General features: G+C 68.1%; 57 protein-coding genes, 1 tRNA gene and 2 pseudogenes. 53 read left to right on the plus strand and 7 right to left on the minus strand.

Features of this window, described 5'->3' with window-relative positions; all coding sequences use genetic code 11:
- Positions 1 to 141: 141 nt before the first annotated feature.
- A complete protein-coding gene (locus ACFY3J_RS16100) occupies positions 142 to 1,368 on the minus strand; it encodes a pyridoxal phosphate-dependent aminotransferase (protein WP_384175950.1) in 1,227 nt (408 codons plus the stop codon).
- A gap of 261 nt (positions 1,369 to 1,629) precedes the next feature.
- Here ACFY3J_RS16100 and ACFY3J_RS16105 point away from each other — a divergent pair.
- The 19 genes from ACFY3J_RS16105 to gdhA all read left to right on the plus strand — a co-directional run bounded on the left by ACFY3J_RS16105 (position 1,630) and on the right by gdhA (position 27,124).
- Positions 1,630 to 1,702, plus strand: a tRNA-Trp gene (locus tag ACFY3J_RS16105).
- 107 nt (positions 1,703 to 1,809) lie between these two features.
- On the plus strand, positions 1,810 to 2,094 hold the full coding sequence (gene secE, locus ACFY3J_RS16110) for a preprotein translocase subunit SecE (protein ID WP_141359395.1): 285 nt from the start codon (positions 1,810 to 1,812) through the stop codon (positions 2,092 to 2,094).
- 81 nt (positions 2,095 to 2,175) lie between these two features.
- The gene (gene nusG, locus ACFY3J_RS16115; protein ID WP_225078007.1) at positions 2,176 to 2,994 is read left to right on the plus strand and encodes a transcription termination/antitermination protein NusG; all 819 of its coding nucleotides are present in this window, start codon (positions 2,176 to 2,178) and stop codon (positions 2,992 to 2,994) included.
- 179 nt (positions 2,995 to 3,173) lie between these two features.
- Positions 3,174 to 3,608 (plus strand): 50S ribosomal protein L11, encoded by a 435-nt coding sequence (gene rplK / locus ACFY3J_RS16120; RefSeq protein WP_030380877.1) that lies wholly within the window; start codon positions 3,174 to 3,176, stop codon positions 3,606 to 3,608.
- Positions 3,609 to 3,703: 95 nt separating this feature from the next.
- Positions 3,704 to 4,429 carry a 50S ribosomal protein L1 gene (gene rplA / locus ACFY3J_RS16125; RefSeq protein WP_384175946.1) on the plus strand — a complete coding sequence of 242 codons (726 nt, stop codon included), beginning with the start codon at positions 3,704 to 3,706 and terminating at the stop codon, positions 4,427 to 4,429.
- A 218-nt stretch (positions 4,430 to 4,647) separates the two neighbouring features.
- Positions 4,648 to 5,571, plus strand: a complete 924-nt coding sequence (locus ACFY3J_RS16130; protein WP_384175944.1) for a hypothetical protein — start codon at positions 4,648 to 4,650, stop codon at positions 5,569 to 5,571.
- 294 nt (positions 5,572 to 5,865) lie between these two features.
- Positions 5,866 to 6,396 (plus strand): 50S ribosomal protein L10, encoded by a 531-nt coding sequence (rplJ, locus tag ACFY3J_RS16135; protein ID WP_100569727.1) that lies wholly within the window; start codon positions 5,866 to 5,868, stop codon positions 6,394 to 6,396.
- 117 nt (positions 6,397 to 6,513) lie between these two features.
- Positions 6,514 to 6,897: a 50S ribosomal protein L7/L12 gene (gene rplL, locus ACFY3J_RS16140; protein WP_141359391.1), complete on the plus strand. Its 384-nt coding sequence runs from the start codon at positions 6,514 to 6,516 to the stop codon at positions 6,895 to 6,897.
- Between the two features lie 611 nt (positions 6,898 to 7,508).
- Entirely contained in the window at positions 7,509 to 10,994 is a 3,486-nt protein-coding gene (rpoB, locus tag ACFY3J_RS16145; RefSeq protein WP_384175942.1) for a DNA-directed RNA polymerase subunit beta, read from the plus strand.
- Positions 10,995 to 11,090: 96 nt separating this feature from the next.
- Positions 11,091 to 14,990 (plus strand): DNA-directed RNA polymerase subunit beta', encoded by a 3,900-nt coding sequence (locus ACFY3J_RS16150; RefSeq protein ID WP_384175940.1) that lies wholly within the window; start codon positions 11,091 to 11,093, stop codon positions 14,988 to 14,990.
- A gap of 136 nt (positions 14,991 to 15,126) precedes the next feature.
- The gene (locus ACFY3J_RS16155) at positions 15,127 to 15,663 is read left to right on the plus strand and encodes a DUF1707 and DUF4190 domain-containing protein (RefSeq protein ID WP_384176335.1); all 537 of its coding nucleotides are present in this window, start codon (positions 15,127 to 15,129) and stop codon (positions 15,661 to 15,663) included.
- Positions 15,664 to 15,997: 334 nt separating this feature from the next.
- The gene (rpsL, locus tag ACFY3J_RS16160; protein WP_003948652.1) at positions 15,998 to 16,369 is read left to right on the plus strand and encodes a 30S ribosomal protein S12; all 372 of its coding nucleotides are present in this window, start codon (positions 15,998 to 16,000) and stop codon (positions 16,367 to 16,369) included.
- A 2-nt stretch (positions 16,370 to 16,371) separates the two neighbouring features.
- The gene (gene rpsG, locus ACFY3J_RS16165) at positions 16,372 to 16,842 is read left to right on the plus strand and encodes a 30S ribosomal protein S7 (RefSeq protein WP_003992340.1); all 471 of its coding nucleotides are present in this window, start codon (positions 16,372 to 16,374) and stop codon (positions 16,840 to 16,842) included.
- A gap of 39 nt (positions 16,843 to 16,881) precedes the next feature.
- A complete protein-coding gene (fusA, locus tag ACFY3J_RS16170) occupies positions 16,882 to 19,008 on the plus strand; it encodes an elongation factor G (protein WP_384175938.1) in 2,127 nt (708 codons plus the stop codon).
- A 173-nt stretch (positions 19,009 to 19,181) separates the two neighbouring features.
- Positions 19,182 to 20,375, plus strand: a complete 1,194-nt coding sequence (tuf, locus tag ACFY3J_RS16175) for an elongation factor Tu (protein WP_384175936.1) — start codon at positions 19,182 to 19,184, stop codon at positions 20,373 to 20,375.
- 223 nt (positions 20,376 to 20,598) lie between these two features.
- Entirely contained in the window at positions 20,599 to 21,510 is a 912-nt protein-coding gene (locus ACFY3J_RS16180) for a hypothetical protein (RefSeq protein ID WP_384176333.1), read from the plus strand.
- A gap of 189 nt (positions 21,511 to 21,699) precedes the next feature.
- Positions 21,700 to 24,774 (plus strand): glycosyl hydrolase 115 family protein, encoded by a 3,075-nt coding sequence (locus ACFY3J_RS16185; protein WP_390841074.1) that lies wholly within the window; start codon positions 21,700 to 21,702, stop codon positions 24,772 to 24,774.
- Positions 24,775 to 24,894: 120 nt separating this feature from the next.
- Positions 24,895 to 25,536: a PH domain-containing protein gene (locus ACFY3J_RS16190; protein WP_384176331.1), complete on the plus strand. Its 642-nt coding sequence runs from the start codon at positions 24,895 to 24,897 to the stop codon at positions 25,534 to 25,536.
- 229 nt (positions 25,537 to 25,765) lie between these two features.
- Complete coding sequence (gdhA, locus tag ACFY3J_RS16195) at positions 25,766 to 27,124, plus strand: NADP-specific glutamate dehydrogenase (RefSeq protein WP_384175932.1); 1,359 nt, start codon at positions 25,766 to 25,768, stop codon at positions 27,122 to 27,124.
- Here gdhA and ACFY3J_RS16200 read toward each other — a convergent pair.
- From ACFY3J_RS16200 to ACFY3J_RS16210, 3 genes and pseudogenes are all read right to left on the minus strand, one after another.
- Positions 27,117 to 27,866 (minus strand): M20/M25/M40 family metallo-hydrolase, encoded by a 750-nt coding sequence (locus tag ACFY3J_RS16200; RefSeq protein ID WP_390841075.1) that lies wholly within the window; start codon positions 27,864 to 27,866, stop codon positions 27,117 to 27,119. The genes gdhA and ACFY3J_RS16200 overlap by 8 nt on opposite strands.
- A gap of 50 nt (positions 27,867 to 27,916) precedes the next feature.
- Positions 27,917 to 28,648, minus strand: a pseudogene (locus ACFY3J_RS16205) (MFS transporter); the annotation flags it as partial.
- A 17-nt stretch (positions 28,649 to 28,665) separates the two neighbouring features.
- A pseudogene (locus ACFY3J_RS16210) lies at positions 28,666 to 28,992 on the minus strand (hypothetical protein); the annotation flags it as partial.
- Between the two features lie 436 nt (positions 28,993 to 29,428).
- Between ACFY3J_RS16210 and rpsJ the strand changes: the two are divergent.
- From rpsJ to truA, 31 genes are all read left to right on the plus strand, one after another.
- Entirely contained in the window at positions 29,429 to 29,737 is a 309-nt protein-coding gene (gene rpsJ / locus ACFY3J_RS16215; protein WP_003948644.1) for a 30S ribosomal protein S10, read from the plus strand.
- 17 nt (positions 29,738 to 29,754) lie between these two features.
- Entirely contained in the window at positions 29,755 to 30,399 is a 645-nt protein-coding gene (gene rplC, locus ACFY3J_RS16220) for a 50S ribosomal protein L3 (RefSeq protein WP_384175928.1), read from the plus strand.
- 8 nt (positions 30,400 to 30,407) lie between these two features.
- The gene (gene rplD / locus ACFY3J_RS16225) at positions 30,408 to 31,064 is read left to right on the plus strand and encodes a 50S ribosomal protein L4 (RefSeq protein WP_384175926.1); all 657 of its coding nucleotides are present in this window, start codon (positions 30,408 to 30,410) and stop codon (positions 31,062 to 31,064) included.
- On the plus strand, positions 31,064 to 31,483 hold the full coding sequence (rplW, locus tag ACFY3J_RS16230) for a 50S ribosomal protein L23 (protein ID WP_384175924.1): 420 nt from the start codon (positions 31,064 to 31,066) through the stop codon (positions 31,481 to 31,483). The genes rplD and rplW overlap by 1 nt, the downstream gene beginning before the upstream one ends.
- A 40-nt stretch (positions 31,484 to 31,523) precedes the next feature.
- Positions 31,524 to 32,360, plus strand: coding sequence for a 50S ribosomal protein L2 (gene rplB / locus ACFY3J_RS16235; RefSeq protein WP_384175922.1), 837 nt, complete (start codon positions 31,524 to 31,526; stop codon positions 32,358 to 32,360).
- Between the two features lie 12 nt (positions 32,361 to 32,372).
- The gene (gene rpsS / locus ACFY3J_RS16240; protein WP_023547380.1) at positions 32,373 to 32,654 is read left to right on the plus strand and encodes a 30S ribosomal protein S19; all 282 of its coding nucleotides are present in this window, start codon (positions 32,373 to 32,375) and stop codon (positions 32,652 to 32,654) included.
- 43 nt (positions 32,655 to 32,697) lie between these two features.
- On the plus strand, positions 32,698 to 33,045 hold the full coding sequence (gene rplV, locus ACFY3J_RS16245) for a 50S ribosomal protein L22 (protein WP_019329637.1): 348 nt from the start codon (positions 32,698 to 32,700) through the stop codon (positions 33,043 to 33,045).
- A complete protein-coding gene (rpsC, locus tag ACFY3J_RS16250; protein WP_009190135.1) occupies positions 33,045 to 33,875 on the plus strand; it encodes a 30S ribosomal protein S3 in 831 nt (276 codons plus the stop codon). The genes rplV and rpsC overlap by 1 nt, the downstream gene beginning before the upstream one ends.
- A gap of 5 nt (positions 33,876 to 33,880) precedes the next feature.
- Positions 33,881 to 34,300: a 50S ribosomal protein L16 gene (gene rplP, locus ACFY3J_RS16255; RefSeq protein WP_009190136.1), complete on the plus strand. Its 420-nt coding sequence runs from the start codon at positions 33,881 to 33,883 to the stop codon at positions 34,298 to 34,300.
- Positions 34,300 to 34,524, plus strand: coding sequence for a 50S ribosomal protein L29 (gene rpmC, locus ACFY3J_RS16260; RefSeq protein ID WP_018564811.1), 225 nt, complete (start codon positions 34,300 to 34,302; stop codon positions 34,522 to 34,524). Before rplP ends, rpmC begins: the two co-directional genes overlap by 1 nt.
- On the plus strand, positions 34,524 to 34,808 hold the full coding sequence (gene rpsQ / locus ACFY3J_RS16265) for a 30S ribosomal protein S17 (protein ID WP_141359372.1): 285 nt from the start codon (positions 34,524 to 34,526) through the stop codon (positions 34,806 to 34,808). Before rpmC ends, rpsQ begins: the two co-directional genes overlap by 1 nt.
- A gap of 214 nt (positions 34,809 to 35,022) precedes the next feature.
- A complete protein-coding gene (rplN, locus tag ACFY3J_RS16270; RefSeq protein ID WP_003998823.1) occupies positions 35,023 to 35,391 on the plus strand; it encodes a 50S ribosomal protein L14 in 369 nt (122 codons plus the stop codon).
- Between the two features lie 2 nt (positions 35,392 to 35,393).
- Positions 35,394 to 35,717, plus strand: a complete 324-nt coding sequence (gene rplX, locus ACFY3J_RS16275; protein WP_225825003.1) for a 50S ribosomal protein L24 — start codon at positions 35,394 to 35,396, stop codon at positions 35,715 to 35,717.
- Positions 35,717 to 36,274: a 50S ribosomal protein L5 gene (gene rplE, locus ACFY3J_RS16280; RefSeq protein ID WP_067299852.1), complete on the plus strand. Its 558-nt coding sequence runs from the start codon at positions 35,717 to 35,719 to the stop codon at positions 36,272 to 36,274. The genes rplX and rplE overlap by 1 nt, the downstream gene beginning before the upstream one ends.
- A 5-nt stretch (positions 36,275 to 36,279) precedes the next feature.
- Positions 36,280 to 36,465: a type Z 30S ribosomal protein S14 gene (locus ACFY3J_RS16285; RefSeq protein ID WP_003948630.1), complete on the plus strand. Its 186-nt coding sequence runs from the start codon at positions 36,280 to 36,282 to the stop codon at positions 36,463 to 36,465.
- Between the two features lie 212 nt (positions 36,466 to 36,677).
- Positions 36,678 to 37,076, plus strand: coding sequence for a 30S ribosomal protein S8 (gene rpsH / locus ACFY3J_RS16290; RefSeq protein ID WP_014674378.1), 399 nt, complete (start codon positions 36,678 to 36,680; stop codon positions 37,074 to 37,076).
- 24 nt (positions 37,077 to 37,100) lie between these two features.
- Entirely contained in the window at positions 37,101 to 37,640 is a 540-nt protein-coding gene (gene rplF / locus ACFY3J_RS16295) for a 50S ribosomal protein L6 (protein WP_384175916.1), read from the plus strand.
- A gap of 3 nt (positions 37,641 to 37,643) precedes the next feature.
- Positions 37,644 to 38,027 (plus strand): 50S ribosomal protein L18, encoded by a 384-nt coding sequence (gene rplR / locus ACFY3J_RS16300; protein ID WP_384175914.1) that lies wholly within the window; start codon positions 37,644 to 37,646, stop codon positions 38,025 to 38,027.
- A 40-nt stretch (positions 38,028 to 38,067) separates the two neighbouring features.
- Complete coding sequence (gene rpsE, locus ACFY3J_RS16305) at positions 38,068 to 38,673, plus strand: 30S ribosomal protein S5 (protein ID WP_073951481.1); 606 nt, start codon at positions 38,068 to 38,070, stop codon at positions 38,671 to 38,673.
- Between the two features lie 2 nt (positions 38,674 to 38,675).
- Positions 38,676 to 38,858, plus strand: coding sequence for a 50S ribosomal protein L30 (rpmD, locus tag ACFY3J_RS16310; protein ID WP_361422424.1), 183 nt, complete (start codon positions 38,676 to 38,678; stop codon positions 38,856 to 38,858).
- Positions 38,859 to 38,860: 2 nt separating this feature from the next.
- A complete protein-coding gene (rplO, locus tag ACFY3J_RS16315) occupies positions 38,861 to 39,316 on the plus strand; it encodes a 50S ribosomal protein L15 (protein ID WP_141359368.1) in 456 nt (151 codons plus the stop codon).
- A 168-nt stretch (positions 39,317 to 39,484) separates the two neighbouring features.
- Positions 39,485 to 40,798, plus strand: coding sequence for a preprotein translocase subunit SecY (secY, locus tag ACFY3J_RS16320; protein ID WP_384176328.1), 1,314 nt, complete (start codon positions 39,485 to 39,487; stop codon positions 40,796 to 40,798).
- Positions 40,798 to 41,448, plus strand: a complete 651-nt coding sequence (locus ACFY3J_RS16325; protein WP_225077988.1) for an adenylate kinase — start codon at positions 40,798 to 40,800, stop codon at positions 41,446 to 41,448. The genes secY and ACFY3J_RS16325 overlap by 1 nt, the downstream gene beginning before the upstream one ends.
- A 223-nt stretch (positions 41,449 to 41,671) precedes the next feature.
- Complete coding sequence (gene map / locus ACFY3J_RS16330; RefSeq protein WP_390841076.1) at positions 41,672 to 42,508, plus strand: type I methionyl aminopeptidase; 837 nt, start codon at positions 41,672 to 41,674, stop codon at positions 42,506 to 42,508.
- Positions 42,509 to 42,702: 194 nt separating this feature from the next.
- Positions 42,703 to 42,924, plus strand: a complete 222-nt coding sequence (gene infA / locus ACFY3J_RS16335) for a translation initiation factor IF-1 (protein ID WP_003948620.1) — start codon at positions 42,703 to 42,705, stop codon at positions 42,922 to 42,924.
- Positions 42,925 to 42,990: 66 nt separating this feature from the next.
- Complete coding sequence (gene rpmJ / locus ACFY3J_RS16340; protein ID WP_003974245.1) at positions 42,991 to 43,104, plus strand: 50S ribosomal protein L36; 114 nt, start codon at positions 42,991 to 42,993, stop codon at positions 43,102 to 43,104.
- Positions 43,105 to 43,301: 197 nt separating this feature from the next.
- Positions 43,302 to 43,682, plus strand: a complete 381-nt coding sequence (gene rpsM / locus ACFY3J_RS16345; protein ID WP_141359361.1) for a 30S ribosomal protein S13 — start codon at positions 43,302 to 43,304, stop codon at positions 43,680 to 43,682.
- A gap of 69 nt (positions 43,683 to 43,751) precedes the next feature.
- Positions 43,752 to 44,156, plus strand: a complete 405-nt coding sequence (gene rpsK, locus ACFY3J_RS16350) for a 30S ribosomal protein S11 (RefSeq protein WP_003956432.1) — start codon at positions 43,752 to 43,754, stop codon at positions 44,154 to 44,156.
- A 147-nt stretch (positions 44,157 to 44,303) separates the two neighbouring features.
- Positions 44,304 to 45,326 carry a DNA-directed RNA polymerase subunit alpha gene (locus ACFY3J_RS16355; RefSeq protein WP_003966937.1) on the plus strand — a complete coding sequence of 341 codons (1,023 nt, stop codon included), beginning with the start codon at positions 44,304 to 44,306 and terminating at the stop codon, positions 45,324 to 45,326.
- A gap of 178 nt (positions 45,327 to 45,504) precedes the next feature.
- The gene (gene rplQ / locus ACFY3J_RS16360; RefSeq protein ID WP_384175907.1) at positions 45,505 to 45,999 is read left to right on the plus strand and encodes a 50S ribosomal protein L17; all 495 of its coding nucleotides are present in this window, start codon (positions 45,505 to 45,507) and stop codon (positions 45,997 to 45,999) included.
- Between the two features lie 91 nt (positions 46,000 to 46,090).
- The gene (gene truA / locus ACFY3J_RS16365; RefSeq protein ID WP_390841077.1) at positions 46,091 to 46,945 is read left to right on the plus strand and encodes a tRNA pseudouridine(38-40) synthase TruA; all 855 of its coding nucleotides are present in this window, start codon (positions 46,091 to 46,093) and stop codon (positions 46,943 to 46,945) included.
- Positions 46,946 to 47,003: 58 nt separating this feature from the next.
- Here the strand turns inward: truA and ACFY3J_RS16370 are convergent, their stop codons facing one another.
- On the minus strand, positions 47,004 to 47,885 hold the full coding sequence (locus ACFY3J_RS16370) for a hypothetical protein (RefSeq protein ID WP_384175903.1): 882 nt from the start codon (positions 47,883 to 47,885) through the stop codon (positions 47,004 to 47,006).
- Between the two features lie 378 nt (positions 47,886 to 48,263).
- Between ACFY3J_RS16370 and rplM the strand changes: the two genes are divergently transcribed.
- The 3 genes from rplM (at position 48,264) to glmM (ending at position 50,824) form a co-directional block, all read left to right on the plus strand.
- Positions 48,264 to 48,707 (plus strand): 50S ribosomal protein L13, encoded by a 444-nt coding sequence (gene rplM, locus ACFY3J_RS16375; protein ID WP_390841079.1) that lies wholly within the window; start codon positions 48,264 to 48,266, stop codon positions 48,705 to 48,707.
- Between the two features lie 42 nt (positions 48,708 to 48,749).
- The gene (gene rpsI, locus ACFY3J_RS16380) at positions 48,750 to 49,262 is read left to right on the plus strand and encodes a 30S ribosomal protein S9 (RefSeq protein WP_095750302.1); all 513 of its coding nucleotides are present in this window, start codon (positions 48,750 to 48,752) and stop codon (positions 49,260 to 49,262) included.
- 203 nt (positions 49,263 to 49,465) lie between these two features.
- Complete coding sequence (gene glmM, locus ACFY3J_RS16385) at positions 49,466 to 50,824, plus strand: phosphoglucosamine mutase (RefSeq protein WP_384175900.1); 1,359 nt, start codon at positions 49,466 to 49,468, stop codon at positions 50,822 to 50,824.
- Positions 50,825 to 50,836: 12 nt separating this feature from the next.
- Here the strand turns inward: glmM and ACFY3J_RS16390 are convergent, their stop codons facing one another.
- Together ACFY3J_RS16390 and coaA are read right to left on the minus strand one after the other, a co-directional pair.
- Complete coding sequence (locus ACFY3J_RS16390) at positions 50,837 to 51,790, minus strand: DUF389 domain-containing protein (RefSeq protein ID WP_384175898.1); 954 nt, start codon at positions 51,788 to 51,790, stop codon at positions 50,837 to 50,839.
- A 16-nt stretch (positions 51,791 to 51,806) separates the two neighbouring features.
- Positions 51,807 to 52,775, minus strand: a complete 969-nt coding sequence (gene coaA / locus ACFY3J_RS16395; protein ID WP_384175896.1) for a type I pantothenate kinase — start codon at positions 52,773 to 52,775, stop codon at positions 51,807 to 51,809.
- Positions 52,776 to 52,942: the final 167 nt, after the last annotated feature.

A 52,942-nucleotide genomic window follows, 5' to 3' on the forward strand; every position in this document is an offset into this window, starting at 1 on the left:
GCGCTGCCGGTGGGGGGGGCGGGTGGCCCGCGGGCCCGGGGGGGGGGGTGCCGCGGGGGGGGGCGCGCCCCCCCCCGGGGGGGGGCCCCCCCCCCCCCGGGGGGGGGGGGCCCCCCCCGCGCCCGCAAACGGAAGCGGACCTCAGTCCCGCGCCTCCGCCAGCAGCTTCTGGATCCGGCTCACGCCCTCCACCAGGTCCTCGTCACCGAGGGCGTAGGACAGGCGCAGGTAGCCCGGCGTGCCGAAGGCCTCGCCCGGGACGACCGCGACCTCGGCCTCCTCCAGGATCAGCGCGGCCAGCTCCACCGAGTTCTGCGGGCGCTTGCCGCGGATCTCCTTGCCGATCAGCGCCTTCACCGACGGATAGGCGTAGAACGCGCCCTCCGGCTCCGGGCAGAGCACGCCGTCGATCTCGTTGAGCATCCGCACGATGGTCTTCCGCCGCCGGTCGAAGGCCTCGCGCATCTTCGCGACCGCCTCCAGGCCGCCGGAGACGGCGGCGAGGGCCGCGGCCTGGGAGACGTTCGACACGTTCGACGTGGCGTGCGACTGGAGGTTGGTCGCGGCCTTGACCACGTCCTTCGGGCCGATGACCCAGCCCACGCGCCAGCCGGTCATGGCGTACGTCTTCGCCACGCCGTTGACGACGACGCACTTGTCGCGCAGCTCGGGCAGGAGCGCCGGCAAGGACACCGAGACGGCGTCGCCGTAGACCAGGTGCTCGTAGATCTCGTCGGTCAGCACCCACAGGCCGTGCTCGAGGGCCCAGCGGCCGATCGCCTCGGTCTCGGCCTCGGAGTAGACCGCGCCGGTCGGGTTGGACGGGGAGACGAAGAGGACGACCTTGGTCTTCTCCGTGCGGGCGGCCTCCAGCTGCTCGACCGACACGCGGTAACCGGTGGTCTCGTCCGCGACGACCTCGACCGGGACGCCGCCGGCCAGACGGATCGACTCCGGGTACGTCGTCCAGTACGGCGCCGGCACGATGACCTCGTCGCCCGGGTCGAGGATCGCGGCGAACGCCTCGTAGATGGCCTGCTTGCCGCCGTTGGTGACCAGGATCTGCGAGACGTCCGGCTCCCAGCCGGAGTCGCGCAGCGTCTTCGCGGCGATCGCGGCCTTCAGCTCGGGCAGACCGCCGGCCGGCGTGTAGCGGTGGTACTTGGGGTTCCGGCAGGCCTCGACGGCGGCCTCGACGATGTAGTCCGGGGTCGGGAAGTCCGGCTCGCCGGCGCCGAAGCCGATCACGGGACGCCCGGCGGCCTTGAGGGCCTTGGCCTTGGCGTCCACGGCGAGGGTGGCGGACTCGGAGATCGCGCCGATGCGGGCGGAGACCCGGCGCTCGGTGGGAGGGGTTGCAGCGCTCATACCGTCCATCGTTTCAGACCGGAAACGCCAGGGGCACGCGGGTTTCACAGGGTGAACAAGGCCGGTGGAACCTCCGGACATCCGTCCGGATCCGGTCTCCTGCCAGGCGATCTTCCATCGACCGGAGCCGGTTGGGCACTTTCTGTTCGACGACCGGCGCCGGAACACGTACACTCTCACCTCGTTGGCCTTCAGCAGCCGCTGTCGCACCTGGTGCACGCCGAGCACCCGGTCGTATGCGGTACGTTGGGGGGCACACAAAGGGTCGTAGCTCAATTGGTAGAGCACTGGTCTCCAAAACCAGCGGTTGGGGGTTCGAGTCCCTCCGGCCCTGCTACACACACCTTCGCCAGGATGTGTGCGCATGTACGTACAGCAATGCACCGCCGTGCGGCTCGACCGGGCGCGGCACGGCCACGACCCGGAATCAGGTGAGGACGAATGACGGACGCCGTGGGCTCCCTCGACACGCCTGATGCCCAGGACGAGGTGACGGAATCCAAGAAGGCCCGCAAGGGTGGCAAGCGTGGCAAGAAGGGCCCGCTCAAGCGCCTTGCTCTCTTCTACCGTCAGATCATCGCGGAACTCCGCAAGGTCGTCTGGCCGACCCGCAATCAGCTGACGACGTACACCACCGTGGTGATTGTCTTCGTCGTCATCATGATCGGCCTGGTGACCGTGATTGACTATGGGCTCAACCACGCGGCCAAGTACGTCTTCGGCTGAGCCAAGAGCGAAGGGCGCCGCGGTTACCGGCGCCCCTTTTCGCATGTTCCACCCCTATGTATCCAGGAAGAAGCAGCCACCGTGTCTGACCCGAACCTGAACGACGCCATCGAGCCGACCGAGTCCGTGGATGACGAGCTCGACATCGTCGAGGGTGCGGACGAGGTCGACGAGGCCGAGGCTGCCGAGGCCGCCGCGGGCGAGCCGGCCGAGGAGGCCGCCGTCCACGTCGTGGACGAGGCGCCCGGGGGTGAGGCCGAGGAGGAGGAGCCGGAGGCCGAGGTCGACCCGGTCACCAAGCTCCGCGAGGAACTGCGCACGCTGCCCGGCGAGTGGTACGTCATCCACACCTACGCCGGCTACGAGAAGCGCGTGAAGGCGAACCTGGAGCAGCGTGCCGTCTCGCTGAACGTCGAGGACTTCATCTACCAGGCCGAGGTGCCCGAGGAAGAGATCGTCCAGATCAAGAACGGCGAGCGCAAGACCGTCCGGCAGAACAAGCTGCCCGGCTACGTCCTCGTCCGCATGGACCTGACGAACGAGTCCTGGGGCGTCGTCCGCAACACCCCGGGCGTCACCGGGTTCGTGGGCAACGCCTACGACCCGTACCCGCTGTCCCTGGACGAGATCGTGAAGATGCTCGCCCCCGAGGCGGAGGAGAAGGCCGCCCGCGAGGCCGCCGAGGCCGAGGGCAAGCCGGCTCCGCAGCGCAAGGTCGAGGTCCAGGTGCTGGACTTCGAGGTCGGCGACTCGGTCACCGTCACCGACGGCCCGTTCGCCACGCTCCAGGCCACGATCAACGAGATCAACCCGGACTCCAAGAAGGTCAAGGGCCTCGTCGAGATCTTCGGCCGCGAGACCCCGGTCGAGCTGAGCTTCGACCAGATCCAGAAGAACTAGTTCACCGCGGTTCTTTCTGGACCTACCGCTTCCGCGCAGGTCAGGCGATCGCTCCAGCGGTCACCTGACCTGCCCGGTTTTCAGCCGCGCAGCCATACCCGTTATCGTTGTGCGGTATGCCTGCGTCCGGGTGATACCCGAGCGCCGGCAGGACCCGAATCGAAAGGACCCGGAGAGCAATGCCTCCCAAGAAGAAGAAGGTCACGGGGCTCATCAAGCTCCAGATCCAGGCCGGCGCCGCCAACCCGGCTCCGCCGGTCGGCCCGGCGCTGGGTCAGCACGGCGTCAACATCATGGAGTTCTGCAAGGCCTACAACGCCGCGACCGAGTCGCAGCGCGGTTGGGTCATCCCGGTGGAGATCACGGTCTACGAGGACCGTTCCTTCACCTTCATCACCAAGACCCCGCCGGCCGCCAAGATGATCCTCAAGGCCGCGGGCGTGGAGAAGGGCTCCGGCGAGCCGCACAAGACCAAGGTCGCCAAGATCACCCAGGCGCAGGTCCGCGAGATCGCCCAGACCAAGCTGCCCGACCTCAACGCCAACGACCTGGACGCCGCCTCGAAGATCATCGCCGGCACCGCGCGTTCCATGGGCGTCACGGTCGAGGGCTGAACCCCACCTTCGTAGCACCATGCGGCCGATGGCCGCACGTGGCAGGGCCGGCTCGGCCCGTACCACGACTCCTTTCAGAACACACAGGAGCAGTTGTGAGCAAGCGCAGCAAGGCTCTCCGCGCTGCGGACGCCAAGATCGACCGGGACAAGCAGTACGCCCCGCTCGAGGCCGTCCGTCTCGCCAAGGAGACCTCCACGACCAAGTTCGACGGCACCGTCGAGGTCGCCTTCCGTCTGGGTGTCGACCCGCGCAAGGCCGACCAGATGGTCCGTGGCACCGTGAACCTTCCGCACGGCACCGGTAAGACCGCCCGGGTCCTGGTCTTCGCGACCGGTGACCGTGCCGAGGCCGCACGTGCCGCCGGCGCCGACATCGTCGGCGCGGACGAGCTGATCGACGAGGTGTCGAAGGGCCGTCTGGACTTCGACGCCGTCGTCGCCACCCCGGACCTCATGGGCAAGGTCGGCCGCCTCGGCCGCGTCCTCGGCCCGCGTGGTCTGATGCCGAACCCGAAGACCGGCACCGTCACCCCCGACGTGACCAAGGCCGTCACCGACATCAAGGGCGGCAAGATCGAGTTCCGCGTCGACAAGCACTCGAACCTGCACTTCATCATCGGCAAGACGTCGTTCGACGACACCAAGCTGGTGGAGAACTACGGCGCGGCGCTGGAGGAGATCCTCCGTCTGAAGCCGTCCGCCGCCAAGGGTCGCTACATCAAGAAGGCCGCCATCACCACCACGATGGGCCCCGGCATCCCGGTCGACCCGAACCGCACCCGCAACCTCCTCGTCGAGGAGGACCCGGCCGCGGTCTGAGCCGGTCTGGGCCGGTCTGGGCCGGTCTGAGCCACACGGCTCGCACAGCTGAGGGACGAGTCCCGCAACCTTTTCGGGTGCGGGGCTCGTCCCTTTTCTGTGGGACTCCTGTACGACGTCTTCCGTACGTCCGTGCGCGACGTCTGTGCGACTCCCGTACGCCTGTCACAGGCCTGCGTTAGCGTGAAGATCACAGCAACCGCATAGGGGTGGGACGAATGAAGAGCACGACCGCGCGCCGTATCACGCTCTCCGTCGTGGCGCTGACCTCGCTGACCGCAGTGGTCGCCTGCGGCTCCTCCGGTTCCTCCGGCGGCTCGGACAAGGGCGACGACGCGGCCGGCCGGGGGCTCGCGCACGTGAGTCCCGTCGCGGCCCTGCGCTCCGCCGACACCTCCACAGCCGAGGCCGACTCCGCCAGGGTGTCGATGACGACCAGCATCGGCACGCTGATGTCGATGAAGGGCGACGGCACCCTCGACTGGGCTGACGGCCTGACCGGCACGCTCAAGCTCACCTACACCGGCGGCACGGTCGCCGAGACGATGCGCCGGATCGGGGCGACGACGATGGAGGCGCGGTACCTGCCCGACGCCTACTACGCCCACATGAGCGACGCCTATGCGCGGCAGACGGGCGGCAAGCACTGGATCGCGTACCGCTACGAGGACCTCGGGGACCTCGTCGGCGGCTCCGGCGAGTACATGCAGGAGCAGCTGAAGAACGCCACGCCGAACCAGTCGGTGAAGCTGCTGCTGGCCTCCGGCGACGTCCGGAAGGTCGGCGAGGCGACGGTGCGCGGCGAGCACACCACGCACTACGCGGGCACGGTGAACGTCGCCGACTTCGCCGACAAGACCTCGAACCTGCCCAAGCGCCAGATGGACGAGCTGAAGAAGCAGCTCAGCGAGGCGGGCGTCACCACGGAGGCGATCGACATCTGGGTCAACGACCGGAACCTCCTGGTCAAGAAGGTCGAGAAGGCGGACATGGCGACCGGCACCATGACCAACACCGCCTACTACAGCGACTACGGCGTGAAGACCTCCGTCCAGGCGCCCCCGGCCGGCGACACCATGGACTTCAAGGACCTGATGAAGTCCCAGGGCGCCACCGCGGGCGGCACCGGCATCGGCTCCTGAGCCGCGCTCCCGAGGCGATTTGCTTTGCGGTGACCCCTTCCCGTACGCTCCCACAGAAGCCAAAGACCGCTGGTCGTTGCCGTGCACTCGTACGAGGGTGCGGTGGCCGAAGGATCCGCTGAACTGCGGACGACCCGCGCAGGTGACTGTGGAAGAACTCCCGGAGCACACGTCGATCCCCGTGTGTGCACCCGGTCGAGTCCGCCCCGTGCGCCTGCGCCGGGGCGTTTCGTTTTCCCCAGTCCTCCTTCGGGTCCGCGCGGTCCGAATCACCCGGAAGGAGGCCGAGGCTCTATGGCGAGGCCCGACAAGGCTGCCGCGGTTGCGGAGCTGACGGACAAGTTCCGCAGCTCCAACGCCGCCGTGCTGACCGAGTACCGCGGTCTCACCGTGGCGCAGCTCAAGACGCTGCGCCGGTCGCTCGGTGAGAACGCCCAGTACGCCGTGGTGAAGAACACGCTGACCAAGATTGCGGCCAACGAGGCCGGGATCACGCTGGACGACCAGCTCTTCGCTGGTCCGACGGCCGTCGCCTTCGTCACCGGTGACCCGGTGGAGTCGGCGAAGGGTCTCCGTGACTTCGCCAAGGACAACCCGAATCTCGTCATCAAGGGCGGTGTCCTTGACGGCAAGGCGCTGTCCGCCGACGAGATCAAGAAGCTCGCGGACCTCGAGTCCCGCGAGGTTCTGCTCTCCAAGCTGGCCGGTGCCTTCAAGGGGAAGCAGTCCCAGGCTGCCTCCGTCTTCCAGGCGCTGCCGTCGAAGCTCGTCCGCACCGTGGACGCGCTGCGCGCCAAGCAGGACGAGCAGGGCGGTGCCGAGTAACTCGGCTCGCTTTCTGATCCGAGCCGCCTGACGCGGCAAGGGTCGCAGCGGGCCGACGTACGCCCGCCTTACCCAGTACATCCGGCACCCGCCGATTTGAGTGGAAGGACCGCCATCATGGCGAAGCTCAGCCAGGAAGACCTGCTCGCGCAGTTCGAGGAGATGACCCTCATCGAGCTCTCCGAGTTCGTGAAGGCGTTCGAGGAGAAGTTCGACGTCACCGCCGCCGCGGCCGCCCCGGTCATGATGGCCGGCCCGGGCGCCCCGGTTGCCGAGGCCGCTGAGGAGAAGGACGAGTTCGACGTCATCCTCGCCGGCGCCGGCGACAAGAAGATCCAGGTCATCAAGGTCGTGCGCGAGCTGACCTCCCTGGGCCTGAAGGAGGCCAAGGACCTGGTCGACGGTGCGCCGAAGCCCGTCCTCGAGAAGGTCAACAAGGAGGCCGCGGACAAGGCCGCCGAGGCCCTCAAGGGCGCCGGCGCCTCCGTCGAGGTCAAGTAAGACCTCCACGGGTCCGCGAAGGACTCCCGCGCGCTGAACACGGCCCTCCTGGGGCTGTAACGCGAACGCACCGAGGAGCGATCATCCATCCGGGTGGTCGCTCTTCGGCGTTCGAGGGGGCCGGTGCCGGCTGCCTTGCGCCCGCGGCAGGGAGGGGTATGGTGATCTTCGTCGTGCCTCCAGAGCTCCCGGCGGCGGGCTGCAAGTGACGATGGCAGCATCCGGTTTGGCCATGGGAGGCCTTGACGAACCGCACGCAGCGCGCAATTCTCAGGACGCGTCGCCAACAAGGATCCGAATCCGAGGCATGGATCGGCGACGAAGAGGGCAGTATCAGGGTGCGTTGAGGGCAGGTAGGCCGCAGACGTTGACAACTACGAGGGTCTCAAAAAACCCGCACTGGACATCAGTGTGCCATGTGGCTACACTGACCCTTTGCGCTGCCTGTTAGCTGTCCCCTGCCCGTCACCAGGGGCATGCCCTCGCCTCAGCAACGACGACCAGATCATCCTTGACCTGGCCTTTCGGCCCGATCAGGACGACCTGTCCTCAAGCGGCGGCGGGGGGCCGGTACGCGCGTAGTGAGTCCGAGCCCTCGGAAGGACCCCCTCTTGGCCGCCTCGCGCAACGCCTCGACCGCGAATACGAACAACGGCGCCAGCACCGCCCCGCTGCGCATCTCCTTTGCAAAGATCAAGGAGCCCCTCGAGGTTCCGAACCTTCTCGCGCTGCAAACCGAGAGCTTCGACTGGCTGCTCGGCAACGACGCGTGGAAGGCTCGCGTCGAGGACGCTCTGGAGTCCGGTCAGGACGTCCCCACCAAGTCCGGCCTCGAGGAGATCTTCGAGGAGATCTCCCCGATCGAGGACTTCTCCGGGTCGATGTCGCTGACGTTCCGCGACCACCGCTTCGAGCCGCCCAAGAACTCGATCGACGAGTGCAAGGAGCGCGACTTCACGTACGCGGCCCCGCTCTTCGTCACGGCCGAGTTCACCAACAACGAGACCGGCGAGATCAAGTCCCAGACCGTCTTCATGGGCGACTTCCCGCTCATGACGAACAAGGGCACTTTCGTCATCAACGGCACCGAGCGTGTCGTGGTGTCCCAGCTGGTCCGTTCCCCCGGTGTCTACTTCGACTCCTCCATCGACAAGACGTCCGACAAGGACATCTTCTCCGCCAAGATCATCCCCTCCCGGGGTGCCTGGCTGGAGATGGAGATCGACAAGCGCGACATGGTCGGTGTCCGCATCGACCGCAAGCGCAAGCAGTCGGTCACCGTCCTGCTGAAGGCGCTCGGCTGGACCAACGAGCAGATCCTCGAGGAGTTCGGCGAGTACGAGTCGATGCGCGCCACCCTGGAGAAGGACCACACCCAGGGCCAGGACGACGCGCTGCTGGACATCTACCGCAAGCTGCGCCCGGGCGAGCCCCCCACGCGTGAGGCCGCGCAGACGCTGCTCGAGAACCTGTACTTCAACCCCAAGCGCTACGACCTCGCCAAGGTCGGCCGCTACAAGGTCAACAAGAAGCTGGGTGCGGACGCTCCGCTGGACGCCGGCGTCCTGACCGTCGAGGACGTCATCTCGACGATCAAGTACCTGGTGAAGCTGCACGCGGGCGAGATCGAGACGGTCGGCGACAGCGGTCAGACGATCGTCGTCGAGACCGACGACATCGACCACTTCGGCAACCGCCGTCTGCGCAGCGTGGGCGAGCTCATCCAGAACCAGGTCCGCACCGGTCTGGCCCGTATGGAGCGCGTCGTCCGCGAGCGCATGACCACGCAGGACGTCGAGGCGATCACGCCGCAGACCCTGATCAACATCCGGCCGGTCGTCGCCTCCATCAAGGAGTTCTTCGGCACCAGCCAGCTGTCGCAGTTCATGGACCAGAACAACCCGCTGTCGGGTCTCACCCACAAGCGCCGCCTGTCGGCCCTTGGCCCGGGTGGTCTCTCCCGTGAGCGGGCCGGCTTCGAGGTCCGTGACGTGCACCCCTCGCACTACGGCCGCATGTGCCCGATCGAGACGCCGGAAGGCCCGAACATCGGTCTGATCGGCTCGCTCGCCTCCTACGGCCGGGTCAACGCGTTCGGGTTCGTCGAGACCCCGTACCGCAAGGTCAACGACGGCCAGGTCACCGACGAGGTCGACTACCTGACCGCCGACGAGGAGGACCGCTTCGTCATCGCGCAGGCCAACGCCACCCTGGGTGACGACCTGCGCTTCGCCGAGGCCCGCGTGCTGGTCCGCCGCCGTGGCGGCGAGGTCGACTACGTCAGCCCCGAGGACGTCGACTACATGGACGTCTCGCCGCGCCAGATGGTGTCGGTCGCGACCGCCATGATCCCGTTCCTCGAGCACGACGACGCCAACCGTGCCCTCATGGGCGCGAACATGATGCGCCAGGCCGTTCCGCTCATCAAGTCGGAGGCCCCGCTCGTCGGCACCGGCATGGAGTACCGCTCCGCCGTCGACGCCGGCGACGTCGTCAAGGCCGAGAAGGCCGGTGTGGTCCAGGAGATCTCCGCCGACTACATCACCACGACCAACGACGACGGCACGTACATCACGTACCGCCTGGCCAAGTTCGCCCGCTCCAACCAGGGCACCTCGGTCAACCAGAAGGTCATCGTCAACGAGGGCGACCGCGTCGTCGAGGGCCAGGTCCTGGCCGACGGCCCGGCCACCCAGAACGGCGAGATGGCGCTCGGCAAGAACCTGCTGGTCGCGTTCATGCCGTGGGAGGGTCACAACTACGAGGACGCGATCATCCTGTCGCAGCGCCTCGTCCAGGACGACGTCCTCTCCTCGATCCACATCGAGGAGCACGAGGTCGACGCCCGTGACACCAAGCTCGGCCCCGAGGAGATCACCCGGGACATCCCGAACGTCTCCGAGGAGGTCCTCGCCGACCTCGACGAGCGCGGCATCATCCGCATCGGCGCCGAGGTCATCGCCGGCGACATCCTCGTCGGCAAGGTGACCCCGAAGGGCGAGACCGAGCTGACCCCCGAGGAGCGCCTGCTGCGCGCGATCTTCGGTGAGAAGGCGCGTGAGGTCCGTGACACCTCGCTGAAGGTGCCGCACGGCGAGACCGGCAAGGTCATCGGCGTGCGCGTCTTCGACCGCGAGGAGGGCGACGAGCTGCCGCCGGGCGTGAACCAGCTGGTCCGCGTCTACGTCGCGCAGAAGCGCAAGATCACCGACGGTGACAAGCTCGCCGGCCGCCACGGCAACAAGGGCGTCATCTCCAAGATCCTGCCGATCGAGGACATGCCGTTCCTGGAGGACGGCACCCCGGTCGACATCATCCTCAACCCGCTGGGTGTGCCGTCCCGAATGAACCCGGGACAGGTCCTGGAGATCCACCTCGGCTGGCTCGCCAGCCGCGGCTGGGACGTCTCCGGCCTCGCGGACGAGTGGGCCGAGCGCCTCCAGGCCATCGGCGCCGACCAGGTCGCCCCCGGCACCAACGTGGCCACCCCGGTCTTCGACGGTGCCCGTGAGGACGAGCTGGCGGGTCTGCTCCAGCACACCATCCCGAACCGCGACGGCGACCGCATGGTCCTCCCGTCCGGCAAGGCGCAGCTGTTCGACGGCCGCAGCGGTGAGCCGTTCCCGGACCCGATCTCGGTCGGCTACATGTACATCCTGAAGCTGCACCACCTGGTCGACGACAAGCTGCACGCCCGCTCGACCGGTCCGTACTCGATGATCACCCAGCAGCCGCTGGGTGGTAAGGCCCAGTTCGGTGGCCAGCGCTTCGGCGAGATGGAGGTGTGGGCCCTCGAGGCCTACGGCGCCGCCTACGCCCTCCAGGAGCTGCTGACCATCAAGTCCGACGACGTCACCGGCCGCGTGAAGGTCTACGAGGCCATCGTCAAGGGCGAGAACATCCCCGAGCCCGGCATCCCCGAGTCCTTCAAGGTGCTCATCAAGGAGATGCAGTCCCTGTGCCTGAACGTGGAGGTGCTGTCCAGCGACGGTATGTCCATCGAGATGCGCGACACCGACGAGGATGTCTTCCGCGCTGCGGAGGAGCTCGGCATCGACCTGTCCCGGCGCGAGCCGAGCAGCGTCGAAGAGGTCTGACGGGAGTCCGGCGGGCCTCCTGACCAGGAGACCCGCCGACCCCCAGGCCCCCGTTTCAGACCACAGACTTACGACCCTGAGAGGGATTGACGCATAGTGCTCGACGTCAACTTCTTCGACGAGCTCCGGATCGGCCTGGCCACCGCTGACGACATCCGTCAGTGGAGCCACGGCGAGGTCAAGAAGCCCGAGACCATCAACTACCGCACCCTCAAGCCGGAAAAGGACGGGCTCTTCTGCGAGAAGATCTTCGGTCCCACCCGGGACTGGGAGTGCTACTGCGGCAAGTACAAGCGTGTCCGCTTCAAGGGCATCATCTGCGAGCGCTGCGGCGTCGAGGTCACCCGTGCCAAGGTGCGCCGTGAGCGGATGGGCCACATCGAACTGGCCGCGCCCGTCACCCACATCTGGTACTTCAAGGGCGTCCCGTCGCGTCTGGGCTACCTGCTCGACCTGGCCCCGAAGGACCTGGAGAAGGTCATCTACTTCGCGGCGTACATGATCACGTACGTCGACGACGAGCGCCGCACCCGCGACCTGCCGTCGCTGGAGGCCCACGTCTCCGTCGAGCGCCAGCAGATCGAGCAGCGCCGCGACGCCGACCTGGAGGCCCGCGCCAAGAAGCTCGAGGCGGACCTCGCCGAGCTGGAGGCCGAGGGTGCCAAGGCCGACGTGCGCCGCAAGGTGCGCGAGGGTGCCGAGCGTGAGATGAAGCAGCTGCGCGACCGCGCGCAGCGCGAGATCGACCGCCTCGACGAGGTGTGGACCCGGTTCAAGAACCTCAAGGTCCAGGACCTCGAGGGCGACGAGTTGCTCTACCGCGAGCTGCGCGACCGGTTCGGCACGTACTTCGACGGCTCGATGGGTGCCGCGGCGCTGCAGAAGCGCCTGGAGTCCTTCGACCTCGAGGAGGAGGCCGAGAAGCTCCGCGAGATCATCCGCACCGGCAAGGGCCAGAAGAAGACCCGCGCCCTCAAGCGGCTGAAGGTCGTCTCCGCGTTCCTGCAGACGTCCAACAGCCCCAAGGGCATGGTCCTGGACTGCGTGCCGGTCATCCCGCCGGACCTGCGTCCGATGGTGCAGCTGGACGGTGGCCGCTTCGCGACCTCCGACCTGAACGACCTGTACCGCCGTGTCATCAACCGCAACAACCGCCTGAAGCGGCTTCTCGACCTCGGCGCGCCCGAGATCATCGTGAACAACGAGAAGCGCATGCTCCAGGAGGCCGTCGACGCGCTCTTCGACAACGGCCGCCGCGGCCGCCCGGTCACGGGCCCCGGCAACCGTCCGCTGAAGTCGCTGTCCGACATGCTCAAGGGCAAGCAGGGCCGCTTCCGTCAGAACCTGCTCGGCAAGCGCGTCGACTACTCGGCCCGTTCCGTGATCGTCGTCGGTCCGCAGCTGAAGCTGCACCAGTGCGGTCTGCCGAAGGCGATGGCGCTGGAGCTGTTCAAGCCGTTCGTGATGAAGCGCCTGGTCGACCTGAACCACGCGCAGAACATCAAGTCGGCCAAGCGCATGGTCGAGCGCGGCCGCACGGTCGTGTACGACGTGCTGGAAGAGGTCATCGCGGAGCACCCGGTTCTGCTGAACCGTGCGCCCACCCTGCACCGCCTCGGCATCCAGGCCTTCGAGCCGCAGCTGGTCGAGGGCAAGGCCATTCAGATTCACCCGCTCGTGTGCACCGCGTTCAACGCGGACTTCGACGGTGACCAGATGGCCGTGCACCTGCCGCTGTCCGCGGAGGCGCAGGCCGAGGCCCGCATCCTGATGCTGTCCTCGAACAACATCCTCAAGCCGGCCGACGGCCGTCCGGTGACGATGCCGACCCAGGACATGGTCCTCGGTCTGTACTTCCTCACCACCGACGCCGAGGGCCGCGCGGCCAAGGGCGAGGACCGTTCCTTCGCGTCGGTCGCCGAGGCGATCATGGCGTTCGACGCCGGCGAGCTCTCGCTCCAGTCGCGGGTGGACGTCCGCTTCCCGGTGGGCACCATCCCGCCGCGCGGCTGGACCCCGCCGGCCCGCGAGGAGGGCGAGCCGGAGTGGCAGCAGGGTGACTCCTTCCGCCTGAAGACGACCCTGGGCCGCGCGCTCTTCAACGAGCTGCTGCCCGAGGACTACCCGTTCGTCGACTTCGAGGTGGGCAAGAAGCAGCTCTCCGAGATCGTCAACGACCTCGCCGAGCGCTACCCGAAGGTCATCGTGGCGGCCACGCTCGACAACCTGAAGTCGTCCGGCTTCTACTGGGCCACCCGCTCCGGCGTCACCGTCGCCATCTCCGACGTCGTCGTCCCCGAGGCGAAGAAGGAGATCGTCAAGGGCTACGAGGCGCAGGACGAGAAGGTCCAGAAGCAGTACGAGCGCGGTCTGATCACCAAGGACGAGCGCACCCAGGAGCTCATCGCGATCTGGACCAAGGCGACCAACGAGGTCGCCGAGGCGATGAACGACAACTTCCCGAAGACCAACCCGATCTTCATGATGGTTTCCTCGGGCGCCCGAGGAAACATGATGCAGATGCGTCAGATCGCCGGTATGCGCGGTCTGGTGTCGAACGCCAAGAACGAGACCATCCCGCGGCCCATCAAGGCGTCGTTCCGTGAGGGTCTGTCCGTGCTGGAGTACTTCATCTCCACGCACGGTGCCCGTAAGGGTCTGGCCGACACCGCCCTGCGTACCGCCGACTCCGGTTACCTCACCCGTCGTCTGGTCGACGTCTCCCAGGACGTCATCATCCGCGAGGAGGACTGCGGCACCGACCGCGGTCTCAAGCTGCACATCGCGGAGCGCGGTGCGGACGGCGTGCTGCGCAAGGCGGACAACGTCGAGACGTCCGTGTACGCACGCTGCCTCGCTGAGGACATCGTGGTCGACGGACAGGTGCTGGCCCCGGCCGGCACCGACCTGGGCGACGTGCTCATCGAGGAGCTCGTCTCCCGCGGCGTCTCCGAGGTCAAGACCCGCTCGGTCCTGACCTGCGAGTCCGCGGTGGGCACCTGCGCCATGTGCTACGGCCGTTCGCTCGCCACCGGCAAGCTGGTCGACATCGGTGAGGCGGTCGGCATCATCGCCGCCCAGTCCATCGGTGAGCCCGGCACCCAGCTGACGATGCGTACCTTCCACACCGGTGGTGTGGCCGGTGACGACATCACCCAGGGTCTGCCGCGTGTCGTCGAGCTCTTCGAGGCCCGTACGCCGAAGGGTGTCGCCCCGATCTCCGAGGCGGCCGGACGTGTCCGGATCGAGGAGACCGAGAAGACCAAGAAGATCGTCATCACCCCGGACGACGGCAGCGACGAGACGAGCTTCCCGATCTCGAAGCGTGCCCGTCTGCTGGTCGGCGAGGGCGACCACGTCGAGGTGGGCCAGAAGCTCACCGTGGGTGCCACCAACCCGCACGACGTGCTGCGCATCCTGGGCCAGCGGGCCGTGCAGGTCCACCTGGTCGGCGAGGTCCAGAAGGTCTACAACTCGCAGGGTGTGTCGATCCACGACAAGCACATCGAGATCATCATCCGGCAGATGCTGCGCCGGGTGACGATCATCGAGTCCGGCGACGCCGAGCTGCTGCCCGGCGAGCTGGTCGAGCGCTCGAAGTTCGAGCACGAGAACCGTCGTGTGGTCCAGGAGGGCGGTCACCCGGCCTCCGGTCGTCCGCAGCTCATGGGTATCACCAAGGCCTCGCTGGCGACCGAGTCCTGGCTGTCGGCGGCGTCCTTCCAGGAGACGACCAGGGTCCTGACGGACGCGGCGATCAACGCCAAGTCCGACTCCCTGATCGGCCTCAAGGAGAACGTCATCATCGGTAAGCTCATCCCGGCCGGTACGGGCCTGTCCCGTTACCGCAACATCCGGGTCGAGCCGACCGAGGAGGCCAAGGCCGCGATGTACTCGGCCGTGGGCTACGACGACATCGACTACTCGCCGTTCGGCGCCGGCTCCGGCCAGGCCGTTCCGCTGGAGGACTACGACTACGGTCCGTACAACCAGTAGGCGAGCGGCTGCTTGACGCGCTGAAGGGCGGCCATCCCGTAACGGGATGGCCGCCCTTGGCGCATCATGGAGAGACACACGTGGTCCGGGGGAGGTCCCAGTGTCGTATCAGCCGTCACACCCGTCGTGGCAGCCCATGCAGCCCTGGCAGCGGGGGCAGGGGGTTCCGCAGCCGTGGCAGGGCCAGGGCAGCCCCTCGATGCTCGCGTCCCACGCCGACCGCGAACGGGCCGTGGACGTGCTCAGGGCGGGCTTCAGCGAGGGCCGCCTGGACGAGCGGGAACTCGACCAGCGCGTCGCACGGGCGTACCAGGCCCGTACGGTCGGGGAGCTGGCGCTGCTGGTGGCGGACCTGCCACAGGGCCCGGTGCCGCTCACCTCGGCGCCGGCTCCGGTCGTGCCGTCCACGTTCCTGCCGGCGGCGGTCCCGCCACCCACCAACGGCAAGGCGGTCGGTTCCCTGGTCTGCGGTGTGCTCACGCTGATGACGGCCGGTCTGACGGGCCTGCCCGCGGTGGTCCTGGGACACGCCGCCCGCGCGGAGATGCGCCGCAACGGGGAGGTCGGTGACGGCCTCGCGCTGGCCGGGCTGGTCCTGGGCTGGCTGTCCGTCGCGGGCTGGGCGGTGTTCCTGACCGTGCTCATCGTGGCCGGGATCGCGGGGTCGGTATGACGTGGGCGGATTCCGGTGTCCGAAGATCACATTCCATGGATTCGAAGATCGCCCGCGGAGCCCGGGCTTGACAAGTCCCGCGGGATGCGGCGGGCGGGGCCCATTTGTTTTGACCACAGCGAATGAGGTAGGTACGCTCAGACCTTGTGCCTGGGGTGTGCCCTGGCTTTCGTGCGTGCCTTCAAACCGCACCGGGAGCTGCTGAACGGCCACCGTGATCTGCGCCTCTTTCTGCCTTGCGGTGGGAGTCAGCGGGATTCGACACACCCGACCGCGTGGGTCGGCGAAGTTCCAGGTTAGCTGTACCCATCGGCACACAGAAACCGGAGAAGTAGTGCCTACGATCCAGCAGCTGGTCCGCAAGGGCCGGCAGGACAAGGTCGAAAAGAACAAGACGCCCGCACTCGAGGGTTCGCCCCAGCGCCGCGGCGTCTGCACGCGTGTGTTCACGACCACTCCGAAGAAGCCGAACTCGGCCCTCCGTAAGGTCGCGCGTGTGCGCCTGACCAGCGGCATCGAGGTCACGGCTTACATTCCGGGTGAGGGACACAACCTGCAGGAGCACTCCATCGTGCTCGTGCGCGGCGGCCGTGTGAAGGACCTGCCGGGTGTTCGCTACAAGATCATCCGCGGTTCGCTCGACACCCAGGGTGTCAAGAACCGCAAGCAGGCTCGCAGCCGTTACGGCGCCAAGAAGGAGAAGTAAGAATGCCTCGTAAGGGCCCCGCCCCGAAGCGCCCGGTCATCATCGACCCGGTCTACGGCTCTCCTCTGGTGACCTCCCTGATCAACAAGGTGCTGCTGAACGGCAAGCGCTCCACCGCCGAGCGCATCGTCTACGGCGCCATGGAGGGCCTGCGCGAGAAGACCGGCAACGACCCGATCATCACGCTGAAGCGCGCTCTCGAGAACATCAAGCCGACCCTCGAGGTCAAGTCCCGCCGTGTCGGTGGCGCCACCTACCAGGTGCCGATCGAGGTCAAGCCCGGCCGCGCCAACACCCTGGCGCTGCGCTGGCTGGTCGGTTACTCCCGCGCCCGTCGCGAGAAGACCATGACCGAGCGTCTGCTCAACGAGCTCCTCGACGCCTCCAACGGCCTCGGTGCCGCTGTGAAGAAGCGCGAGGACACGCACAAGATGGCCGAGTCCAACAAGGCCTTCGCGCACTACCGCTGGTAGTCGCTACCCCATCGAGAACCGAGAGAAGACTGAAGCCTTATGGCTACCACTTCACTTGACCTGGCCCATGTCCGCAACATCGGGATCATGGCCCACATCGACGCGGGCAAGACGACCACCACCGAGCGGATCCTGTTCTACACCGGTGTGTCCTACAAGATCGGTGAGACCCACGAGGGTTCCGCCACGATGGACTGGATGGAGCAGGAGCAGGAGCGTGGCATCACGATCACCTCTGCTGCCACCACCTGTCACTGGCCGCTGGACAACGTCGACCACACGATCAACATCATCGACACGCCGGGTCACGTCGACTTCACCGTCGAGGTGGAGCGCTCCCTGCGCGTACTCGACGGTGCCGTGACGGTGTTCGACGGCGTCGCCGGTGTCGAGCCCCAGTCCGAGACGGTGTGGCGTCAGGCGGACCGCTACGGCGTTCCGCGCATCTGCTTCGTGAACAAGCTCGACCGCACCGGCGCCGAGTTCCACCGCTGCGTCGACATGATCAAGGACCGCCTGGGCGCGCAGCCGCTGGTCATGCAGCTGCCGATCGGTGCCGAGGCCGACTTCAAGGGCGTTGTGGACCTGGTCCGCATGAAGGCGCTCGTGTGGTCCGCCGAGGCCGCGAAGGGCGAGATGTACGACGTCGTCGACATCCCCGCCACGCACACCGAGGCCGCCGAGGAGTGGCACGGCAAGCTGGTCGAGGCCGTCGCGGAGAACGACGAAGAGATCATGGAGCTGTACCTGGAGGGCAACGAGCCCACCGAGGAGCAGCTGCACGCCGCGATCCGTCGTATCACCATCGCGTCCGGCAAGGCCACCGAGACCACGATCACCCCGGTGTTCTGTGGCACCGCGTTCAAGAACAAGGGCGTTCAGCCCCTGCTCGACGCGGTCGTGCGCTACCTCCCCACGCCGCTCGACGTCGAGGCCATCGAGGGCCACGCCGTGGGCAACGCGGAAGAGGTCATCAAGCGCAAGCCGTCCGAGGACGAGCCGCTGGCCGCGCTCGCGTTCAAGATCATGAGCGACCCGCACCTCGGCAAGCTCACCTTCGTCCGGGTCTACTCGGGCCGCCTGGAGTCCGGCACGCAGGTGCTGAACTCCGTCAAGGGCAAGAAGGAGCGCATCGGCAAGATCTACCGCATGCACGCCAACAAGCGTGAGGAGATCCCGTCGGTGGGCGCCGGCGACATCGTCGCCGTCATGGGTCTGAAGCAGACCACCACCGGTGAGACGCTGAGCGACGACAAGGCCCCGGTCATCCTGGAGTCCATGGACTTCCCGGCGCCGGTCATCCAGGTCGCCATCGAGCCCAAGTCGAAGGGCGACCAGGAGAAGCTGGGCGTCGCGATCCAGCGCCTGGCCGAGGAGGACCCGTCCTTCCAGGTCCACTCGGACGAGGAGACCGGCCAGACCATCATCGGCGGTATGGGCGAGCTGCACCTCGAGGTGCTGGTCGACCGCATGCGCCGTGAGTTCAAGGTCGAGGCCAACGTCGGCAAGCCGCAGGTCGCGTACCGCGAGACGATCCGCAAGGCCGTCGAGCGGGTCGACTACACGCACAAGAAGCAGACTGGTGGTACCGGCCAGTTCGCCAAGGTGCAGATCGCGATCGAGCCGATCGAGGGCGGCGACGCCTCGTACGAGTTCGTGAACAAGGTCACCGGTGGTCGCGTTCCGAAGGAGTACATCCCCTCGGTCGACGCCGGCGCCCAGGAAGCGATGCAGTTCGGCATCCTGGCCGGCTACGAGATGACGGGCGTCCGCGTCACGCTTCTCGACGGTGGCTACCACGAGGTCGACTCCTCCGAGCTCGCGTTCAAGATCGCCGGTTCGCAGGCCTTCAAGGAGGCCGCGCGCAAGGCCAGCCCCGTGCTGCTCGAGCCGATGATGGCCGTCGAGGTCACCACGCCCGAGGACTACATGGGCGAGGTCATCGGCGACATCAACTCCCGCCGTGGCCAGATCCAGGCCATGGAGGAGCGGGCGGGTGCCCGTGTCGTGAAGGGCCTCGTGCCCCTTTCGGAGATGTTCGGCTACGTCGGCGACCTCCGCAGCAAGACGTCGGGTCGCGCAAGCTACTCGATGCAGTTCGACTCCTACGCCGAGGTTCCGCGGAACGTCGCCGAGGAGATCATCGCGAAGGCCAAGGGCGAGTAACTCACCCGAGTTCCAGCCTTTAGTCTTGACTCCGGAGCCTCTCGGGGCATTCCACGGATTCGCGGCGATCAGCCGTACACCCGGAGGAATGCCCCGGAGATCCGGGCCATCCAGCAAAGATCACCTGGCGCCGATGAGTAAGGCGTACAGAACCACTCCACAGGAGGAACCCAGTGGCGAAGGCGAAGTTCGAGCGGACTAAGCCGCACGTCAACATCGGCACCATCGGTCACATCGACCACGGTAAGACGACCCTCACGGCCGCCATTACCAAGGTGCTGCACGACGCGTACCCGGAGCTGAACGAGGCCACCCCGTTCGACAACATCGACAAGGCGCCCGAAGAGCGCCAGCGTGGTATCACGATCTCCATCTCGCACGTCGAGTACCAGACCGAGGCGCGTCACTACGCCCACGTCGACTGCCCCGGTCACGCGGACTACATCAAGAACATGATCACCGGTGCCGCGCAGATGGACGGCGCGATCCTGGTGGTCGCCGCGACCGACGGCCCGATGCCGCAGACCAAGGAGCACGTGCTCCTGGCCCGCCAGGTCGGCGTGCCGTACATCGTCGTCGCTCTGAACAAGTCCGACATGGTGGACGACGAAGAGATCATGGAGCTCGTCGAGCTCGAGGTCCGCGAGCTCCTCTCCGAGTACGAGTTCCCGGGCGACGACCTCCCGGTCGTCCGTGTCTCCGCGCTGAAGGCGCTTGAGGGCGACGAGAAGTGGGTCCAGTCCGTCCTGGACCTCATGAGCGCCGTCGACACCGCCATCCCGGAGCCGGAGCGCGACGTCGACAAGCCGTTCCTGATGCCGATCGAGGACGTCTTCACCATCACCGGTCGCGGTACGGTCGTCACCGGCCGCATCGAGCGTGGTGTCCTCAAGGTCAACGAGACCGTCGACATCATCGGCATCAAGCAGGAGAAGACCACCACCACGGTCACCGGCATCGAGATGTTCCGCAAGCTGCTCGACGAGGGCCAGGCCGGTGAGAACGTCGGTCTGCTGCTCCGCGGCATCAAGCGCGAGGACGTCGAGCGCGGCCAGGTCATCATCAAGCCGGGCTCGGTCACCCCGCACACCGAGTTCCAGGCCCAGGCCTACATCCTCTCCAAGGACGAGGGTGGCCGCCACACGCCGTTCTTCAACAACTACCGTCCGCAGTTCTACTTCCGCACGACGGACGTGACCGGCGTGGTGACCCTCCCCGAGGGCACCGAGATGGTCATGCCGGGTGACAACACCGAGATGAAGGTGGAGCTCATCCAGCCCGTCGCCATGGAAGAGGGCCTGAAGTTCGCCATCCGTGAGGGTGGCCGTACCGTGGGCGCCGGCCAGGTCACCAAGATCGTCAAGTAAGCTCACCGGCTTGCTGAAGGGTCTCCCGACCTGGTAGCTCCATCGCGAGCACCACAAGGGCCCGTACGACTCCTGTCGTACGGGCCCTTTCGCGTGTCCCGCCCCTTTCCGCACCGCCCAACTCCAGCCCCTGCGTCAATCCGTGCCATGGGGCACCACTCGATGGCATGAATCAGCGGCATATGCTCATCCGGGCCCGGCTGCCCCGTCCTACCTTCGGCACATGGTCAGCTCATCCCATGAGGCCCTGCACCGAATCTTCCAGGAAGACCCCGGCCTCTTCGCCCGCGCCGTCAAAGGTCTGGGCGTCCTCTTCGACACCCCAGTCACGGCGTCGCCGCTTCCGACCGACCTCACCGAGAACCGCCCGGTGGAGCGGAGAGTGGACACCTTGCTGCGGATGGACACGGCTCACGACGGCAGCTTCGTCCTCGCGGTCGAGTCCCAGGGCAGGCGCGACCCGGACAAACCGGCCAGCTGGGCGTACTACCTCTCCCACTTGTACGCCAAGTACCGAATTCCGCCAGTCCTCCTCGTCGTCTGCCCGGACCGGAGCACCGCCGCCTGGGCGACGCAGCAGGTCGACATCGGCCCGCCACAGTGGCCCTCTCTGACTCTCCGCCCCCTGGTCCTCGGCCCGGACAGTCTGCCCGTGATCGACAGCGCCGAGGAAGCGGCCCGCGACGTCTCCTTGACTGTCCTGTCCGCGGCGCTGCACCGTCGCGATCCTGACGCCGATGTCATACTGAAGGCGCTGGCCACGGCACTGAAAGACCTGCTGACCGACGACGAGAACACCGCAGGCATCCTCATCGAGCTCACCGAACAAGGCCTCGGCAAGACGCCGGCCGCAGATCTCTGGAGGCATCTCATGGCCGCCGATCTCTCCTTTTTCCAGTCCCAGACCGCTCAGAACCTTCGCGCCGAGGGGCGAGCCGAGGGGCGAGTCGAGGGGCGCGCCGAAGACGTACTGCTTCTTCTGGAGCGCCGGGGGGTGGAGATCTCGGAGCAGGATCGGGAGCGGATCGTCGGCTGCGCGGACCTGGACACGCTGAGCATCTGGTTCGCGCGGGCGATCACGGCGACGTCGACGGCCGAGCTGTTCGTGTCGGGCGACTGCGATTCCGAGGCCTGAGCCCGGCCGAACTGCCGCCGCGCGCCCCGGGGTAGACCGCCGAGGGCCCGTACGACGCCCGTCGTACGGGCCCTTTCGCGTTCCCGGCTGTTACGAAACTATTCGGCGTGCACGACCCCTGGTTCCCCGCAGACCACTCCTCCAGCATTTGTCATGCCACTGACCAAATTCAGGTGTGAGGGGTGTGCCATGTCTGCGCACGTCAGCCGGAGAGCCGTCCTGGGCGCGAGCCTCGCCGCGGTGCCGGTGCTGTCGTCGGGTGCTTTGGGCGCGTCGGGTTCCGCGTGGGCGGCCGGGGGCGAGGGCGGCGGTCCGCGGGTGACGGATCCGGGGGCGTACGTCTCCTTCGCGCCCCATGAGCCGAGGCCGGGCTCGTTCTCCCTGGTGGGCGCCCCGATCGTGGTCAGCGCCGACGACCATCCCGGAGTCGTCCGGGCGGCGGGGGACCTGCGCGACGACATCCAGCGGGTCACGGGCGTACGACCCGGCCACACCATCGCCCGCAACGCCGTGCTGGTGGGGACGATCGGCCGCAGCCCGCTGATCGACGGCCTGGTGAAGTCGGGGAAGCTGGACGTCACCGGGGTGCGCGGCCGCTGGGAGACCTCGCTCCAGGCGGTCGTCGACCATCCGATGCCTGGCGTCGACCGTGCGCTCGTCATCGCGGGCAGCGACCCGCGCGGCACAATCTTCGGGGCGTACGACGTCTCGTACGGCATCGGGGTCTCGCCCTGGTACTGGTGGGACGACGTGCCCCCGGTGCGCCGGAACCGCGTCTGGATCCTGCCGGGCCGCCACACGCAGGGCACCCCGGTGGTGAAGTACCGCGGCGTTTTCATCAACGACGAGAACCCGGCCCTGGGCACCTGGGCCCCCGCGTACTTCGGTCCGGGCAAGGCCCCGGGGCAGCCCGGCGGCTTCAACGCCGACTTCTACGCCAAGGTCTTCGAGCTGCTGCTCCGTCTGAAGGGCAACTACGTCTGGCCGGCGGTGTGGGGGCGCGCCTTCGCGGAGGACGACCCGGAGAACCACAAGCGGGCGTCGGAGTACGGCATCGTCATGGGCACCTCCCACGAGGCGCCCATGATGCGCGGCATCGAGGAGTGGAACCGCCACGCGAGCGCGGGCAAGGACCCCTACGGCGGCAACGGCCAGTGGTCTTACGTCCGCAACGCCGAGGCGATCAAGGCGTACTGGCGGGACGGCATCCAGCGCATGGTGGACGAGGGCTTCGAGGGCGTCGTCACCCTGGGAATGCGCGGCAACGGCGACACCAGCCTGCCCGACGGCGACGGCATCGAGCTGATGCAGGAGATCATCGCCGAGCAGCGCCGCATCATCGAGGAGATCACCGGCCGGCCGGCCGCCGAGACCCCGCAGGTGTGGACCCTCTACAAGGAGGTGCAGCGCTACTGGGACCGCGGCCTGCGCGCCCCGGACGACGTCACGGTCGTCCTCACCGACGACAACTGGGGCAACATCCGCAAGCACCCCGACCCCGCGGAGGGCGCCCGCGCCGGCGGATACGGCCTCTACTACCACTTCGACTACGTCGGTGCCGGCCGCAACTACAAGTGGGTCGACACGGCGAACCTCACCAACCTCTGGGACCAGCTCCACCAGGCCCACGCCTACGGCAACCACGGTCTGTGGGTCACCAACGTAGGCGACCTGAAGGGCAACGAACTGCCCACGGAGTTCTTCCTCGACTACGCCTGGAACCCGGACAACTGGCCGCAGGAGCGGCTGGCGGAGTGGGAACGCCGCTACGCCGCCCAGAACTTCGGCGAGGCGGACTCCGGGTCGATCGCGGAGGTCCTGGCGGAGTACGGCCGGCTCCAGGCCCGCCGCAAGCCCGAGCTGCTCAACCGCCGGATCACCCTCCGGGACGGCGAGGTCGTCTACGACGACCAGCAGACCCCGTACTACTTCGCCCACCGCGAGCTGGAGCGGGTCACCGACGAGTGGAAGGCCCTGGCCCGCAAGGCCGACCGCGTCGCCCGCAAGCTGCCCGCGCGGAGCCGGGACGCCTGGTTCGAACTGGTCGGCTACGAGGTGGAGGCGACCGCGAACCTCTACGGTCTGCGGCAGGCCGAGTTCACGAACCTCCTCTACGCCAGGCAGGGCCGGGCGGCGACCAACGACCTGGCGGCGCAGGCGGAAGCGGGTCTGGAGCGGGACTTCGCCCTCGCCGACCGCTTCAACCACGAGGTGGCCGGCGGCAAGTGGAAGGGCTTCCAGACCCAGCCGCACATCGACTACGGGGACGTGGAACGCTACGGCCCCAACGCGGGCTGGCAGCAGCCCGAGATCGACAACGTGGCGATCCCGGACGTCCTCTTCCCCGCGGTCCGGCGGATCGAGGTGCCGCGCGCCGCCGGACTGGGTGTCTCGGTGGACGGAGCGGAGGACGCGGGGAGCTGGTGGCCGGGAGGGGCGACGACCGCGGCCCGGCTGCCTTCCTTCAGCCCGTACCAGACCCGCCCGCAGCAGTACGTGGAGCTCTTCAACCGCGGCCGCACGCCCTTCGAGTACCGGATCCAGTCCTCGGCCCCGTGGCTGCTGGTGGACCGTGCCCGGGGCCGGGTGGAGCAGCAGGCGCGGGTCGAGGTACGGGTGGACTGGCGCCGGGTGGCGAGCGGCCGGGCGGAGGCGAAGCTGACGATCTCGGGCGCGGGCACGACGGTGACGGTCGCCTGCACGGCGGAGAACACCTCGCCCCGTCTGGTGCGGGGCTTCGTGGAGGCGGGCGGCTATGTGGCGATCGACGCGGAGCACCACGACCGCGTGGTGGGGGAGTGGCGCCGCCTGGACGGCGTCGGCCGCACCACCTCGGGCATGACCCCCTGGCCGGTGACGGCCCCGCGCCGCACCCCCGGCGCCCCGAACTCCCCGCGCCTGGAGTACGAGGTGACCCTCCTCTCCGGGGGCGAGGTGACGGTGTGGGCGGAGGTGTCCCCGAGGAACCCGGCCCTTCCGACCGGCGGCCTGCGTTACGGCATCTCCTTCGACGACGCGGTGCCGCAGACGGTGGACATCAACGCGGCCACGGGTGCGGACGACGGCACGATGAACATGGCGTGGGCCCGCAACACGTCCGACAACGTCAACCGCACCGCGACCAGGCACACGATCACCCGCGCCGGAACGCATCGCCTGAAGTTCTGGACGATCGACCCGACGATGGTCCTGCAACGCCTGCTGATCGACACGGGTGGCCTGCCGGACACCTACCTCGGCCCACTGGAGAGCCGGCGGGTGTAGGGCGGCTCGTCGCCCCCTCCCCTCGGCCGGTGCCGGGGCAACCGCCCGGCACCGGCCGAGGGGAGCATCGACCGGTCGGTAAGCTCTCCGTGGCACACGACGGCGGGGGCTGGGGTGGGGATGCGAGCGGTCCGGGCGGAGCGGCGGCGGCAGGCGCGCAAGGAGCGCCGGGAACGGGTCGAGGAGCTCGCCGGGGTGATGACGGCGCCCCAGGCGCCGCTGGTGTGGCGTGCCGGGTGGCGCGGGAGGGCGGCGGCCGCGGTCGTCTGCGCCGTGTTCGTCACGCTGGCCGAGCATCCCTCCGGGGCGAGCCTGACGCATCCGCGGCCGGGTGACCTGTTCTTCGCGGTGTGGTCGTCGCTGTTCATGGGCTGGGTGTGCTGCGTGCTCGCGCTGTGGCGCGTCACCGCGGACCGGGACGGCGTGTACATCCGTCGTCTGTGGTCCACACGGCTCCTGCCGTGGTCGACGATCACCCGCGTGGAGATGCGGCACGACGGACAGCTGGAGTTCTTCGGTCGTCACACGCCGGAGCCCCTGGCTGGTCTGTTCGCGCCGCCCTGGCTGAGCCGTGTCGCTCGCTCCGACCGGGGCAGCCGGGCCGCCGACACGCTGAGTGCCATGGCCCTCCACGGCGATCTGCGTCCCACGGCCCGGGTCGAGCGAAGGCCGGCCGGTACGGGACTCGCCCCGTGGACCGTCCTGCTGGGCGTCGTCCTGTACCTCGCAGTCGAGTTCCTGCCCCACGGGCCCCTGGCGTAGGCGTCCCCAGGCAACGGTCGTACCAGCCGATTTTTCGGAATCTTGATCTCACATCGTGGACTAAAGGTGCCGGGTCACTGGCCAGTGCATCGATCCAGGGGTAACACTGAAGGGTCGGCCGTTTCCCGGATGCCCATTCCCGGGTCGGCCGAGTTCCTGCGCGCGGCAACGGCGCCGAGCGTTCATCACCGGCTTCGAGCCGGTAGTAGCCGTGCCAGAAGGGGACCCTGTGACGACCCGACCCGACACCAAGACCCAGCTCGCCTCCCTGCTCGCCGAGATCGAGCGACGCAATCCGGCCCAGCCCGAGTTCCACCAGGCCGCTCACGAGGTACTGGAGACACTGGCGCCGGTGATCGCGGCTCGGCCGGAGTACGCGGAGGCAGGGCTCGTGGAGCGGTTGTGCGAGCCGGAGCGGCAGATCATCTTCCGGGTGCCGTGGCAGGACGACCACTGCCGGGTGCACGTCAACCGTGGTTTCCGGGTGGAGTTCAACAGCGCGCTGGGCCCGTACAAGGGCGGTCTGCGCTTCCACCCGTCCGTCGATCTGGGCGTCATCAAGTTCCTCGGCTTCGAGCAGATCTTCAAGAACGCGCTGACCGGGCTCGGCATCGGCGGCGGCAAGGGCGGCAGCGACTTCGACCCGCACGGGCGGAGCGACGCCGAGGTCATGCGGTTCTGCCAGTCGTTCATGACGGAGCTGTACCGGCACATCGGCGAGCACACCGACGTGCCGGCCGGTGACATCGGTGTCGGCACCCGTGAGATCGGCTATCTGTTCGGCCAGTACCGGCGGATCACCAACCGCTGGGAGGCCGGTGTGCTCACCGGCAAGGGCTCGAACTGGGGCGGCTCGCTGATCCGGCCGGAGGCCACCGGGTACGGCAACGTGCTCTTCGCGGAGGCGATGCTGCGCGAGCGCGGCGAGGAGCTGGAGGGCCAGACTGCGGTCGTCTCCGGCTCCGGAAACGTCGCGATCTACACCATCGAGAAGCTGACCGCCCTCGGTGCGAACCCGCTGACCTGCTCGGACTCCAGCGGATACGTGGTCGACGACAAGGGCGTCGACGTGGAGCTGCTGAAGCAGATCAAGGAGGTCGAGCGCGGCCGGATCAGCGAGTACGCCGAGCGGCGGGGCACCTCCGCGCGGTTCGTGCCCGGCGGGCGGGTCTGGGAGGTCCCGGGCGACGTCGCGCTGCCCTCGGCGACGCAGAACGAGCTGGACGAGAAGGACGCGGAGACGCTCATCCGCAACGGAGTGAAGGCCGTGTCCGAGGGCGCGAACATGCCGGCGACGCCCGAGGCCGTGCACCTGTTCCAGCACGCCGGGGTGGCCTTCGGCCCTGGCAAGGCGGCGAACGCGGGCGGGGTCGCGGTCAGCGCCCTGGAGATGGCGCAGAACCACTCCCGTACGGCGTGGACGGCCGCCCAGGTGGAGCGGGAGCTGGCGCTCATCATGAGCGACATCCACACCACCTGCCACGAGACCGCCGAGCGCTACGGCGCCCCCGGCGACTACGTGACCGGCGCGAACATCGCCGGCTTCGAGCGGGTGGCCGACGCGATGCTCGCCCAGGGCGTCATCTGACGGCCTTCCCCCGGCCCACGATCGTCCGGTGCGCCGACGGACGATCGCGGGCGGCGGTGTGAACGTGGAGCCGCCGCGAGTGTGCCGGGGCCGGTTTCACCCGGACCCGGCGGTCAGCGGGCGGTCCCCGGTGTGCCCAGCAGCCGGCGGCGTCCACGCCGTCGAACGCCCCGGCGCGGGCCATGGTCTCCTTGCCGGTGCCGTTCTCCTCCGCGGGGGTGCCCAGCAGCACCGCCGTGCCGCCGAGCGCGGGCATCACTCGCGCCAGCGCCAGGAAGGCGCCGACGCCGGACGCGCAGATGACGTTGTGGCCGCAGGCGTGCCCGATGCCCGGCAGGGCGTCGTACTCCGCCAGCACCCCCACGGTGGGCCCCTGCCCGGTGCCCGCGGTGGCGCGCAGCGCGGTGGGCAGGCCGTACACCCCGGTCTCTGCCTCGATGCCGTGCGACCGCAGCAGTTCGGCGACGCGCGCCACCGCGCGGTGCTCCTCGAAGCCGGGCTCCGGGTCCTGGTGCAGGGCGTGGCTCAGGGCGAGCAGGGCCTCCCGGTCCTCGGCGACGGCGGCGTCGATCCGGGCGTGCAGCTCCTGGTCGGCCCCGGTGTACGGGGACTCCCACGCGGTGGACTGCTCGGCCGCGCGGGCGGCCTTGCGGGCCAGTTCCTCCGGGTGCGCGCGGCCCGCGCTCCGGCGAGCTGGTAGCTGAGGGAGAGCCCGGTGTAGCGGATCCGGGGCGCGAACCACGTGGTGATCATGGTGCCGATGGTGGCGTAGGCCACGGTGCTGGCCAGCATGGCCAGACCCATGCCCGCCCAGAGGCCCGGGATGGTGCCGATGTCGGCGAGCCAGAACATCGGGAACGCCACCAGCAGGTGCGAGAGGAGTCCGATCAGGGTGACCCGGCGCACCCCGAACCGGTCCGCCAGCATCGCCGAGACCGGCGTGAAGACGATCACCACGAGCGAGCAGAAGATCCCGGCGGTGGAGACCTGCGCCTCGCTGAAGTGCAGGTGGTCGAGGGCGTAGACGGACATGAAGGTGACGATGACGTAGTAGCCGCCGACGGTGACCAGGAAGGCTCCGGAGGCCAGGAGCCAGGGGCGCCACGCGGTGCGGATCACGCCGACCAGCGGGATCTGCCGGGCGGACTCCTTCTCCTGATCGGCGCGCTTCTGCGCCTCGCCGAACTCCGGGGACTCCTCCAGCTGGCTGCGGATCAGGAGCCCGGTGATCACCAGCAGGCTGGGGAGGAGGAATGGGATTCGCCAGGTCCAGCTGATGAGCGCGTCATGGCCCGGCAGGGAGGCCAGTGCGAAGACGCCGGTGGCGAGGAAGAAGCCGACACCGTCGCCGATCTGCGGGAAGGAGCCGTACAGGGCCCGGCGCCTGGGCGGTGCGCTCTCGACCGCGTACAGCACGGCGCCGCCCCACTCGCCGCCGACCGCCAGCGACTGAAGGATGCGGACGACCAGCAGCAGCGCGGGGGCGAGGGCACCGGCGGAGGCGTAGCCGGGGAGCAGGCCGATGAGGAAGGTCGAGACGCCGGCGCGTCCTGGAGTGCCGCCGTCATGGTCTTCAGTATGGCCTCGATGTCCTGGCTCGCGCCGTGGGTGATCGTGGCCAGGGTGGCCAGGGCTAGGTCCTCACGGGCCAGGGCCGGGTCGGTGATCACTGGCATGTTGTTCGGCCCCGCGACGATGGGCCGCACGGTCAGTGAGGGCCACGAGCAGAATCCGATGGGCTCGGGCCGGGCGGCCCATGTGGCCGTGGCGCGGTCCTGGCAGATGACGAGCAGCAGCGGTGGCAGTCGGTACTTGCTGCGCAGGTACGCGAGGTAGTAGCCCCAGCTGACGGGTTTCTCGGGGGTCCTTCCAACCGCGCCGCCGGGCGGCCGCTGGTTTGACCTGTGTCACCTGCGGGGTAATATCCCCGACTCGATTGGCCAGGCCCCCGCCCACTGTGGCAGACTGTCCGAGTTGCTCGGTCGAGCGTTGATGCCGCGCGCCTCCCGCCGGGAGGACTGGAAGCGAGTCCCACGGTACTCGTCGCCCTAACTGCCTCACGGCAGCGCTGGGGCGGACGTACGGGAATCTTCCGGGAAGCGTGGGTGCGACATCGACCAGGCACCCGGTGGGCCTTCGCCCCCGGCTCGCGGTACCGGTAGGGCCGTGTGCAATCCCGAAGGATGTTCGAACAAGGGGCATCCATGTCAGCGGGAGCGCGACACGCCCGACCGCGTGGGTCGGAGAGGGTCGAGGGGACACCGGGTTCCGGAGCGTATAGAGAGACAGGACTACGGAGTAGCCATGGCGGGACAGAAGATCCGCATCCGGCTCAAGGCCTACGACCACGAGGTCATCGACTCCTCGGCGAAGAAGATCGTCGAGACGGTGACCCGTACTGGTGCGTCGGTCGCGGGCCCGGTGCCGCTGCCCACTGAGAAGAACGTGTACTGCGTCATCAAGTCGCCGCACAAGTACAAGGACTCGCGCGAGCACTTCGAGATGCGCACGCACAAGCGCCTGATCGACATCCTCGACCCGACCCCCAAGACCGTTGACTCTCTGATGCGACTCGACCTCCCGGCCGGTGTCGACATCGAGATCAAGCTCTGAGGCCGGTGATCTGAGAGATGACCAAGCAGATCAAGGGCATCCTGGGCGAGAAGCTCGGCATGACGCAGGTCTGGGACGAGAACAACCGTGTCGTCCCGGTGACCGTCGTCAAGGCCGGCCCCAACGTCGTCACCCAGGTTCGTACGAACGACGTCGACGGCTACGAGTCGGTCCAGATCGCCTTCGGCGAGATCGACCCGCGCAAGGTGAACAAGCCCCTCAAGGGCCACTTCGCGAAGGCCGACGTCACCCCCCGTCGTCACCTCGTCGAGATCCGCACCGCGGACGCCGCCGAGTACACCCTCGGCCAGCAGATCACCGCCGAGGTGTTCGAGGCCGGCGTGAAGGTCGACGTCACCGGCAAGAGCAAGGGCAAGGGCTTCGCCGGTGTCATGAAGCGCCACAACTTCGGTGGCCTCGGCGCCGGACACGGCACCCAGCGCAAGCACCGCTCGCCCGGTTCCATCGGCGGCTGCGCCACGCCGGGCCGTGTGTTCAAGGGCCTCCGCATGGCGGGTCGCATGGGCAACGAGCGGGTCACCACCCAGAACCTGACCGTCCACGCCGTTGACGCGGAGAAGGGTCTGCTGCTCATCAAGGGCGCGGTTCCCGGTCCGAACGGCGGCCTCGTCCTGGTCCGCACCGCGGCCAAGGGGGCCTGAGGTAACCGATGAGCACTGTTGACATCCTTTCGCCGGCGGGCGAGAAGGCCGGTACCGTCGAGCTCCCCGCGGAGATCTTCGGCGTTGAGAAGGTCAGCATCCCGCTGATCCACCAGGTCGTCGTCGCGCAGCTGGCCGCGGCCCGTCAGGGCACGCACAAGACCAAGACCCGTGGCGAGGTCCGCGGCGGTGGCAAGAAGCCGTACCGCCAGAAGGGCACCGGTCGCGCCCGTCAGGGTTCGACCCGCGCGCCGCAGTTCGCCGGTGGTGGCGTCGTCCACGGCCCGCAGCCGCGTGACTACTCCCAGCGGACCCCGAAGAAGATGAAGGCCGCGGCCCTGCGCCACGCCCTCACCGACCGGGCCCGCCACAACCGCATCCACGTCGTCTCCGGCGTGGTCGAGGGTGAGACCGCCTCCACCAAGGCCGCCCGGACGCTGTTCGGCAAGATCTCGGAGCGCAAGAACCTGCTCCTGGTCGTCGACCGCGCCGACGAGGCCGCGTGGCTGTCCGCCCGCAACCTGCCCCAGGTCCACATCCTGGAGCCGGGCCAGCTGAACACGTACGACGTTCTCGTCTCGGACGACGTGGTCTTCACCAAGGCCGCTTTCGAGTCCTTCGTCGCCGGCCCGCAGGCCAACGACACCGAAGGGAGCGAGGTCTGATGGCCATCCGTCACCCCGCTATCGCCTCGAAGGCCGCCAAGGCCGCCAAGGCCGCGCGCGTCGCCAAGGCGCGTCGCCACGCCACCGAGGGCAAGAACACCGTCGAGACCCCGCTGAGCAAGTCGTACACGGACCCCCGTGACGTCCTGCTGAAGCCGGTCGTCTCGGAGAAGAGCTACGCGCTCCTCGACGAGAACAAGTACACGTTCATCGTCGACCCGAACGCCAACAAGACCCAGATCAAGCAGGCCGTCCAGGCGGTCTTCGACGTCAAGGTCACCGGGGTCAACACGATCAACCGCCAGGGCAAGCGCAAGCGGACCAAGACCGGCTTCGGTCAGCGTGCCGCCACCAAGCGAGCGATCGTGACCCTCGCCGAGGGCGACCGTATCGACATCTTCGGCGGTCCGACCGCCTGAGGGCGGTCCGGATCGTCCGATATCGGACGAGGACTGAGAAATGGGAATCCGCAAGTACAAGCCGACTACGCCGGGCCGTCGTGGCGCCAGCGTCGCCGACTTCGTCGAGGTCACGCGGTCCACGCCGGAGAAGTCGCTGGTCCGTCCTCTGCACAGCAAGGGCGGCCGTAACAATTCCGGTCGTGTGACCGTTCGCCACCAGGGTGGCGGACACAAGCGCGCCTACCGCGTGATCGACTTCCGTCGTCACGACAAGGACGGCGTGCCGGCGAAGGTCGCGCACATCGAGTACGACCCCAACCGCACCGCGCGCATCGCGCTGCTGCACTACGCCGACGGCGAGAAGCGCTACATCCTCGCGCCGCGCGGCCTGTCGCAGGGTGACCGCGTCGAGAACGGCCCCGCGGCCGACATCAAGCCGGGCAACAACCTGGCGCTGCGCAACATCCCGGTCGGTACCACGATCCACGCGATCGAGCTCCGTCCCGGTGGCGGCGCCAAGTTCGCCCGCTCCGCCGGTGCCTCCGTGCAGCTGCTCGCGAAGGAGGGCTCGATGGCCCACCTCCGCATGCCCTCCGGTGAGATCCGCCTGGTCGACCAGCGCTGCCGCGCCACGGTCGGCGAGGTCGGCAACGCCGAGCAGAGCAACATCAACTGGGGCAAGGCCGGCCGCAAGCGGTGGCTGGGCGTTCGCCCGACCGTCCGTGGTGTGGTCATGAACCCGGTGGACCACCCGCACGGTGGTGGTGAGGGCCGGACCTCCGGTGGCCGCCACCCGGTGTCCCCGTGGGGCAAGAAGGAAGGCCGTACTCGTTCTCCCAAGAAGGCGAGCAACAAGTACATCGTCCGCCGCCGCAAGACGAACAAGAAGCGCTAAGGACGGGTTGAGATGCCTCGTAGCCTGAAGAAGGGGCCCTTCGTCGACGACCACCTGATCAAGAAGGTGGACGCCCAGAACGAAGCCGGCACCAAGAACGTCATCAAGACCTGGTCCCGCCGCTCGATGATCGTCCCGGCCATGCTGGGCCACACGCTGGCGGTGCACAACGGCAAGACCCACATCCCGGTGTTCGTCACCGAGTCGATGGTCGGCCACAAGCTCGGCGAGTTCTCGCCGACGCGCACCTTCCGGGGTCACGTCAAGGAAGACCGGAAGTCGAAGCGCCGCTAGTAGCGGATCGCATTCAGACACGTAAGTAACTGAAGGGACAACCATGGAAGCCAGGGCCCAGGCGCGGTACATCCGCGTCACGCCCATGAAGGCCCGCCGCGTGGTGGACCTCATCCGTGGCATGGACGCCACGGAGGCCCAGGCTGTTCTGCGATTCGCTCCGCAGGCAGCCTCCGTGCCGGTCGGCAAGGTGCTCGACAGCGCCATCGCCAACGCCGCGCACAACTACGACCACACCGACGCCGACAGCCTCTACATCTCCGAGGCGTACGTCGACGAGGGTCCGACCCTGAAGCGGTTCCGTCCGCGCGCCCAGGGCCGTGCCTACCGGATCCGCAAGCGGACCAGCCACATCACCGTGGTCGTCAGCAGCAAGGAAGGAACCCGGTAATGGGCCAGAAGGTAAACCCGCATGGGTTCCGGCTCGGTGTCACGACCGACTTCAAGTCGCGTTGGTACGCCGACAAGCTGTACAAGGACTACGTCAAGGAAGACGTCGCCATCCGTCGGATGATGACGTCCGGCATGGAGCGCGCCGGCATCTCCAAGGTGGAGATCGAGCGCACCCGTGACCGTGTCCGCGTGGACATCCACACCGCGCGTCCGGGCATCGTCATCGGCCGCCGTGGCGCCGAGGCCGACCGCATCCGCGGCGACCTCGAGAAGCTCACGGGCAAGCAGGTCCAGCTGAACATCCTCGAGGTCAAGAACCCCGAGACGGACGCTCAGCTGGTGGCCCAGGCCGTTGCCGAGCAGCTCTCCTCCCGCGTCTCCTTCCGCCGTGCCATGCGCAAGAGCATGCAGTCGGCGATGAAGGCCGGCGCCAAGGGCATCAAGATCCAGTGCGGTGGCCGCCTCGGCGGCGCCGAGATGTCCCGCTCGGAGTTCTACCGCGAGGGCCGTGTGCCCCTGCACACGCTCCGCGCGAACGTGGACTACGGCTTCTTCGAGGCCAAGACGACCTTCGGCCGCATCGGTGTGAAGGTCTGGATCTACAAGGGCGACGTCAAGAACATCGCCGAGGTCCGCGCCGAGAACGCCGCCGCCCGTGCGGGCAACCGCCCGGCCCGTGGTGGCGCCGACCGCCCGGCCCGTGGTGGCCGCGGTGGCGAGCGGCGCGGTCGCAAGCCGCAGCAGCAGTCGGCTCCGGCCGCCGAGGCCCCCAAGGCCGAGGCTCCGGCCGCTGCCGCTCCGGCTGAGAGCACCGGAACGGAGGCCTGACCGAAATGCTGATCCCCCGTAGGGTCAAGCACCGCAAGCAGCACCACCCGAAGCGCAACGGTATGTCCAAGGGTGGAACGCAGGTTGCGTTCGGCGAGTACGGCATCCAGGCGCTGACCCCGGCCTACGTGACGAACCGCCAGATCGAGGCGGCTCGTATCGCGATGACCCGCCACATCAAGCGTGGCGGCAAGGTCTGGATCAACATCTACCCGGACCGTCCGCTGACCAAGAAGCCCGCCGAGACCCGCATGGGTTCCGGTAAGGGTTCGCCGGAGTGGTGGATCGCGAACGTCAAGCCCGGCCGGGTGATGTTCGAGCTGTCCTACCCGAACGAGAAGATCGCCCGTGAGGCGCTGACCCGTGCGGCCCACAAGCTGCCGATGAAGTGCCGGATCGTCAAGCGCGAGGCAGGTGAAGCGTGATGTCGGCCGGTACCAAGGCGTCCGAGCTGCGCGAGCTGGGCAACGAGGAGCTTCTGGGCAAGCTCCGCGAGGCCAAGGAAGAGCTGTTCAACCTCCGTTTCCAGGCGGCGACCGGGCAGCTCGAGAACCACGGCCGTCTCAAGGCGGTCCGCAAGGACATCGCGCGGATCTACACCCTGATGCGCGAGCGTGAGCTGGGCATCGAAACGGTGGAGAACGCCTGATGAGCGAGAAGAACGTGACTGAGAACGCAGAGGCGCGCGGCTTCCGCAAGACCCGTGAGGGTCTCGTCGTCAGCGACAAGATGGACAAGACCGTCGTCGTCGCCGTCGAGGACCGCGTCAAGCACGCGCTGTACGGCAAGGTCATCCGCCGTACCGAGAAGCTCAAGGCGCACGACGAGCAGAACGCCGCGGGTATCGGCGACCGCGTCCTCCTGATGGAGACCCGGCCGCTGTCCGCGACGAAGCGCTGGCGCGTCGTCGAGATCCTCGAGAAGGCGAAGTAAGAAGCGGGGGCACCGCCCCCGCTGACCCCCGCTGGGGGCTCCGCCCCCGGGCCCCGGCCCGGAACCGGCGAAGTCCCCGGTGCGGGTTTCCGCCTCCAGAGGCACTAGTAATTTCCTGCGGGAGCTACCCGCAGGACGGTTCCGCCAGGCTCGGCGAGGTCCGCAAGTCACTTACGGACCTCGCCGGGAACCGGCAGACAATCAGGAGATAGACGTGATCCAGCAGGAGTCGCGACTGCGTGTCGCCGACAACACTGGTGCGAAGGAGATCCTTTGCATCCGTGTGCTCGGTGGCTCCGGTCGCCGCTACGCGGGCATCGGTGACGTCATCGTCGCCACCGTCAAGGACGCGATCCCCGGTGGCAACGTGAAGAAGGGTGACGTCGTCAAGGCGGTCATCGTTCGCACCGTCAAGGAGCGCCGCCGTCCGGACGGCTCGTACATCCGCTTCGACGAGAACGCCGCCGTCATCCTCAAGAACGACGGCGACCCTCGTGGCACCCGTATCTTCGGCCCGGTCGGCCGTGAGCTGCGCGAGAAGAAGTTCATGAAGATCATCTCCCTCGCGCCGGAGGTGCTGTGAGCATGAAGATCAAGAAGGGCGACCTGGTCCAGGTCATCACCGGCAAGGACAAGGGCAAGCAGGGCAAGGTCATTGCCGCTTACCCGCGCGACGAGCGTGTCCTGGTCGAGGGTGTCAACCGGGTCAAGAAGCACACCAAGGCCGGCCCGACCGCCCGCGGTTCCCAGGCCGGCGGCATCGTGACCACCGAGGCCCCGATCCACGTGAGCAACGTTCAGCTCGTCGTGGAGAAGGACGGCCAGAAGGTCGTCACGCGTGTCGGTTACCGCTTCGACGACGAAGGCAACAAGATCCGCGTTGCCAAGCGGACGGGTGAGGACATCTGATGGCTACCACCACCACTCCGCGTCTGAAGCAGAAGTACCGCGAGGAGATCGCGGGCAAGATGCGTGACGAGTTCAAGTACGAGAACGTCATGCAGATTCCCGGTCTCGTCAAGATCGTGGTCAACATGGGTGTCGGCGACGCCGCCCGTGACTCGAAGCTGATCGAGGGCGCCATCCGCGACCTCACCACGATCACCGGCCAGAAGCCGCAGGTCACCAAGGCCCGCAAGTCCATCGCGCAGTTCAAGCTGCGTGAGGGCCAGCCGATCGGTGCTCACGTCACGCTCCGTGGCGACCGCATGTGGGAGTTCCTGGACCGCACCCTGTCGCTCGCGCTGCCGCGCATCCGCGACTTCCGCGGCCTGTCCCCCAAGCAGTTCGACGGCCGTGGCAACTACACCTTCGGTCTCACCGAGCAGGTCATGTTCCACGAGATCGACCAGGACAAGATCGACCGCGTCCGGGGTATGGACATCACCGTGGTCACCACGGCGACCAACGACGCTGAGGGCCGCGCGCTCCTTCGTCACCTCGGCTTCCCGTTCAAGGAGGCGTGAGCGAGATGGCGAAGAAGGCTCTGATCGCTAAGGCTGCTCGCAAGCCCAAGTTCGGTGTGCGCGGCTACACCCGCTGCCAGCGCTGTGGCCGTCCGCACTCCGTGTACCGCAAGTTCGGCCTGTGCCGTGTGTGCCTTCGTGAGATGGCTCACCGCGGCGAGCTGCCGGGCGTGACCAAGAGCTCCTGGTAACAGCCCACTTGGGTTGAAGCAGGACTCTCGGTAAGCAACTGGGGTCGGCAGGAGGCCCACCTCACATGCCTTAGGCTTGTGGGGTTGGGCGCCTGCCGCGCCCTTACGACTTACTACGCCGTAGGTCCACCGCGCCGCACCCGTCCCGTCTCGGATCGGGGAGAGGGATGGCGCACCAGGAAACCCCGGCGAGAGAGGCCGAAGGCCAATTCATGACCATGACTGATCCGATCGCAGACATGCTTACGCGTCTGCGGAACGCGAACTCGGCATACCACGACAGCGTGTCGATGCCGCACTCGAAGATCAAGTCGCACATCGCGGAGATCCTCCAGCAGGAGGGCTTCATCACGGGCTGGAAGGTCGAGGACGCCGAGGTCGGCAAGAACCTCGTCCTGGAGCTGAAGTTCGGCCCCAACCGTGAGCGCTCCATCGCGGGCATCAAGCGGATCTCCAAGCCCGGTCTCCGGGTGTACGCGAAGTCCACCAACCTGCCGAAGGTGCTCGGCGGCCTCGGCGTGGCGATCATCTCCACGTCCCACGGGCTCCTCACCGACAAGCAGGCCGGCAAGAAGGGCGTGGGTGGGGAAGTCCTCGCCTACGTCTGGTAGCGGAAGGGAACGGAGGAAACAGCTATGTCGCGCATCGGCAAGCTCCCCATCGCGGTTCCCGCCGGCGTGGACGTCACCATCGACGGCAGCACGGTCTCGGTCAAGGGCCCCAAGGGCACGCTGACCCACACCATCGTGACGCCGATCGAGATCGCCAAGGGCGAGGACGGCACCCTGCAGGTGACCCGCCCCAACGACGAGCGTCAGAACAAGGCCCTGCACGGCCTGTCCCGCACGCTGGTGGCGAACATGATCACCGGCGTGACCCAGGGTTACGTGAAGAAGCTCGAGATCAGCGGTGTCGGTTACCGCGTGACGGCCAAGGGCTCGAACCTCGAGTTCGCGCTCGGCTACAGCCACCCGATCACCGTCGAGGCGCCCGAGGGCATCACCTTCAAGGTGGAGACCCCCACCCGCTTCCAGGTCGAGGGCATCGACAAGCAGAAGGTCGGCGAGGTTGCGGCCAACATCCGCAAGCTGCGCAAGCCCGACCCGTACAAGGCCAAGGGCGTCAAGTACGAGGGCGAAGTCATCCGCCGCAAGGTCGGAAAGGCGGGTAAGTAAGCCATGGCATACGGGCAGAAGATCCTCAAGGGCGACGCCTACAAGCGCGCCGCGATCAAGCGCCGCCACATCCGGATCCGCAAGCGGATCTCCGGTACGGCGGAGCGTCCCCGTCTGGTCGTGACCCGCTCCAACCGCCACATCGTGGCGCAGGTGATCGACGACCTGAAGGGCCACACCCTGGCGTCGGCGTCCACCCTGGACAGCTCGATCCGCGGTGGCGAGAACGACAAGTCGGCGCAGGCCAAGCAGGTCGGCGCCCTGGTCGCCGAGCGTGCCAAGGCCGCCGGCGTCGAGGCTGTCGTGTTCGACCGTGGTGGCAACCAGTACGCCGGGCGCATCGCCGCCCTGGCGGACGCCGCCCGCGAAGCCGGCCTGAAGTTCTGAGCCGGTTCCGAGCTAGCGGAAACAGAGAGAGGTAATTCCAATGGCTGGACCCCAGCGCCGCGGTGGCGGTGCCGGTGGCGGCGAGCGGCGGGACCGGAAGGGCCGTGACGGCGGCGCAGCTGCCGCCGAGAAGACCGCGTACGTTGAGCGCGTTGTCGCGATCAACCGCGTCGCCAAGGTTGTGAAGGGTGGTCGTCGCTTCAGCTTCACCGCGCTGGTCGTGGTGGGCGACGGTGACGGCACCGTGGGTGTCGGATACGGCAAGGCCAAGGAGGTGCCGGCCGCCATCGCCAAGGGCGTTGAGGAGGCCAAGAAGCACTTCTTCAAGGTCCCCCGGATCCAGGGCACCATCCCGCACCCGATCCAGGGTGAGAAGGCTGCCGGCGTCGTGCTGCTCAAGCCCGCTTCCCCGGGTACCGGCGTTATCGCCGGTGGTCCGGTGCGTGCCGTGCTCGAGTGCGCCGGTATCCACGACGTGCTGTCGAAGTCGCTCGGCTCCGACAACCAGATCAACATCGTGCACGCGACGGTGGAGGCCCTCAAGGGCCTGCAGCGTCCCGAGGCGATCGCGGCCCGCCGCGGTCTGCCGCTGGAGGACGTGGCCCCCGCGGCCCTGCTCCGTGCGCGTGCCGGGGCGGGTGCGTAATCGTGGCGCAGCTCAAGATCACGCAGGTCAAGTCCTACATCGGCAGCAAGCAGAACCACCGTGACACCCTGCGTTCGCTCGGGCTCAAGAAGCTCGGCGACGTGGTCGTCAAGGAGGACCGCCCCGAGTTCCGCGGCATGGTGCACACCGTCCGCCACCTCGTGACGGTCGAGGAGGTCGACTGATCATGGCGGAGCAGAACCCGCTGAAGATCCACAACCTCCGTCCCGCCCCGGGCGCCAAGACCGCCAAGACCCGTGTGGGTCGTGGTGAGGCGTCCAAGGGTAAGACGGCCGGTCGTGGTACCAAGGGCACCAAGGCCCGCTACCAGGTTCCGGAGAGCTTCGAGGGCGGCCAGATGCCGCTGCACATGCGTCTCCCGAAGCTGAAGGGCTTCAAGAACCCGTTCAAGACCGAGTTCCAGGTCGTGAACCTCGACAAGCTGGCCGCGCTCTACCCCGAGGGTGGCGAGGTCACGGTCGAGGACCTGGTGGCCAAGGGTGCCGTTCGCAAGAACAGCCTCGTCAAGGTCCTCGGCCAGGGCGAGGTCTCCGTGGCGCTGCAGGTGACGGTGGACGCCGTCTCCGGCTCCGCCAAGGAGAAGATCACCGCCGCCGGCGGTTCTGTCACCGAGCTCGTCTGAGCCCGATGACGTAAAGCGGTCCCGACCGGGGGTACCTCACAATGAGGTATCCCCGGTTGGTCGTTCCACGGGAGGCAGTATCGCCGGTAAGGTGGCCTGCACCGTTATTTGTCGTCGAACCTCACCACCGTCACCCTGACGCACTTGCGCGGGGTCGCAGGAGGCACCGTGCTCACCGGCTTCGCCCGGGCGTTCAGGACGCCCGACCTGCGCAAGAAGCTGCTCTTCACGCTCGGCATCATCGTGGTGTACCGCGTCGGTACCCACATTCCGATCCCGGGTGTCAACTACAAGGCCGTTCAGCAGTGTGTCAGCGAGGCCTCGGGCAACCAGGGCCTCTTCGGCCTGGTGAACATGTTCAGCGGCGGTGCGCTGCTGCAGATCACGATCTTCGCTCTGGGCATCATGCCGTACATCACGGCGAGCATCATCCTTCAGCTGCTGACCGTGGTGATCCCGCGGTTGGAGGCCCTCAAGAAGGAGGGCCAGACCGGCACCGCGAAGATCACCCAGTACACCCGCTACCTGACGGTGGCGCTGGCCATCCTCCAGGGCACCGGCCTGGTGGCCACCGCTCGCAGCGGCGCCCTGTTCTCCGGATGCTCGGCGGCCGGGAGCATCGTCCCGAACCAGGCGATCTTCAACACGATCGTCATGGTGATCGTCATGACCGCCGGTACGGCCACGGTCATGTGGCTCGGTGAGCTCATCACCGACCGCGGTATCGGCAACGGCATGTCGATCCTGATGTTCATCTCGATCGCCGCCACTTTCCCGTCCGCTCTGTGGGCCATCAAGAAGCAGGGCAAGCTCGCCGAGGGCTGGATCGAATTCGGCACCGTCATCCTCGTCGGCCTGGTCATGGTCGGCCTGGTCGTCTTCGTCGAACAGGCCCAGCGCCGAATTCCGGTGCAGTACGCCAAGCGCATGATCGGCCGCCGTTCCTACGGTGGTACGTCGACGTACATCCCGCTGAAGGTCAACCAGGCGGGTGTGATCCCCGTCATCTTCGCGTCGTCGCTGCTCTACATTCCGGCACTCATCGCCCAGTTCTCCGGGGGCAACTCCGGATGGAAGACCTGGGTTCAGCAGAACCTGACCAAGGGCGACCACCCGATCTACATCACGATGTACTTCCTGCTCATCGTGTTCTTCGCCTTCTTCTACGTGGCGATCTCCTTCAACCCCGAAGAAGTCGCCGACAACATGAAGAAGTATGGTGGCTTCATCCCGGGCATCCGGGCTGGCCGACCGACCGCTGAGTACCTTTCGTACGTGCTCAACCGGATCACCTGGCCGGGTTCGCTGTATCTGGGCCTGATCGCTCTCGTACCGACAATGGCGTTGGTCGGCTTCGGGGCGAACCAGAACTTCCCCTTCGGCGGGACCAGCATCCTCATCATCGTGGGTGTCGGACTCGAGACGGTGAAGCAGATCGAGAGCCAGCTCCAGCAGCGCAATTATGAAGGGTTCCTCCGCTGATGCGAATCGTCCTCGTCGGACCGCCGGGTGCCGGCAAAGGAACACAGGCCACGCGCCTGGCCGGGAAGCTGAGCATTCCGCACATCTCCACCGGTGACCTGTTCCGCGCCAACATCAGTCGGCAGACGGAGCTCGGCAAGCTCGCGAAGTCCTACATGGACGCCGGAAACCTGGTGCCCGACGAGGTCACCATCGCGATGGCCAAGGACCGCATGGAGCAGCCCGACGCCGAGGGCGGCTTCCTGCTGGACGGTTTCCCGCGCAATGTGTCGCAGGCCGAGGCGCTGGACAAGCTGCTCCAGGGCGAGGGCATGAAGCTGGACGCGGTCCTCGACCTCGAGGTCCCCGAGGACGAGGTCGTCAAGCGCATCGCGGGTCGCCGCACCTGCCGCAACGACTCGGCGCACGTCTTCCACGAGACGTACAGCCCGCCGAAGAAGGAGGGCGTCTGCGACGTCTGCGGCGGTGAGCTGTACCAGCGGGACGACGACTCCGAGGAGACCGTGCGCAAGCGGCTGGAGGTCTACCACACGCAGACCGAGCCGATCATCGACTACTACCGGGCGCAGGGCCTGGTCGTGACGATCTCCTCGCTCGGTCCGGTGGACGAGATCACGCAGCGCGCGCTGGAGGCGCTCAAGCGCGACTAGCCGCGCTGCTCGGCCGCGGTTCCCTCTGGGGGCCGCGGCCGACGTGTGCACGGCGCCGGTGCGGTCGTCCCCGGTTCTGTGCCCCCGGACGCCCGCATCGGCCCGCACGGCCTCGTTCCCGCATGCTGGACGGGCCCGGTTCCGCTTCCCCGTATTGTTGAACGCGTCCGTCATCGTTGAAGGCGTTCGTCTTCCTTCCGGTCCTAGAAAGGCCGTAGTCCCCATGGTGCAGATCAAGTCCCCCGAGCAGATCGCCAAGATGCGTGCGGCGGGGCTGGTCGTCGCCGCCATCCACGCGGCCACCCGGGAGGCGGCCGTGCCCGGGGCGACCACCAAGGACCTGGACCAGGTGGCCCGCAAGGTGCTCGCCGAGCACAACGCCAAGCCGAACTTCCTCGGCTACGGCGGCTTCCCCGCGACGATCTGCACCTCCGTGAACGAGGTCGTCGTCCACGGCATCCCCTCCGACGACGTCGTCCTCAAGGACGGGGACGTCATCTCCATCGACTGCGGCGCGATCATCGACGGCTGGCACGGCGACGCGGCCTTCACCGCGTTCGTCGGCTCCGGTCACTCCCCGGAACTGGTCGAGCTCTCCCGGGTGACCGAGGAGTCGATGTGGGCCGGCATCGCCGCCATGAAGCAGGGCAACCGGCTGGTCGACATCTCCCGTGCCGTCGAGACGTACATCCGCCGCCAGCCGAAGCCGGGCGGCGGCCGCTACGGGATCATCGAGGACTACGGCGGCCACGGCATCGGCACCGAGATGCACATGGACCCGCACCTGCTCAACTACGTCGACCGGCGGCGCGGCAAGGGCCCGAAGCTGGTCCCCGGCTTCTGCCTGGCCATCGAGCCCATGGTCTCCCTGGGCACCCCGAGGACCCAGGTCCTCGAGGACGACTGGACGGTCATCACCACGGACGGCACCTGGTCCTCCCACTGGGAGCACTCGGTGGCCCTGACCGAACAGGGTCCCCTGGTCCTGACGGCCCCGGACGGCGGCAAGGCGAAGCTGGCCGAGCACGGCATCACGGCCGCGCCGGACCCGCTGGCCTGAAAAGGTCCCCGCCCGCCTTACGGCCGCCGGTCCGAGTCGGACCCGGCCGCATGATGATCTCGGAGCTGGGGCAGACTTTCTCGATTCGTCTTTCGCAGAGGGCTGACGTAGACTGACTCGTCGGCTCTCATGTATTCCCATGTCCGCATGCGGGACATGGAGTCGATCAAGGTAGTCGATTCGAAGGGCGAAGCGTGGCCAAGAAGCAAGGTGCCATCGAGATCGAGGGCACTGTCGTCGAGTCTCTGCCGAACGCCATGTTCAAGGTCGAGCTCCAGAACGGCCACCAGGTCCTGGCACACATCAGCGGCAAGATGCGCATGCACTACATCCGCATCCTCCCTGACGACCGGGTCGTGGTGGAGCTGTCTCCGTACGACCTCACGCGTGGCCGGATCGTCTACCGGTACAAGTAGATCTTGCCCAGGCCCCGCGTTCCACCGGGGGGCCGCCGGCAACTGACCCGGAGAACCTCACATCCCATGAAGGTCAAGCCGAGCGTCAAGAAGATCTGCGACAAGTGCAGGGTGATCCGCCGTCACGGCCGGGTCATGGTCATCTGCGACAACCCGCGCCACAAGCAGCGCCAGGGCTGACGCACGACCGACCGCACCCTCTGCACTCCCATCGCAGAGATTCGCGCGACGCGAGCTGAATATGTTCATACGCAGGACCCGAGCCGCAGCGCGGCTTGACACCCCCGGTTCGGAGGCCGGGGACCCGGTTCGTACCTGGTACGGCGGCCGGGAATCGGTCCTGCGGAAGACCTCCGAAGATCAACTGGAGCCATTGAATGGCACGCGTTTCCGGTGTTGACATCCCGCGCGAAAAGCGCGTGGAGGTCGCCCTCACCTACGTGTTCGGCATCGGCCGGACCCTCTCCCAGCAGACGCTGGCCGCCACCGACGTCGACCCGAACACCCGCGTTCGCGACCTCTCCGAGGAGCAGCTCGTCGCGATCCGCGAGTACGTCGACAACAACATCAAGACCGAGGGTGACCTCCGTCGCGAGATCCAGGCCGACATCCGCCGCAAGGTCGAGATCGGCTGCTACCAGGGTCTGCGTCACCGCCGCGGTCTGCCCGTCCGCGGTCAGCGCACCAGCACCAACGCCCGCACCCGCAAGGGCCCGCGTCGCGCCATCGCCGGCAAGAAGAAGCCGGGCAAGAAGTAGTCCGCAGCGACACTCGCCGTCCAGCGGTCTTCGCTGTAGGACCGACCACCTCCCGTAGGAGTTTTCGACATGCCCCCCAAGGGACGTCAGGGCGCTGCCAAGAAGGTGCGCCGCAAGGAAAAGAAGAACGTCGCTCACGGCCACGCGCACATCAAGAGCACGTTCAACAACACCATCGTTTCGATCACCGACCCGTCGGGCAACGTGATCTCCTGGGCCTCCGCCGGCCACGTCGGCTTCAAGGGTTCCCGGAAGTCCACGCCGTTCGCCGCGCAGATGGCCGCCGAGTCGGCTGCCCGCCGCGCCCAGGAGCACGGCATGCGCAAGGTCGACGTGTTCGTCAAGGGTCCGGGCTCCGGCCGTGAGACCGCGATCCGTTCCCTGCAGGCCACCGGTCTCGAGGTCGGCTCCATCCAGGACGTCACCCCGACCCCGCACAACGGCTGCCGCCCGCCGAAGCGCCGCCGCGTCTGAGCACGGCTGCTTCACGCCGGTTTCCGGGCGGTACGGCCCTTTTGGGCCGTGCCGCCCGTACCCTTGCAGTACCCGCACCTTTTTTCCGGTGCGGCCTGGTCGGGCGTCATATAGCGGGCGCCCACGACTGAAGGATCTGATCCACACATGCTGATCGCTCAGCGACCCTCGTTGACCGAAGAGGTCGTCGACGAGTTCCGCTCCCGGTTCGTGATCGAGCCGCTGGAGCCGGGCTTCGGCTACACCCTCGGCAACTCCCTGCGCCGCACCCTCCTGTCGTCGATCCCCGGCGCTGCTGTCACCAGCATCCGCATCGACGGCGTCCTGCACGAGTTCACCACCGTGCCGGGCGTCAAGGAGGACGTCACCGACCTGATCCTCAACATCAAGCAGCTGGTCGTCTCCTCGGAGCACGACGAGCCGGTCGTGATGTACCTGCGCAAGCAGGGCCCGGGTCTGGTCACCGCCGCCGACATCGCGCCGCCGGCCGGTGTCGAGGTGCACAACCCCGACCTGGTCCTCGCCACGCTCAACGGCAAGGGCAAGCTGGAGATGGAGCTGACCGTCGAGCGCGGTCGCGGCTACGTCTCCGCCGTGCAGAACAAGCAGGTGGGTCAGGAGATCGGCCGTATCCCGGTCGACTCGATCTACTCGCCGGTGCTGAAGGTCACGTACAAGGTCGAGGCCACGCGTGTCGAGCAGCGCACCGACTTCGACAAGCTGATCGTCGACGTCGAGACCAAGCAGGCCATGCGTCCGCGTGACGCCATGGCGTCGGCCGGCAAGACCCTGGTGGAGCTGTTCGGTCTGGCCCGCGAGCTCAACATCGACGCCGAGGGCATCGACATGGGCCCGTCCCCGACGGACGCCGCCCTGGCCGCCGACCTGGCGCTGCCGATCGAGGAGCTGGAGCTCACGGTCCGCTCCTACAACTGCCTCAAGCGTGAGGGCATCCACTCCGTGGGTGAGCTCGTCGCCCGCTCCGAGGCCGACCTGCTGGACATCCGCAACTTCGGTGCGAAGTCCATCGACGAGGTCAAGGCGAAGCTGGCCGGCATGGGCCTGGCCCTGAAGGACAGCCCGCCCGGATTCGACCCGACCGCCGCGGCGGACGCGTTCGGCGCCGACGACGACGCGGACGCCGGTTTCGTCGAGACCGAGCAGTACTGAGCGCTCCGCGGGGAGGCCGTACTGTGACTGCGGGCCGGCTGTGGCTGGTCGCGCAGTAGTTCCCCGCGCCTTTCCAGATGCCTCTTCGGGGGCATCTGGATCTCCGACGGGCGACCGCTCGCTCGGATACTGACCCCGGTACCTGATACGGCCGGGGCAGACAACTAGGAGAAGAACCATGCCGAAGCCCGCCAAGGGTGCCCGTCTGGGCGGCAGCGCCGCGCACGAGAAGCTGCTCCTCGCGAACCTCGCGAAGGCGCTGTTCGAGCACGGCCGCATCACCACCACCGAGGCGAAGGCCCGCCGCCTGCGCCCGTACGCCGAGCGTCTGGTCACCAAGGCGAAGAAGGGCGACCTTCACAACCGCCGCCAGGTGCTCCAGGTCATCACGGACAAGAGCATCGTCCACACGCTCTTCGCCGAGATCGGCCCGCGTTACGAGAACCGTCCGGGTGGCTACACCCGCATCACCAAGATCGGCAACCGCCGTGGCGACAACGCGCCCATGGCCGTGATCGAGCTGGTCGAGGCGCTGACGGTGCAGCAGAACGCCGTGGGTGAGGCCGAGGCCGCCACCAAGCGTGCGGTCAAGGAGGCCGAGGAGGCCAAGGTCGAGGAGACCAAGGCGGACGAGGCTCCGGTCGAGGCGACCGAGGAGTCCAAGGACGCCTGAGGCCCTGCCTGACGTCGGAAGCGGGTCCGCCCCTCGGGGCGGGCCCGCTTCCGCGTTTCTTGCAGGGGATCCGCCCTGAGAGGATCTGCACGTGAGTGACGAAGTACAGCCCGGTCATGTCCGCGTCCGTCTCGACCTGTCCTACGACGGCACCGCCTTCCACGGCTGGGCCAAGCAGGCCGGTGGCAGGCGGACCGTGCAGGGGGAGATCGAGGACGCGCTGCGCACGGTCACGCGGTCCGCGCAGACGTACGAGCTGACCGTGGCCGGACGAACCGACGCCGGGGTGCACGCGCGGGGCCAGGTGGCGCACGTGGACCTGCCCGAGCGCGTCTGGCGCGAGCACCACGAGAAGCTGCTCAAGCGGCTCGCCGGGCGGCTGCCCAGGGATGTGCGGGTGTGGGCGCTGCGGCCCGCGCCCAGCGGTTTCAACGCCCGGTTCTCGGCCGTCTGGCGCCGCTACGCCTACCGCGTCACCGACAACCCCGGCGGTGTCGACCCGCTGCTGCGGGGCCACGTCCTGTGGCACGACTGGCCCCTCGACGTCGAGGCGATGAACGAGGCCGCGCGGCGGCTGCTGGGCGAGCACGACTTCGCCGCCTACTGCAAGAGGCGCGAGGGCGCGACCACCATCCGCACGCTCCAGAAGCTGAGCCTCGAACGCGGCGGCGACGGCATCATCACGGCCACCGTCCGGGCCGACGCGTTCTGCCACAACATGGTGCGCTCGCTCATAGGGGCGCTGCTGTTCGTCGGTGACGGCCACCGCGCGCCGGACTGGCCCGGAAAGGTGCTGGCCGCGGGCGTGCGGGACTCCGCCGTGCACGTCGTGCGGCCGCACGGGCTGACCCTGGAGGAGGTCGGTTACCCGGCCGACGAGCTGCTCGCCGCGCGCAGCCGGGAGGCGCGCAACAAGCGGTCCCTGCCGGCGGCCGGCTGCTGCTGAGCGGCGGTTCGCCGGTCCCCCGTGCGTCGCCCGCCGCCGCGCCGCGGCGGGCGTCCGGCTACTGGTTGGCCGCGGCCGACGCCTGGGTCTCGCCGCGCCGGCGGATCTGCTGGAAGGAGAACTCGGCGAGGTCGTCGCCGGCCCGGAAGGCCGCGGTGTCCTTGTTCGTCACGCTCGTGCCGTTGGTGAAGCCGGTGAGGGTGAAGTAGGCGTAGCGGCCGTAGGAGTTGGTCGTGGAGCGGCAGACGGCGCCGTTGCAGAAGGCCTTGACGCCGCTGCCGGACAGCGGCTTGATGATGCTCTTCTTGTCCGTCTCGCTCTTCGCCTTGAGCGCCTGCGCCTCGGTGTCGAAGACCGCGATGCCGACCGTGACCGCGACGCCGCCCTGGCTGTAGGTCACCCGCAGCAGGCGGGTGCAGTCGTTGTCCGTCAGGGCCTTGACCAGCGTGCCCTGGGCGGCCGTGGCGCAGCTCTTGGCGTCGTCCGTGGGGCCCTTCTTGTACACGGTCTCGCCCATGGTCAGCTGGGTGCCCGGGAAGAGCGTGTCCGTGCTGAGCGGGGCCGTGTCCTTCTTCGCGCTGGATATGAAGTCCTTCGGGTCCAGCGGAGGCGGAGCGGTGGTCGGGGCGAAGGACGGCCCCGTGGCGGACTCGCTCGGCAGGGCGGCGGTGCCGGGCAACCGGGTGGCCGGGCCGCCCGACGCGTTGTTGTCGCCGTTCGCCGACACCACGGCCATGGCGACGGCCGCGCCGATCCCGACGGTGGCCAGCAGGCCACCGCCGACGAACAGCAGCCGGCGCCTTCTGTTCCGTGCCTCCGAGGCCTCGGCGAGCGCGGCCCAGTCCGGGGTCTGGTCACTGCCCCCGCTGTTCCGCGACTGCTCAGAATTCGGTTTCCAGGGATCCCACTGGGACTGCGAGCCCCCCTGCCCATAACTCATGGGGCGCATCTTAGACGGGGTCCGAGGGCCCTCCGCGCGCCCGCCGCCGGCCCTCCCGGGGCCTTAGGTGCACGCCGGTACAAAGCGACACGCCGCAGACCGGTACCAGCCGTCGAGCGGCCTGGAATGAGGCGCCGGAACCGCCGGGACCCGCGGTCGCACACCGTTTTGACCGTTCCAGGGCGCCACGGGTATCCTGCATCTTCGTTGTGTATTGGCTTGCTCATTCTCACGGGACGGGCCCTTACACCGGTCCACCGGGCCGATGACCAGCGACCAGCACGCGGTTTGCGTCACCGTGGTGCGGTCAGGGCTGTCGTGATCGTCTTCGGTGACCTTGTCAGGACCACTCACTGAAGATAGCGAAGGCTACGAACCGTGCGTACGTACAGCCCCAAGCCCGGCGACATCACGCGCCAGTGGCACGTCATTGACGCCCAGGACGTCGTCCTGGGCCGCCTGGCGTCCACCGCCGCCACCCTTCTGCGGGGCAAGCACAAGCCGATCTACGCGCCGCACGTCGACGCTGGTGACTTCGTCATCATCATCAACGCGGACAAGGTGCACCTCTCCGGCAACAAGCGGACCCAGAAGATGGCGTACCGCCACTCCGGCTACCCGGGTGGTCTGCGCTCCGTCCGGTACGACGAGCTGCTCGACAAGAACCCGGAGAAGGCCATCGAGAAGGCCGTCAAGGGCATGCTCCCCAAGAACTCCCTGGGCCGTCAGATGCTCTCGAAGCTGAAGGTCTACAAGGGTGACCGGCACCCGCACGGCGCCCAGCAGCCGGTGCCGTTCGAGATCACCCAGGTCGCGCAGTAAGTCCGGCCACCCCCTAAGACTGAAGAGAATCTGAGGAGAATCGTGGCCGAGACCACTGCCGAGCAGCCGCTCGAAGAGCTTGACATCGACAGCTACACCACCGAGTCCGAGGTCCCCGTCGAGGGCGAGTACACCTCGGAGTCCATGGCCTCCCGCTTCGGCGAGCCGCAGCCGGCCGCCGGCCTGGGCCGCCGCAAGAACGCCATCGCCCGCGTCCGGATCGTTCCGGGCTCCGGCAAGTGGAAGATCAACGGCCGCACCCTCGAGGACTACTTCCCGAACAAGGTGCACCAGCAGGAAGTCAACGAGCCCTTCAAGGTGCTCGAGCTCGAGGGCCGTTACGACGTCATCGCCCGCATCGCCGGTGGCGGCGTCTCCGGCCAGGCCGGTGCCCTCCGTCTCGGTGTCGCCCGTGCCCTGAACGAGGCCGACGTCGACAACAACCGCGGCGCGCTGAAGAAGGCCGGCTTCCTGCGTCGTGACGACCGTGCGGTCGAGCGCAAGAAGGCCGGTCTGAAGAAGGCCCGCAAGGCCCCGCAGTACAGCAAGCGCTAATCTCAGCGGCGCCCCTGCACGTACTCCGAACGCCCCGGCGGCACGCCTATGTGCCTCCGGGGCGTTCGTTTATCGCAAGGCTTCGGCGTATAACGGCACAAGGTGCTCAACGGCTGGTGTGATCGGATGCCCGGAGCGTCGAATGCCATGGACCGGCCCACGGACCGGCCCCTTCTCGAACTGACGCTTCCTCAGGAGGACAAGTGGGACGACTCTTCGGCACGGACGGCGTCCGTGGCGTCGCCAACGCGGACCTGACCGCCGAGCTGGCGCTCGGCCTCTCGGTCGCGGCGGCGCACGTACTGGCCGAGGCGGGCACCTTCGAAGGCCACCGGCCGACGGCGGTGGTCGGGCGGGATCCGCGCGCGTCCGGGGAGTTCCTGGAGGCGGCCGTGGTCGCGGGCCTGGCGAGCGCGGGCGTGGACGTCCTGCGGGTCGGCGTGCTGCCGACGCCGGCGGTGGCGTACCTGACCGGGGCGCTCGGCGCCGACCTCGGCGTGATGCTCTCGGCCAGCCACAACGCCATGCCCGACAACGGCATCAAGTTCTTCGCCCGGGGCGGTCACAAGCTCGCCGACGAGCTGGAGGACCGGATCGAGTCCGTCTACGAGGAGCACCGCACCGGCGCGCCCTGGAACCGCCCGACGGGCGCCGGTGTGGGCCGGGTACGCGACTACGACGAGGGCTTCGACGGGTACGTCGGCCACCTCGTCGGCGTCCTGCCGAACCGGCTCGACGGACTGAAGATCGTGCTCGACGAGGCGCACGGCGCCGCGTCCGGCGTCTCGCCGGAGGCCTTCCGGCGTGCCGGGGCCGAGGTCGTCACCATCGGCGCCGACCCGGACGGCCTCAACATCAACGACGGCTGCGGCTCGACCCACCTCGGCCCGCTCAAGGCCGCCGTCGTCGAGCACGGCGCCGACCTCGGCATCGCGCACGACGGCGACGCCGACCGCTGCCTGGCCGTGGACCACACGGGCGAGGAGGTCGACGGCGACCAGATCCTGGCCGTGCTCGCGCTGGCGATGCGTGAGCGTTCCGCACTGCGCTCCGACACCGTCGTCGCGACCGTGATGTCGAACCTGGGCTTCAAGCTGGCCATGGAGCGCGAGGGCATCCAGCTCGTGCAGACCGCCGTCGGCGACCGCTACGTCCTGGAGGAGATGAAGGACAAGGACTACGCCCTCGGCGGCGAGCAGTCCGGCCACGTCATCATCCTGGACCACGCCACGACCGGCGACGGCACGCTCACCGGCCTGTTGCTGGCCGCCCGGGTCGCCGGGACCGGCCGTACGCTGCGGGACCTGGCCTCCGTGATGGAGCGCCTGCCGCAGGTCCTCATCAACGTCCCCGACGTGGACAAGTCCCGGGTGAAGACCTCCGCCGACCTGGCCACCGCGGTCGCCGAGGCGGAGCGGGAGCTGGGCGGGACCGGCCGGGTGCTGCTGCGCCCGTCGGGTACCGAGCCGCTGGTCCGGGTCATGGTCGAGGCCGCGGACATCGAGCAGGCCCGCTCGGTGGCGGGCCGCCTGGCGGATTCGGTGAAGTCGGCGCTCGGCTAGTCCCGGCCGGATCTAGCCCAGGCCCTGGCCGGCCTTGGACACGCGCTCGCGTTGCCTCGCCCAGAACCACTTCTGGGCGAGCAGGGTGAGCGTGCCGGCCAGGACGATGCCGAGCATGTTCAGCAGGAGCTGGACCGTCGAGCCCAGGGTCTGGGCGGTGTCGCCGTAGGCGAGCGCGACGGCCGCGTTGGCGGCGGCCGGGACGGTGGTCACGGAGATGGCCACGCCGATCAGGGCGCCGGACTTGGCGGAGGTCAGCGAGAGCGTGCCGGCGGCTCCGGCGAGGACGGCCACGACGAAGGAGAACGCGTCGGGGGCGTAGACGAAGGCGGTGTTGGGCCGGGCGCCCTCCAGCTTCGCCTTGCTGAACAGCCCGACGGCGTCCATGAACAGCGTGAAGCCCGCCGTGACCGCCATCGCCATCGCGAACCCTGCCAGCAGGGCGATCAGCGAGCGCAGCGCCAGCCGCGGGGCCCGCTGGACCAGGGCCGTGCCGATGCCCGCCAGCGGTCCGAACTCCGGTCCCACGGCCATCGCGCCGACGATCAGGACGGCGTTGTCGAGCACCACGCCACAGGCGGCGATCATGGTGGCCAGGGTGATGAACGCGAGGTAGGTGACCGACAGCGTCGACTCCTCGTGCGTGGCCTCCGTCAGCTCCTGCCACAGCACCGCGTCCGCGCCCTCGCCCGGTGCCGCCCTTTCGGCCCGCTCGGCCTGGGCGGAGAGCGTCAGGTCGGGGCTCTCGACGGAGACGGAGCCGCTCTGTTCGATCCCCAACTTCCTCAGCCCGTCGAGGAGTTCGTCACCCGCTTCGCGTGCGACGTCGCACAGGACCACGTCACCGGCCGGGCTGCGGGCGGCGGAGGGCAGCACGACGAGGTGCGCGGTACCGACCGTCGTCTCGATCAGACGCACCACGTCGTCGGTCTGTTCGTGCGGTGTGATCAGGCGCAGATGCAGCATGGCGGCAGCGTAGACGTCACAGTTTCCGCAGGCTCAGCCGCTGCACCTTGTGGTCGGGTCCCTTGCGCAGCACGAGCGTGGCACGGCCCCGGGTGGGGGCGATGTTCTCCACCAGGTTCGGCTTGTTGATCGTCCGCCACATCGTGCGGGCGTAGTCGAGGGCCTCCGCCTCGGACACCTGGGTGTACTTGCGGAAGTACGAGGACGGGTCCTGGAAGGCCGTCGTGCGCAGCTTGCCGAACCGGTTCAGGTACCACCGCTCGATGTCCTCGGCGCGCGCGTCGACGTACACGCTGAAGTCGAAGTAGTCGGCGAGCCCGACCCTGGTGCGGCCGTCCGTGCCGGGCAGGGCGGGCTGGAGGACGTTCAGGCCCTCGACGATCAGGATGTCGGGACGCCGTACGGTGAGCTTCTCGCCGGGGACGATGTCGTAGATGAGGTGGGAGTAGACGGGCGCGGTCACCTCGTCCTTGCCCGCCTTGATGTCGGCGACGAACCGGGTCAGGGCCCGCCGGTCGTACGACTCCGGGAACCCTTTGCGCGACATCAGCCCCCGCGCCTCCAACTCCCGGGTCGGCAGCAGGAACCCGTCGGTGGTGACCAGTTCGACCCGCGGATGCTCGGGCCAGCGGGACAGCAGCGCCTGGAGCAGCCGGGCGACGGTCGACTTGCCCACGGCGACCGAGCCGGCCACCCCGATCACGAAGGGCGTGCCCGACTGGGACCCCTTCTCGCCGAGGAACGTGTTCAGCGCGCCGCGCAGCCCGTCCGTGGCGCCGACGTAGAGATTGAGCAGCCGGGACAGCGGGAGGTAGATGTCGCGTACCTCGTCGAGGTCGATCACGTCGCCGAGACCGCGCAGCCGTTCGACCTCCGCGGCGGAGAGCGGCAACGGCGTCTTGTCACGCAACGCGCTCCACTCGGCGCGGGTGAGGTCGACGTAGGGAGTCGCCTCCGGCCGGGACCGGTGGGCGCTCCGGGGCATCGAGGAGACCGGAGAGATCACATTCCATTGTTAACGGAGTTCGAACAGCGCGCAGGGTGGGGTGTGTCACTTAGAGGTCATCTCATTTGGCGAGTCGGCGGTAGCAGATGAGGGTGCAGGCGATGCTGGTGAAGGCAAGGAAGTGCTCTGCCTTGCGTTCGTAGCGA

Origin of the sequence: Streptomyces sp. NPDC001231 (genome assembly GCF_042896885.1) — a bacterium.
Classification (GTDB): domain Bacteria; phylum Actinomycetota; class Actinomycetes; order Streptomycetales; family Streptomycetaceae; genus Streptomyces.

Coding starts and splice junctions, on each gene's coding strand:
- rpsK (WP_003956432.1), top strand. CDS start 43,752: ATGCCCCCCAAGGGACGTCAGGGCGCTGCCAAGAAGGTGCGCCGCAAG.
- rplW (WP_384175924.1), top strand. CDS start 31,064: ATGGCCATCCGTCACCCCGCTATCGCCTCGAAGGCCGCCAAGGCCGCC.
- ACFY3J_RS16155 (WP_384176335.1), top strand. CDS start 15,127: ATGCAGCCCTGGCAGCGGGGGCAGGGGGTTCCGCAGCCGTGGCAGGGC.
- rplQ (WP_384175907.1), top strand. CDS start 45,505: ATGCCGAAGCCCGCCAAGGGTGCCCGTCTGGGCGGCAGCGCCGCGCAC.
- ACFY3J_RS16325 (WP_225077988.1), top strand. CDS start 40,798: ATGCGAATCGTCCTCGTCGGACCGCCGGGTGCCGGCAAAGGAACACAG.
- ACFY3J_RS16390 (WP_384175898.1), bottom strand. CDS start 51,790: ATGCTGCATCTGCGCCTGATCACACCGCACGAACAGACCGACGACGTG.
- rpmC (WP_018564811.1), top strand. CDS start 34,300: ATGTCGGCCGGTACCAAGGCGTCCGAGCTGCGCGAGCTGGGCAACGAG.
- rplX (WP_225825003.1), top strand. CDS start 35,394: ATGAAGATCAAGAAGGGCGACCTGGTCCAGGTCATCACCGGCAAGGAC.
- rplC (WP_384175928.1), top strand. CDS start 29,755: ATGACCAAGCAGATCAAGGGCATCCTGGGCGAGAAGCTCGGCATGACG.
- ACFY3J_RS16370 (WP_384175903.1), bottom strand. CDS start 47,885: ATGAGTTATGGGCAGGGGGGCTCGCAGTCCCAGTGGGATCCCTGGAAA.
- ACFY3J_RS16180 (WP_384176333.1), top strand. CDS start 20,599: ATGGTCAGCTCATCCCATGAGGCCCTGCACCGAATCTTCCAGGAAGAC.
- ACFY3J_RS16355 (WP_003966937.1), top strand. CDS start 44,304: ATGCTGATCGCTCAGCGACCCTCGTTGACCGAAGAGGTCGTCGACGAG.
- rpsE (WP_073951481.1), top strand. CDS start 38,068: ATGGCTGGACCCCAGCGCCGCGGTGGCGGTGCCGGTGGCGGCGAGCGG.
- rplD (WP_384175926.1), top strand. CDS start 30,408: ATGAGCACTGTTGACATCCTTTCGCCGGCGGGCGAGAAGGCCGGTACC.
- rplR (WP_384175914.1), top strand. CDS start 37,644: ATGGCATACGGGCAGAAGATCCTCAAGGGCGACGCCTACAAGCGCGCC.
- ACFY3J_RS16185 (WP_390841074.1), top strand. CDS start 21,700: ATGTCTGCGCACGTCAGCCGGAGAGCCGTCCTGGGCGCGAGCCTCGCC.
- rpsC (WP_009190135.1), top strand. CDS start 33,045: ATGGGCCAGAAGGTAAACCCGCATGGGTTCCGGCTCGGTGTCACGACC.
- rpsS (WP_023547380.1), top strand. CDS start 32,373: ATGCCTCGTAGCCTGAAGAAGGGGCCCTTCGTCGACGACCACCTGATC.
- rplP (WP_009190136.1), top strand. CDS start 33,881: ATGCTGATCCCCCGTAGGGTCAAGCACCGCAAGCAGCACCACCCGAAG.
- rpmJ (WP_003974245.1), top strand. CDS start 42,991: ATGAAGGTCAAGCCGAGCGTCAAGAAGATCTGCGACAAGTGCAGGGTG.
- rplK (WP_030380877.1), top strand. CDS start 3,174: ATGCCTCCCAAGAAGAAGAAGGTCACGGGGCTCATCAAGCTCCAGATC.
- rpsM (WP_141359361.1), top strand. CDS start 43,302: ATGGCACGCGTTTCCGGTGTTGACATCCCGCGCGAAAAGCGCGTGGAG.
- rpsH (WP_014674378.1), top strand. CDS start 36,678: ATGACCATGACTGATCCGATCGCAGACATGCTTACGCGTCTGCGGAAC.
- rplV (WP_019329637.1), top strand. CDS start 32,698: ATGGAAGCCAGGGCCCAGGCGCGGTACATCCGCGTCACGCCCATGAAG.
- secE (WP_141359395.1), top strand. CDS start 1,810: ATGACGGACGCCGTGGGCTCCCTCGACACGCCTGATGCCCAGGACGAG.
- rplE (WP_067299852.1), top strand. CDS start 35,717: ATGGCTACCACCACCACTCCGCGTCTGAAGCAGAAGTACCGCGAGGAG.
- rplJ (WP_100569727.1), top strand. CDS start 5,866: ATGGCGAGGCCCGACAAGGCTGCCGCGGTTGCGGAGCTGACGGACAAG.
- ACFY3J_RS16190 (WP_384176331.1), top strand. CDS start 24,895: ATGCGAGCGGTCCGGGCGGAGCGGCGGCGGCAGGCGCGCAAGGAGCGC.
- rpsG (WP_003992340.1), top strand. CDS start 16,372: ATGCCTCGTAAGGGCCCCGCCCCGAAGCGCCCGGTCATCATCGACCCG.
- rplF (WP_384175916.1), top strand. CDS start 37,101: ATGTCGCGCATCGGCAAGCTCCCCATCGCGGTTCCCGCCGGCGTGGAC.
- rplB (WP_384175922.1), top strand. CDS start 31,524: ATGGGAATCCGCAAGTACAAGCCGACTACGCCGGGCCGTCGTGGCGCC.
- rplL (WP_141359391.1), top strand. CDS start 6,514: ATGGCGAAGCTCAGCCAGGAAGACCTGCTCGCGCAGTTCGAGGAGATG.
- rpsQ (WP_141359372.1), top strand. CDS start 34,524: ATGAGCGAGAAGAACGTGACTGAGAACGCAGAGGCGCGCGGCTTCCGC.
- rpsJ (WP_003948644.1), top strand. CDS start 29,429: ATGGCGGGACAGAAGATCCGCATCCGGCTCAAGGCCTACGACCACGAG.
- ACFY3J_RS16130 (WP_384175944.1), top strand. CDS start 4,648: ATGAAGAGCACGACCGCGCGCCGTATCACGCTCTCCGTCGTGGCGCTG.
- coaA (WP_384175896.1), bottom strand. CDS start 52,775: ATGCCCCGGAGCGCCCACCGGTCCCGGCCGGAGGCGACTCCCTACGTC.
- fusA (WP_384175938.1), top strand. CDS start 16,882: ATGGCTACCACTTCACTTGACCTGGCCCATGTCCGCAACATCGGGATC.
- ACFY3J_RS16285 (WP_003948630.1), top strand. CDS start 36,280: ATGGCGAAGAAGGCTCTGATCGCTAAGGCTGCTCGCAAGCCCAAGTTC.
- ACFY3J_RS16100 (WP_384175950.1), bottom strand. CDS start 1,368: ATGAGCGCTGCAACCCCTCCCACCGAGCGCCGGGTCTCCGCCCGCATC.
- rplO (WP_141359368.1), top strand. CDS start 38,861: ATGGCGGAGCAGAACCCGCTGAAGATCCACAACCTCCGTCCCGCCCCG.
- map (WP_390841076.1), top strand. CDS start 41,672: ATGGTGCAGATCAAGTCCCCCGAGCAGATCGCCAAGATGCGTGCGGCG.